The 57,671-nt window shown below is 42.2% G+C and carries 44 protein-coding genes (1 of these 44 running past the window's edge); 33 read left to right on the top strand and 11 right to left on the bottom strand.

Annotation, left to right across the window (positions count from 1 at the left end):
* The 5 genes in view from ACYVBM_RS06100 to ACYVBM_RS06080 are tightly spaced (at most 10 nt apart) and all read left to right on the top strand, a layout consistent with a single transcriptional unit that may run on beyond the window.
* Positions 1-250, top strand: the final stretch of a protein-coding gene (locus ACYVBM_RS06100; protein ID WP_460684745.1) for a glycosyltransferase. The gene continues 737 nt to the left of window position 1, outside the view; only the last 250 of its 987 coding nucleotides appear in the window; the start codon falls outside the window, past its left edge; its stop codon occupies positions 248-250.
* A 10-nt stretch (positions 251-260) separates the two neighbouring features.
* Positions 261-1,523: a glycosyltransferase gene (locus tag ACYVBM_RS06095; protein ID WP_460684744.1), complete on the top strand. Its 1,263-nt coding sequence runs from the start codon at positions 261-263 to the stop codon at positions 1,521-1,523.
* A 9-nt stretch (positions 1,524-1,532) separates the two neighbouring features.
* Positions 1,533-2,120, top strand: a complete 588-nt coding sequence (locus ACYVBM_RS06090; protein ID WP_460684743.1) for a D-glycero-alpha-D-manno-heptose-1,7-bisphosphate 7-phosphatase — start codon at positions 1,533-1,535, stop codon at positions 2,118-2,120.
* Entirely contained in the window at positions 2,083-3,567 is a 1,485-nt protein-coding gene (locus tag ACYVBM_RS06085) for a PfkB family carbohydrate kinase (RefSeq protein ID WP_460684742.1), read from the top strand. Before ACYVBM_RS06090 ends, ACYVBM_RS06085 begins: the two co-directional genes overlap by 38 nt.
* A gap of 1 nt (position 3,568) precedes the next feature.
* On the top strand, positions 3,569-4,672 hold the full coding sequence (locus ACYVBM_RS06080; RefSeq protein WP_460684741.1) for a glycosyltransferase family 9 protein: 1,104 nt from the start codon (positions 3,569-3,571) through the stop codon (positions 4,670-4,672).
* Here ACYVBM_RS06080 and ACYVBM_RS06075 read toward each other — a convergent pair.
* The 3 genes from ACYVBM_RS06075 to ACYVBM_RS06065 are packed head-to-tail and all read right to left on the bottom strand — an operon-like array spanning position 4,615 to position 8,301.
* Positions 4,615-5,589, bottom strand: coding sequence for a glycosyltransferase family 9 protein (locus ACYVBM_RS06075; RefSeq protein WP_460684740.1), 975 nt, complete (start codon positions 5,587-5,589; stop codon positions 4,615-4,617). The two genes, ACYVBM_RS06080 and ACYVBM_RS06075, sit on opposite strands and share 58 nt — an antisense overlap.
* A gap of 2 nt (positions 5,590-5,591) precedes the next feature.
* Positions 5,592-6,572: a glycosyltransferase family 2 protein gene (locus tag ACYVBM_RS06070; RefSeq protein WP_460684739.1), complete on the bottom strand. Its 981-nt coding sequence runs from the start codon at positions 6,570-6,572 to the stop codon at positions 5,592-5,594.
* Between the two features lie 10 nt (positions 6,573-6,582).
* Positions 6,583-8,301, bottom strand: coding sequence for a carbamoyltransferase family protein (locus tag ACYVBM_RS06065; RefSeq protein WP_460684738.1), 1,719 nt, complete (start codon positions 8,299-8,301; stop codon positions 6,583-6,585).
* A gap of 370 nt (positions 8,302-8,671) precedes the next feature.
* On the opposite strand from ACYVBM_RS06065, the gene ACYVBM_RS06060 reads away from it, so the two are divergent.
* Positions 8,672-10,066 (top strand): ATP-binding protein, encoded by a 1,395-nt coding sequence (locus ACYVBM_RS06060; RefSeq protein ID WP_460684737.1) that lies wholly within the window; start codon positions 8,672-8,674, stop codon positions 10,064-10,066.
* Here the strand turns inward: ACYVBM_RS06060 and ACYVBM_RS06055 are convergent, their stop codons facing one another.
* Positions 10,067-10,489, bottom strand: a complete 423-nt coding sequence (locus ACYVBM_RS06055) for a response regulator (protein WP_460684736.1) — start codon at positions 10,487-10,489, stop codon at positions 10,067-10,069.
* 115 nt (positions 10,490-10,604) lie between these two features.
* On the opposite strand from ACYVBM_RS06055, the gene ACYVBM_RS06050 reads away from it, so the two are divergent.
* Positions 10,605-11,984, top strand: coding sequence for a sigma-54-dependent transcriptional regulator (locus tag ACYVBM_RS06050; RefSeq protein WP_460684735.1), 1,380 nt, complete (start codon positions 10,605-10,607; stop codon positions 11,982-11,984).
* 25 nt (positions 11,985-12,009) lie between these two features.
* Here the strand turns inward: ACYVBM_RS06050 and ACYVBM_RS06045 are convergent, their stop codons facing one another.
* From ACYVBM_RS06045 to ACYVBM_RS06035, 3 genes are all read right to left on the bottom strand, one after another.
* Complete coding sequence (locus tag ACYVBM_RS06045; RefSeq protein ID WP_460684734.1) at positions 12,010-12,183, bottom strand: hypothetical protein; 174 nt, start codon at positions 12,181-12,183, stop codon at positions 12,010-12,012.
* Positions 12,184-12,301: 118 nt separating this feature from the next.
* Positions 12,302-12,898, bottom strand: coding sequence for a hypothetical protein (locus tag ACYVBM_RS06040; RefSeq protein ID WP_460684733.1), 597 nt, complete (start codon positions 12,896-12,898; stop codon positions 12,302-12,304).
* A 408-nt stretch (positions 12,899-13,306) separates the two neighbouring features.
* Positions 13,307-13,465, bottom strand: coding sequence for a hypothetical protein (locus ACYVBM_RS06035; protein ID WP_460684732.1), 159 nt, complete (start codon positions 13,463-13,465; stop codon positions 13,307-13,309).
* A gap of 116 nt (positions 13,466-13,581) precedes the next feature.
* Between ACYVBM_RS06035 and ACYVBM_RS06030 the strand changes: the two genes are divergently transcribed.
* Positions 13,582-13,806, top strand: a complete 225-nt coding sequence (locus ACYVBM_RS06030; RefSeq protein ID WP_460684731.1) for a hypothetical protein — start codon at positions 13,582-13,584, stop codon at positions 13,804-13,806.
* Positions 13,807-14,334: 528 nt separating this feature from the next.
* Here ACYVBM_RS06030 and ACYVBM_RS06025 read toward each other — a convergent pair.
* Entirely contained in the window at positions 14,335-14,778 is a 444-nt protein-coding gene (locus ACYVBM_RS06025) for an META domain-containing protein (protein WP_460684730.1), read from the bottom strand.
* 102 nt (positions 14,779-14,880) lie between these two features.
* Positions 14,881-15,375 (bottom strand): hypothetical protein, encoded by a 495-nt coding sequence (locus ACYVBM_RS06020; protein WP_460684729.1) that lies wholly within the window; start codon positions 15,373-15,375, stop codon positions 14,881-14,883.
* A gap of 457 nt (positions 15,376-15,832) precedes the next feature.
* Between ACYVBM_RS06020 and ACYVBM_RS06015 the strand changes: the two genes are divergently transcribed.
* From ACYVBM_RS06015 to ACYVBM_RS05990, 6 genes are all read left to right on the top strand, one after another.
* A complete protein-coding gene (locus tag ACYVBM_RS06015; RefSeq protein ID WP_460684728.1) occupies positions 15,833-22,072 on the top strand; it encodes an RHS repeat domain-containing protein in 6,240 nt (2,079 codons plus the stop codon).
* 2 nt (positions 22,073-22,074) lie between these two features.
* Entirely contained in the window at positions 22,075-22,506 is a 432-nt protein-coding gene (locus ACYVBM_RS06010; protein WP_460684727.1) for a hypothetical protein, read from the top strand.
* Positions 22,507-22,654: 148 nt separating this feature from the next.
* Positions 22,655-23,074, top strand: a complete 420-nt coding sequence (locus ACYVBM_RS06005) for a hypothetical protein (protein ID WP_460684726.1) — start codon at positions 22,655-22,657, stop codon at positions 23,072-23,074.
* 1,503 nt (positions 23,075-24,577) lie between these two features.
* Positions 24,578-25,639 (top strand): hypothetical protein, encoded by a 1,062-nt coding sequence (locus ACYVBM_RS06000; RefSeq protein WP_460684725.1) that lies wholly within the window; start codon positions 24,578-24,580, stop codon positions 25,637-25,639.
* 350 nt (positions 25,640-25,989) lie between these two features.
* Positions 25,990-26,745 carry a helix-turn-helix transcriptional regulator gene (locus ACYVBM_RS05995; RefSeq protein WP_460684724.1) on the top strand — a complete coding sequence of 252 codons (756 nt, stop codon included), beginning with the start codon at positions 25,990-25,992 and terminating at the stop codon, positions 26,743-26,745.
* Positions 26,746-27,317: 572 nt separating this feature from the next.
* On the top strand, positions 27,318-27,995 hold the full coding sequence (locus ACYVBM_RS05990) for an ankyrin repeat domain-containing protein (RefSeq protein ID WP_460684723.1): 678 nt from the start codon (positions 27,318-27,320) through the stop codon (positions 27,993-27,995).
* 87 nt (positions 27,996-28,082) lie between these two features.
* On the opposite strand, the gene ACYVBM_RS05985 is transcribed toward ACYVBM_RS05990, so the two are convergent.
* Positions 28,083-28,484 (bottom strand): helix-turn-helix domain-containing protein, encoded by a 402-nt coding sequence (locus ACYVBM_RS05985; protein WP_460684722.1) that lies wholly within the window; start codon positions 28,482-28,484, stop codon positions 28,083-28,085.
* Here ACYVBM_RS05985 and ACYVBM_RS05980 point away from each other — a divergent pair.
* From ACYVBM_RS05980 to ACYVBM_RS05950, 7 genes are all read left to right on the top strand, one after another.
* Positions 28,470-29,174: a family 43 glycosylhydrolase gene (locus ACYVBM_RS05980; RefSeq protein WP_460684721.1), complete on the top strand. Its 705-nt coding sequence runs from the start codon at positions 28,470-28,472 to the stop codon at positions 29,172-29,174. The genes ACYVBM_RS05985 and ACYVBM_RS05980 overlap by 15 nt on opposite strands.
* An 8-nt stretch (positions 29,175-29,182) precedes the next feature.
* Positions 29,183-30,406, top strand: a complete 1,224-nt coding sequence (locus tag ACYVBM_RS05975; protein ID WP_460684720.1) for a sulfatase family protein — start codon at positions 29,183-29,185, stop codon at positions 30,404-30,406.
* Between the two features lie 627 nt (positions 30,407-31,033).
* On the top strand, positions 31,034-32,710 hold the full coding sequence (locus ACYVBM_RS05970; RefSeq protein WP_460684719.1) for an arylsulfatase: 1,677 nt from the start codon (positions 31,034-31,036) through the stop codon (positions 32,708-32,710).
* 116 nt (positions 32,711-32,826) lie between these two features.
* The gene (locus ACYVBM_RS05965; RefSeq protein WP_460684718.1) at positions 32,827-34,218 is read left to right on the top strand and encodes a sulfatase family protein; all 1,392 of its coding nucleotides are present in this window, start codon (positions 32,827-32,829) and stop codon (positions 34,216-34,218) included.
* A gap of 96 nt (positions 34,219-34,314) precedes the next feature.
* Positions 34,315-34,929: a sulfatase-like hydrolase/transferase gene (locus ACYVBM_RS05960; RefSeq protein WP_460684717.1), complete on the top strand. Its 615-nt coding sequence runs from the start codon at positions 34,315-34,317 to the stop codon at positions 34,927-34,929.
* Between the two features lie 531 nt (positions 34,930-35,460).
* Positions 35,461-35,742: a hypothetical protein gene (locus tag ACYVBM_RS05955; protein ID WP_460684716.1), complete on the top strand. Its 282-nt coding sequence runs from the start codon at positions 35,461-35,463 to the stop codon at positions 35,740-35,742.
* Positions 35,743-35,974: 232 nt separating this feature from the next.
* Positions 35,975-37,063, top strand: a complete 1,089-nt coding sequence (locus ACYVBM_RS05950) for an SGNH/GDSL hydrolase family protein (protein ID WP_460684715.1) — start codon at positions 35,975-35,977, stop codon at positions 37,061-37,063.
* A 27-nt stretch (positions 37,064-37,090) separates the two neighbouring features.
* On the opposite strand, the gene ACYVBM_RS05945 is transcribed toward ACYVBM_RS05950, so the two are convergent.
* Positions 37,091-39,124 carry a beta-L-arabinofuranosidase domain-containing protein gene (locus ACYVBM_RS05945; RefSeq protein WP_460684714.1) on the bottom strand — a complete coding sequence of 678 codons (2,034 nt, stop codon included), beginning with the start codon at positions 39,122-39,124 and terminating at the stop codon, positions 37,091-37,093.
* Positions 39,125-39,599: 475 nt separating this feature from the next.
* On the opposite strand from ACYVBM_RS05945, the gene ACYVBM_RS05940 reads away from it, so the two are divergent.
* From ACYVBM_RS05940 to ACYVBM_RS05885, 12 genes are all read left to right on the top strand, one after another.
* Positions 39,600-40,682 carry a DOMON domain-containing protein gene (locus ACYVBM_RS05940; protein WP_460684713.1) on the top strand — a complete coding sequence of 361 codons (1,083 nt, stop codon included), beginning with the start codon at positions 39,600-39,602 and terminating at the stop codon, positions 40,680-40,682.
* A 60-nt stretch (positions 40,683-40,742) separates the two neighbouring features.
* The gene (locus ACYVBM_RS05935; RefSeq protein ID WP_460684712.1) at positions 40,743-40,952 is read left to right on the top strand and encodes a hypothetical protein; all 210 of its coding nucleotides are present in this window, start codon (positions 40,743-40,745) and stop codon (positions 40,950-40,952) included.
* 364 nt (positions 40,953-41,316) lie between these two features.
* Positions 41,317-41,901, top strand: a complete 585-nt coding sequence (locus ACYVBM_RS05930; protein ID WP_460684711.1) for an RNA polymerase sigma factor — start codon at positions 41,317-41,319, stop codon at positions 41,899-41,901.
* Between the two features lie 92 nt (positions 41,902-41,993).
* Complete coding sequence (locus ACYVBM_RS05925) at positions 41,994-43,175, top strand: FecR family protein (RefSeq protein ID WP_460684710.1); 1,182 nt, start codon at positions 41,994-41,996, stop codon at positions 43,173-43,175.
* Positions 43,176-43,821: 646 nt separating this feature from the next.
* Positions 43,822-47,244 (top strand): TonB-dependent receptor, encoded by a 3,423-nt coding sequence (locus ACYVBM_RS05920; RefSeq protein ID WP_460684709.1) that lies wholly within the window; start codon positions 43,822-43,824, stop codon positions 47,242-47,244.
* A 21-nt stretch (positions 47,245-47,265) separates the two neighbouring features.
* Positions 47,266-49,200, top strand: a complete 1,935-nt coding sequence (locus ACYVBM_RS05915; RefSeq protein WP_460684708.1) for a RagB/SusD family nutrient uptake outer membrane protein — start codon at positions 47,266-47,268, stop codon at positions 49,198-49,200.
* Between the two features lie 18 nt (positions 49,201-49,218).
* Entirely contained in the window at positions 49,219-50,418 is a 1,200-nt protein-coding gene (locus ACYVBM_RS05910; protein WP_460684707.1) for a DUF4959 domain-containing protein, read from the top strand.
* 43 nt (positions 50,419-50,461) lie between these two features.
* Complete coding sequence (locus ACYVBM_RS05905; protein ID WP_460684706.1) at positions 50,462-51,583, top strand: DUF4998 domain-containing protein; 1,122 nt, start codon at positions 50,462-50,464, stop codon at positions 51,581-51,583.
* Between the two features lie 290 nt (positions 51,584-51,873).
* On the top strand, positions 51,874-52,764 hold the full coding sequence (locus ACYVBM_RS05900) for an alpha/beta hydrolase (protein WP_460684705.1): 891 nt from the start codon (positions 51,874-51,876) through the stop codon (positions 52,762-52,764).
* A gap of 3 nt (positions 52,765-52,767) precedes the next feature.
* The gene (locus tag ACYVBM_RS05895) at positions 52,768-54,408 is read left to right on the top strand and encodes a hypothetical protein (RefSeq protein WP_460684704.1); all 1,641 of its coding nucleotides are present in this window, start codon (positions 52,768-52,770) and stop codon (positions 54,406-54,408) included.
* Between the two features lie 135 nt (positions 54,409-54,543).
* Positions 54,544-57,210, top strand: a complete 2,667-nt coding sequence (locus ACYVBM_RS05890) for an alpha-L-rhamnosidase (RefSeq protein WP_460684703.1) — start codon at positions 54,544-54,546, stop codon at positions 57,208-57,210.
* A 144-nt stretch (positions 57,211-57,354) separates the two neighbouring features.
* Positions 57,355-57,504, top strand: a complete 150-nt coding sequence (locus ACYVBM_RS05885; RefSeq protein ID WP_460684702.1) for a hypothetical protein — start codon at positions 57,355-57,357, stop codon at positions 57,502-57,504.
* Positions 57,505-57,671: the final 167 nt, after the last annotated feature.

Genomic DNA, 57,671 nt, shown 5'->3' with positions numbered 1-57,671 from the left:
TACTACTGAACTGGTTACAGTGATCGAAAATGAAAAAAATGGTTTTATTCATACAGACATCGAATACCTGAAGGGAAAAATGGCACTCCTGCTAAAAAATCCACGCATGGCAAAAAAGATCGGTGCTGCCGGAAGAGAAACGGCGTTGCGCATGTTTGATCTGAACATTTTTTTACAGAACTGGGAGCTGGCATTTGAAAAAATAATTTTTAAAAAAGAGATACCCGGGGAGGCTCTTTTATACGCTTAAATTTTATACTATGGAAAAAAGAATCGCATTGATCAGTGAACATGCTTCGCCATTGGCAACACTCGGCGGTACGGATGCTGGTGGCCAGAACGTATATGTGATGGAATTGGCTAAACAACTTTCCCGGCAGGGCTATCAGGTAGATGTTTTTACAAGGTGGGAAGATAGTAATAAGCCACAGACAGTTTGTTGTAACAGCCAAATGCGGGTAATACATATAGAAGCAGGGCCTAAAGCGTATATAGAAAAAGAAAACCTGCTCCCTTATATGGTTCCTTTCCGGCGCCGTTTTATTGACTTTATACGCGAAGAAAAACTGAGCTATGAATTAATTCATGCTAATTTTTTCATGTCTGCGCTGGTAGCCATGGAAGTAAAAATGATATTGGGCATTCCCTATGTAATCACTTTCCATGCACTGGGTTATATACGGCAATTGTTCCAGGGAAATAATGACCGCTTTCCAGCCGAACGTATCCGCATAGAAAAAGATGCAATCCGTTTTGCCGATGGTATCATAGCAGAATGTCCGCAAGACAAAGAAGACCTGATTGAGCATTATAGTGCTCCGGAAGAAAAGATATACATCGTTCCCTGTGGTGTTGATACATCGCAGTTTTACCGGGTACCGCCAATTGAAGCCAGAATACGCATTAATTTACCGGAAGATGGTTTTACATTGTTGCAGCTGGGGCGTATGGTACCCAGGAAGGGGGTGGCTAACGTGATCCGGGCGTTGAGCATCCTGCGGAAAAAAGAACTGCCGGTGCGCCTGGTCGTTGTTGGAGGCGATCAGGATGTGCCTGGGCAAACAAATCCTGAGCTGGCACGTTTACAGCAGCTTTGTGAGGATCTGGGCGTAAGCGACTGTGTGCTTTTTGCAGGAAAAAAAACGCAGAACGAACTAAAGTATTATTATTCAGCTGCTGATATTTTTATTACAACACCCTGGTATGAGCCTTTCGGTATCACCCCTCTCGAGGCAATGGCTTGCCAAACGCCGGTAATAGGCGCTCGGGTAGGCGGTATTACATACAGTATAAAAGATGGAGAGACCGGCATGCTGGTTCCGCCCAAAGATCCCGTTGCGCTTGCAACTGCTGTTTCAGATCTGTATACAAGGCAGGGGGATTTAAGCCGGATGGGCCGAAACGGGTTGATAAGAGTACAAACATTATTTACCTGGCAGGAGATCGGGCGTAAAATAGCAGCGGTTTATAATACAGTAACCAGGGTCAACAGCACCGGGAACGTCATTAAGCAAGTAGTTTAAAATAAGCGTATGCACCATGCCGTATTCATAGACAAAGATGGGACCTGTATAAAAAATGTCCCTTATAATGTAGATCCGAGGCGGATAGAGCTTGGTAAAGGAGCTGATTTTTTCATGAAATTGATCGGCGCCTGCGGATATAAAAAGATCCTGGTTACCAATCAGCCCGGCATAGCGCTGGGTTATTATAGCGAGGCAGCGTTTTTGGCTTCGGTGGTGGCTATCGAAAAAGCAGCGGAAGCGAAGTTTGATTATGTTTGTTATTGTCCGCATCACCCTGAGGGGCATGTGGCTCCTTATAACAAAAATTGCGACTGTTGCAAGCCACAGCCGGGCATGCTTTTAAAGATGGCAGCCGCGGCGGAGATCGACCTGCGAAACTCGTGGATGATCGGGGATATACTGGATGATGTGGAAGCCGGCAACCGTGCGGGCTGCCAGACGATTCTTTTAGATAATGGCGGCGAGACAGAATGGAGAACGGGCAATTGGAGGGTTCCTGATTTTGTGGTGCCAGACCTGTTTGAAGCTACTACAGTCATTCTTAAAAACATGGTATATGAACATTTTAGCCAAAAAGAACATAGAGCAGTTTAAGCAATGGAAGATACTGGTTATCGGAGATCTGATACTGGATCATTATGTGGAAGGCAAAACACAACGTTTGTGTGCCGAAGGACCAATTCCTGTAGTGGATGTAACAAAGTGCAGCTATACGCTGGGAGGCAGCGCTAATGTGGCGCTTAACTTTGCTGCCTTGGGCGCTCAGGTTACTTACTGCAGCGTGGCGGGAGAAGATGCCGCTGCACTAACAGCAATAAAAATGATGGGCGACCACCGGATCCAGGTAAAGATATTAAAGGACGCTCAACGCAATACCATCGTCAAAACAAGGATCATGGCAGAGAAGCAATTATTGGCGCGGTACGATGCTGGAACCACTTACCCCGTATCGGATAAAACAAATGAATGGCTTGAAAGTGTTTTAAAGCAGGAATTTTTGTTGCATGATGCAGTGATCATTTCTGATTATGATAAAGGGGTGGTAACCGAAAAAATGATCAGCATTTTAAAACAATTACAGGATAAATATGTAAAATACCTGGCTGTAGATGCCAAAAAATTGCAGCGCTTCAATATACTGGCGCCTTCTTTTGTTAAACCCAATTACAAAGAAGCTGTGCAATTGCTCAATACTTCGCCCCAAACCACTGGTCGTATCAAACAAATGACTGCTTCGGGGAAAAAACTGTATGAGATTACAAACGCCACAATCATAGCGCTAACAGCAGACATGAATGGATCGGTTATTGTAAAGAATGGAACGCAGATAGGGTATTGCGTGCCGCATTATCTGGAACATCCGAATGTAGTGGGAGCAGGAGATGTATTTTTCAGTGCCTTCGTGCTGTCCGCCTTATCCGGTTTTCCGGAGCAGGAAGCGGCAGACATGGCTACTAATGCAGCGGTTGTAGGTATGATGAAGACCGGCTGTACCTGTTCCTGTACAATGCAGGAGCTGAGTGCTTTTTTATCATTGCATACAAAGTATATTGCTGATCGGGAACAGGTGGCTTCATTGGGATCGGTGTACCGTTCTATGGGAAAGAAAGTTGTTTTTACCAACGGGTGCTTTGATATACTGCACAGGGGACATATCAGTTTCCTTTCACAGGCACGGGCATTAGGCGACGTATTGATTGTAGGTCTTAATTATGATGAAAGCGTTCGCAGGCAGAAGGGAGCGCACCGGCCTATTAATCCGCTTGCGGACAGGAAAACAGTGCTGACCGCTTTGGAATGCGTAACCCATATTATACCTTTTGGCAGTGCACAAAATGATACGGCTACAGAGATCATCGCTTTACTTCGACCGGATGTGTATGTAAAAGGAGGAAATTATTCGGAAAAAGAACTGCCGGAAGCAGAGCTGATGCAGCAAATAGGCGGCAGTGTGGCAATGCTGCCGTTAACACCCGGCTGGTCCACATCAGGTGTGATCCATAAAATCAATCCTTCTCTTGCTCTTAAAACAGTATCGTGATATGAAGAAGCTTTCATCAATACGGAAAATACTTTGTATCCGCCCGGATAATATGGGTGACGTGCTGATGAGCAGTCCTGCTATCAGGGCGCTGAAAGAAACGTATCATGCGCATATAACCTTGCTTACATCACAACAGGGAAGTACAATAGTTCCTTTTATCCCTGAAATTGAGGAAACATGCATTTTTAATGTTCCCTGGGTACAACACGATGGTGCAGAACATGATGTGTCAGAATTAGTGAAATGGATAAAAAAGGGTGACTTCGACCTTGCAGTAATATTTACTGTAAACAGCCAGAATCCACTCCCTGCGGCCATGATGGCTTATATGGCAGGTATTCCCCTGCGCATTGCGTATTGCAGGGAGAATCCTTACCGGCTGCTAACGCACTGGCTGCCCGATCCGGAGCCACTTCGCGTGATGGATAAACACCAGGTGCAGCGTGACCTTGAGCTGGTTGCTGCAATAGGAGGCTATACTGAAAATATAAAATTATCGTTGAAGGCCGATCAGCTCTGTAAAAATGCTCTTATAAAAAAAATAACCGGTATTGGAATTGATATGTTTAGCGGCTATTACCTGCTGCATCCCGGAACAAGCGATCCTAAACGGAAATTGCCTGTAGAAGAATGGATAGCCATAGGGAAAGCCTTAAAAGCACAAACCGGCAAACTTTTGATATTATCGGGCAATGAAGCAGAAGCAACTGATGCCGCTTTGATCAAGCAGGAGATAGGATCCGGTTGCTTTAATCTTGCAGGGAAGCTGCAATTAGACGAGTTCATCTACCTGGTGCAGAGCGCCGATATCCTGATCACTGTCAATTCTCTGCCGCTTCATATTGCAGCAGCTGTTCAAACACGCGTTATTGCGCTTTATGCTAAAACCAACCCACAGCATTTACCGTGGATGGTGGCTTCATCCGTTTTATTTTTTGATGTACCCGGCAGCATTAAAAGCCATAATGAGCTGCTTCAGTTTATACATCGCCATTATCAGTGGGAGGGCTTGCCGTATTCTTTAGAAAATGTAATTGCAGCTGTTCACATATTATCATTATCCACAAAAAGCTGTTCTGCAGCTGCTTCAATTGCTTCGTAGTTATTATTCGTCAGCCAGTTAATAGTCTTATGCAGATGATGGTTCAACGGTGCCCAGCGGTGCGGTTCACCATCCATGCTTAACACGATGCTCCTGGTGCGGAGCGCCGCAGCAAGATGGGAAACGCCGGTACAGTTGGTGATCAGTCCTTTCGATTTACTTAAGAGGACGCCCAGGCTGCCTAACGTGGTTTTACCGGCCAGGTTCACACCGTTATATTTCATAAGCTGTGATACCTGCAGGGTCAGTTCTTTTTCTGCCGCGCTGCCTGTTAAAACTATAGTATAACCCAATGCCGCAAAATGATCGGCAATACGGGCAAAACAAAAAGGTGGCCATTGGCGATTGATGTCTGCAGAGCCGGGATGAATACACAGGTAGTTTTTTAATGAAGCGATGTTTTCCATTTTATTAAACAGGTTCAGGTCTGCTGTTGTAAGCGGGAATTCCAGCTCATCGCCTGCAGATGGAATAGACAGTTGCTGCAGCAATGCAAGGTGACGGTGTATTTCGTGCAAATGCAGGGGATAGATGAGAAATGATCTTTTTTTTGCTCTTTCATCACCGGGAAGGCAAAAACCGGCAAAAAGCCGGGGATGAATCGGTTCCAGCAGTTCATTTACAATAGAACCATCACCCTGCATTTGCAGCAGCAGATCTATTTTACTTTTCTTCAGCAGATCAAAAAAAACAGGGATATCAACAGGATTTATATGCTGCTCGGGCAAACCGGGATAGCCCGGAAAATGAATGAACTCATCAATATAATGGCCAAACCTCTCGACAAAACTTTTAGCCCACGGTAATCCCAGTAATGTAATATGCGCTTGAGGAAAAGCGCTTCTCAATGCGCGGAAAGCAGGAACGGTGCAAAGCAGATCCCCCAGCTTTAATGCTCTGAAAATAACAATATTCATTTTTAATTTTGCAGTGTAGAAACATTTTTAAACTTCCGCCATCCTGCCCAGTTCCAGTAAACAGAGCAGAATGGAATACATGCCGATGTGCAGATCATTTCTGTAATATGAAAAAAGGTATGCGTTTTATGACGGAGCCTTTTTATGATAAAGGCAGTGAAACAAAACGCCCATACCAGAAGGGAAATAAAGGCCAGGTTATTTTTCTTTATCACGAAGAAAATAATGGCAGATACTGATGCCAGCACCATTACATAGTAAATCAAGGGAACCACCTGGTGGATATATTTTTTATAATACGATGGATATTTTTTATAGAGCAGCGCATTATAAATTGCTTTTTTTTGCTCTTTTATACTCACGCCCCATGCTGCGGAACGTACAGGGTGTATCACAATGGCACCCGGGAGAAACCGGGGTATAATGCCTCTTTGACGAAGCGCAAACTCCAGGTCGCTGTCTTCCCGCCAGGCAGTTCTGTACCGTTCATCAAATCCTCCGGTACTTAATAAAAGCGCTTTGGTGCAGGCTGCGTTGGCGGTTATGAATTGTGGTTTTTCCAGCTGCTTTGTATTCCATTCGAAGTCGGTAGGTGGCTCAGATACAGGCACTTTTACTTTACCATAAAAAGCCTGACCAGTACAGCTTTCAAAGGCTTCAACTATCGTTTTCAACCATTGGGGGCGTGGCAGGCAGTCATCATCTGTAAAAGCAATATATCGGCCCCGGGCATTTATCCAGCCTGCGTTACGGGCGGCAGCAGGGCCCGACTTCCGTGGCAGTGCCATATATGTTATCTGGATAGCGGCCATTTCCCTGAAATTGTTTACCAGGACAGCTGTGGCTGTTTCGGGTCCATCACTCACTATGATCACTTCAAACAATGTTTGCTGCAATGTCTGGTGGGAAAGTGCTTTCAGGCATCTTAAAAGCAATCCGGGACGTTGACAGGTAGGAATAACTACAGAGAGAAGGGGATACATAGTTGGTTAATTATAATTTGCTGACATGACAATTGCCTATAATAAGATCATCAAAAGGAGTGGTCCAGAAACATTCCAGGGCATCCCTTGGTGTACAGACAATGGGTTTGCCTAACGAATTAAAAGATGTGTTTACAAGTACCGGCACTCCTGTTATAGCCTGGAACTCACGGATGGTGTCGTAATAACGCGGGTTCTGTTCCCTCCTGATGGTTTGTATACGGGCCGACCCGTTTACATGGCAAACGGCTGGTATCTTGTCTGCTGCTTCCTGCCGTACCTGGTGAGTGAACAACATAAAAGGGGAGGGATGCGCTTTTTCAAACCAGTGATCCGCTTCCTCTTCAAGCACTACGGGCGCTACAGGTCTGAAATCTTCCCGGTCTTTCAAATCATTGAGGCGTGTCTGCATGGATGGGGATAGGGGAGCAGCCAGGATAGAACGGCCACCCAGCGCTCTGGGGCCAAATTCCATCCGCCCCTGGAACCACCCAATGATGCGGTCCTGTGCCAGGAGCTGCGCGGTTTCCTGGGCTACATGCTGCATTTTTTTATAGGGAGTCTTTGTCCATTTTAGAAAATGTTCGATTTCTTCATCAGTGTATCCGGGTCCCCAGAAAGCATGTTCCATTTTAAAGTCGCGGGATGCCTGTCCGTTACGAAGCTGCACATCTGTCCATAAGGCAGCGCCGAGAGCTGTGCCTGCATCTCCAGCTGCGGGTTGAATCCAGATATCCTTAAACAAACCCGAGTCCCTGATGCAGGAATTGAGTACGCAGTTAAGTGCTACGCCTCCTGCCAGGCATAGACAGGACATGCGTGTTTCTTCTTTAGCCCAGCGGACAAGTTCAAGTGCAGCTTCCTGGAGTACTACCTGTGCAGAATGTGCGATGTCGAAATGATGCATCGTAATGGGCGCACCCCTTTGCCGGGCTGCTCCAAACCTGTGGGTGAAATCTTCCTGGCTGATAGTATAGCTGCCATTGTTTTGCAGGGTAATCATATCCCTGAATTCGTTTACAAACCTGGGTTCTCCATAAGACGCTAATGCCATAACACGGTATTCATCAGAAGAGTGGAGAAACCCTAGATGGCTGGTAACACGCTCGTAAAATAGGCCAAGAGAATGAGGCAGGTTTACTTGTTTCAGGCGCCGGATACCGGTGCCTGTTCCCACACTAAATGTAGTAGTGGCTGTTTCACCCCGGCCGTCAATGGTAAGTATTGCCGCTTCCTGGAAAGGAGAGGGTAAAAACGCGCTTGCCGCATGCGACAGATGATGATCAATAAAATGCCAGTGTCCGGGTTGGATGTTACTGCCGTAATAATTTTTTTGTAAATGATGCGGATAACCATCTACAAGATGGGAAGGGGCATTTATAATGTAAGACAAAAATAAAGACTCCCAGGGAGTATCTCCGGTGTCTTCATTTAATGATGACCCAGAGGGCAGTTGTATTTCAGAGAAAGAATTCGTAAAATTGCTGGTTAGCAGATATGGATCAAAGGAATAGGCTATATGGTCTACATCATTCAAATGAAGACCTTCTGTTTTCAAACAATAATTAATGGCATTATAAGGTAGTTCATAGGCTGAAAAAGGGATAGGCCGTTTGCCATGCTTGATCTGCGTGAAACGTTCTTCTTCGGCAGCGGCAATCAGTATCCCATCTTTTACCAGGCTTGCGGCACTGTCATGAAAGGCTGCGTTAATTCCGAGTGTATACATAATGATCCGTTTCCCATAGATAAACAAATAATCCGCCACCTGTTTATTAACCGGTTCTTTCAATCAGAAGCGGCAAGAAACAGAACAACTACTACCTGTTGTGTGGAATTATTTCCTCATCGGATTGACATACATTGGAAACCCTGATTTTTTAAGTAAATCTTTATTTCCAACCTGCATTTATATCAAAAAAAGCGCTACTTTTATTTGGGAGGTTTTGCTAAACCCTCAAACTCTCCGGGAAATAAAATGTTGTTTAATCTCAGCACCGAAGTAACCGGGTTATTATCTTACATTAGTTTTTCTCCGGTGAAGGCTATCGCCTGACCTGTAGTATGGCCTTCGCACTGATTATAAAATACCACTTATCATGATGCTTTCCTTAAATAAAATCAGATTCGGCTACGCTCTTTCTTCTTTATTGCTTTTAGTTTCCTATGTCCTGATCTTTTCTACCAACAGGCAATTGCAGCATGAAAAAAACTGGATAGTGAATAATTATACACTGATCAATAAAATGGGTGATATTAAAATGATGATGGGAACGGCTGAATCCAGCGTACGTGGTTATATTATTAATAAGCAGCCCCGGTTCCTGAACAGTTTCTACGAGGCCCGATCCGATATAGCTATGGCACATGCTGAAATCAGAAACCTTACAAAAGCAGATACGGTACAATCAGCAAACGAGTCCGAACTGAAAGCAATGACCGATCGCCGGCTTTCGGAGCTTTCAACAGCACTGCTACCTCATCAGAAAACACCGCTAACGCTAAAAGAATCTACAGTTAACCCTGCGAAGTTGGCACAGACTGACAGTATCTATAAACAGATCCTGAAAATGACCGACCTGGAAAAACAGTTGATGAAAAAAAGGATATCGAAACTGAATAGCTTCTACTCCAGTACTGAGGCTGTGACGATATGGTCCTTGTGTATGGCAGTCATCGCTGTATTATACGCAGTCATTACTTTTAACAGTCAGTACCAGCAAAAAAGGAAGGCAAATGATACAGCAGACCAATATAGAAAGAGGCTTGAAAGTAATGTACAGGAGCTAAGTGAAAAAAATACAGAACTAAATGAATTGAAAGGAATAGAAAAGCTGGCAGCAATCGGTCGTGTGGCAAGGGTTGTAGCGCATGAAGTAAGAAACCCACTTACAAATATAGCGCTGGCAGCGGAGCAACTGCAGGATATTCCCTGCTTTGAAAAGGAAGAGGAGGCTGGTTCTTTAATGAAGATTATTAATCGGAACTCAGTGCGGATCAGCCAGATGGTTGCTGATCTGCTGAATGCTACCAAATTTATGCAGTTAAATAAACAGGAAGAAGATATTAACAAAATCCTGGATGAAAGTTTGGAGATGGCCAAGGACAGGCTAATGCTAAAAAGAATGCATGTAGTAAAAAATTATTCCGACGATATCTGTGGCATTATGGTAGACAAGGAACGTATAAAAGTGGCATTTTTAAATATTATTGTAAATGCTATTGAAGCAATGGAAGAAGTGGAAGGGATCCTTGGGCTTTCTACCAGGAAAGAAGGTAAAAAGTGCATTATTGAAATCAAAGATAATGGTAAAGGGATGGATGAGTATACAGTACAAAATCTCTTTGAGCCTTACTTTACCTTAAAGAAAAAGGGCAACGGTTTGGGTCTTACTAATGCACAGAACATTATTGTTAGTCACAAAGGTATCATAAAAGTGAACAGCAAAGTAGGGGAGGGCTCCACTTTCATCATCTCTCTGAATATTGCTTAGTTACCCAGAGGGTAGATGATGAAGGACATGATCTACAATTTCTAATATGTTGTCTTTTGTGAAGGGCTTTCCTATAAAATAATCGGCTCCATGATCCTCTGCCATTTTTCTATCATGGCCGGTGTCATAAGCCGTAATCATAATAATAACAGCTTCTGAAATCTCCCGGAATTGCCGGATATACTCATACCCCTGCCCGTCGGGCAGCCGGTTATCGAGAAAAATTAAAAAGATATCCGGATGCTGCTTTAATGCTTGCTTTGCCTCTTTAATAGAACCTGCCGCAATGGAAATAATGTTTCGCTGCTTTAGGATATTGGATAAAAGGTAGTGCATATCATATTCATCATCAACAATTAGTGTTTTAAGAGCAGACTTGGGAGATAATGGCTCAAACTGATATGCAGGAAAACAATTATTCACATTTTTCGACTGACAATTATTTTGCCAATATAGACCTTTCCGGAACCTATTTTATTGAAAAAGAAAAAGCGGCATGATTTGAGCTGTATTGAAACGTACTAAAAATAACTAAAAAATGCCCCATAAACTCCTCATTATAGACGACGATGTAGATTTATGTCATCTTCTTTCAAAGTATCTTTTAAAAAAAGGTTATTTCGTAGAAACTGCTTTTTCCGGCAATAAAGGCCTCGCCAAATATAAGGCCGGCAGTTTCGATGCTGTAATCGCTGATTACAGGTTGGGTGATATGGAAGGTGCACAATTACTGAGGGAACTGAAAGAAGTGAACAGTAAGGTAGCCGTTTTAATTATCACAGGCTATTCCGATATACGACCTGCTATTGAGGTAATAAAATTGGGAGCTTTTGATTATATACCTAAACCTCTTGTCCCGGAAGAGGTAACAGACATTCTGCAAAAGATGCTTTGCTACGATTATATAGAAGAAAAACCAGTGGTACATTCCGGAGCAATTCCTTCATCCAATGACTTTTATATTGGCAGGTCAAAAGCCACATTAGATTTATACCAGCAGATAGAAGTGGTAGCTCCTACCAATTACAGCGTTGTATTATATGGTGAAAGCGGTACGGGAAAGGAGGTTATGGCCAGAACCATTCATAAAAACAGCAGGCGTTCAGAAGGGCCCTTCGTGGCGATGGATTGTGGTACGCTTTCCAGGGAGCTGGCAGGCAGTGAGCTCTTTGGCCATATAAAGGGAGCTTTTACAGGAGCTATACAGGATAAAGAAGGGCATTTTGAAATGGCAGATGGAGGAACGCTGTTTTTAGATGAAATAGCCAATCTTTCGCCGGATGTGCAGGCTACCCTGTTACGTGTTATCCAGGAGCGCAGGTTTAAGCGTATTGGAGGGAACAGGGAAATTGCAGCGGATGTAAGAATTATTGCTGCATCCAATGAAAATCTTAAAGTGGCCTGCCAGAAAGGTAAATTCCGCGAAGACCTGTATCACCGGCTTAATGAGTTTGCTATATATTTACCGGCGTTAAGAGACAGGGCTGAAGATATACAGCCTTTGGCTGAGTTTTTTTTAGGTAAATGTTGTGAAGAGAATGGAAAACAGGTGAATGGATTTTCTGCAAATGTGCTGGCTGCTTTCCAGCGATATGAGTGGCCGGGTAATTTACGCGAAATGCGCAATGCCGTGCGACGCGCAATATTGTTAACGCCTGATAATGGTATCATTGATGAAGACGTATTACTACCTGAAATTTTGAGTAATACATATACTGCAATAACAGCTCCAAAGCCAGAGATAGTAACGCCATCTTCCCCTGAGTTGCTTAAGGAAGTAGCGGGGCGGGCCGAATACAGGGCAATCATGACTGTTTTGCAGAAGGTCAACTTTAATAAAAAGAAAGCTGCAGAATTATTAAAAATCGACAGGAAGACCCTTTATAATAAATTGAAACTATTCCAGGGAACAGAATAGCTCAAATGACCAGCAGGATATTGGTTTAATGAAGTTTACCAGGCGGTTGCTTTTTGTTTCGATCGCTGTCTTGTAAAGCCTGATCTATAATAGCCGGATCATCCGAAAAGGTCTGGCTGTCTGGATTATTGCTCTTATTCTTTTTCCCGGCTGTAGTATCTTTTTTTGTATTTGTGTTGTCAGGATTCTTTGTTTTCATGTTAAAGGATTTTTATTACAAACAATTCTTTGTGTCTTAGAAGAATGTGATATGAGGTATTGAGCGGGCTGGAATGGGCAGCCCGATAAAAATTATAGAAATTTCTGAGCACGGATAATTAAAAAATGGTCGACAGCTGATTAAAGATTGCCACCATGCCCATAGCAAACAATAAATGCCCGGCAAAAACTGCTATCAAAAAAAGGCCTACAGGAAGCCTTGGGGGACGACGATGTACCCGCAATATAAAATACCATATTGTAGTACCCAATACACCTGCACAAGCACCAAAGAGCAACCCGTCCTGGTACCTTTGCTGCAAAATATGGCTACCTACCAGCCATGCATAAAACAGGGCGAACAGGAGCCCCATAAAATAATGGGCAGCAGTGCCTAGCAGAAATACAGGCAAGCGTCGGGAAACCTGGCCCGAAGGAGTGGTTTCAAAAGTTAATACAGTTCCCAGAATCCGTGGTATAGAAAACTCATAACCTGTAATGATACCAATAGAACGGATGAATAGTGTCATTAAAAGCGTACCGGCAATGCCGGCAATAAAGCTATCAAGAATAGTAAAAATGATCATTACCTGGCGAGTACAGGAACTATGCCAATAAGCAGTAGTTACATAGCGTCTGTTTGATGTGGTTAACGGTTCTGCCAGGCTGAAATGAAACGATGATGTTGAATTAAAGCTATCCACAACTGAAGGCACATTGATCGGGATGCAAGAGGTGAAGATTTACGATGCGGTTCTTTTAATTAACAGGTATGATCGCATAAGGCATTTATTATTTTCTTACCGGCTCATGGCATTACATTCCCCGGTTTTATATATTATTGGAAGCAAAACAGATATATGGCTCATAAAAATGGGAGGGCTGCTTACTGTGCCATTGGCAGTACAATAGTGGAAGGAAACTAATAGCAAAGGCTTCCCAACGGTTGCTGGAAATATACAGAGCTCTGACTTTTCCGCTGATAGATACCTATTATATTGCAGTGAACATAATTTGCTGCTGTTATTTAACAGATACAGCTATAGAATATTATTAATATTGTATCTTTTTTGTAAAAGTCGCCTTTAGGCACATATGAACGGTTAAGGAAAATGCGCTACACTTTATGTAGAATCTGCTACCCATTTAAGTACTAAAAATATATAGCCAGGCAGAAGAGGTGTAAACCCTGCTTTCTTTTTCAATGCCTTACCGCTGGCAGTACCTTTTGATTGATGTTTTAAACCAGTTTTACCGGTAATGGCAGGTAATTTGAACTCCATAGAAAGTACTTATAATTATTCTGGCAACTTTTGTTGTTTTTATTGATTTTTTTGGGTATTCTTTAGAGAAGCCCGTCACATATAATTTATAATTGTTAACTTTTAAAATGTTATTTATGGCTAATCATTCAGAAGGGAAAATAGCTGAAACCATCGAGCAGCAAACTTCAAAAATTCCATCCGATATTTATTTATGGGCATCCGTAGCAGCTATGGCAACTTCTCTTACTTTGAAGATTTGCAAGCAGGATCATCGGGCATTATTTATCGGGCAGTGGGCTGCACCTTTTTTGTTGTTTGGTATTTATAACAAAATTGTAAAAACGGAGGGTTCTGATTAGCCTGAGTTCTTTACATTTTTTTCCTTTATAGAAACAAATGCGGAAGACGGATACGGAAGCGATCATACATTATTGATATAGGTAAGCGCTTTCCGGCCGACAGGAACCAGGAAAAGGCGATGATCCATTGCAGTAGCTTAAAATGCCTGGCAAAGCCGGGATATACCTAGGATCTTCCTGAAAATTCGAGGGCGTTGAGAATTGTATATTTCAAAACACATTGAATCGGTATAGGAAATTTTTGATTCTCCGGCCACTTAAAATATTCTTTCTGTTGCATTTTAAGGGCAAATCGTCAATTGGTTGAAAATCAATGCTGCCTCAAAACAGGCGTTTTGATGGGAAAAAGCTCATTTTGCGACCATCGGAATCTTTTGAAACTTAATACTGGCGTACGTTTCCTGTTTTCAGGAAGACCCTACCTATTCTAATTATTGTAACGATCCTACTGGGAAAAGCTTTTCAGGTAATCCCAAAGATAAAGTTGGTATCAATCCCTGCGTATAGGGCTTTTGGCCTGCTGCAACGCTATTTTCTTTTGAACTTCATCAACTCCACGCCGCCCTTGCCCAGAAAGGTAAGTACATCATCGCTGCCAATGCTATACGATGTTGTTGCCTTCAGGAATTTATTAAAGGTAGGTTCGCCGGCTCCTTTGCAAGCCATTAGCGTACTGACCGGATCGCTAAAGCTGATCTGGTTGCCAGTAATTGTAAAATTTACGCCAAAACCATTACAGCTTGTATGGCCTTCAGCTTCTGTGGCAGGCAGTTTGAAAGTTATCTGTGGCTTTTTATCAGGGTAAAGTCCGTCAAAAGTAATCCGTGGTCCGGTAATATAAGTAAGCTCCCAGGTCCCGTTAAGTTTCGGCGATTGATCTTTTATGGGCATAGTGGTATGTTTTGTATGAGCGCAGGCAGCTATTGCGAGGAGCAATATTGATATAATAAGAATGTGAACTGTTTTTTTCATTTTTTAAGATTTTAGATAGAACGATGCTACATAATTAATGATTACATATTTCAGGGTATGAAGCAGGCTGGTATTAACATTTCATTTTACCGGGTAAACAATTTACTGCTCCACACAGGAGGTTAATTGAAGAACGATGGCATTACTAAAATTTAGTTTGTGCCTGTCTGTAAAGATCATTTTACCTTCTTTCTCTTCTACCGGGCCATAGCCTTCTGTAGCTGTACTGTCTTTTAATAAAAATGCCACCTCTCTTACTGATGATCTTCCTTCCGATATAAAAGTGTAATCAGCAAATAAAGTATCACCGGAAATTTTTCCGTCGATTGTTCCGTTATTATCATCTTTTTCGCTGAAATTGTAAGTTAATCTTCCGGTAACCACATTGGGAAACCGTTCTACCACTAAGTAGATGCTGTCTCTCCCGCTTATGCCGGTGTAGCAGGCTTGTTCAGGTAACGTGATCTTGTTTTCAACCGGCTTTGCGGTATCTGCCCCGGCGGTTCCGGGGGCGGGTGTTTTCGGGCTGGTATTGCAAGCCAGTATAAGCGAATGGAGGAGTAACAATAATCCTGTTAATTGTTTAGTCTTTTGCATGTAGTGAGATTTTATTTAAATGAAGGTACATAACTATTGTATTATTCGTTATTTCATGATGTTTGTGCCGACTGTTTCACTTCACGGGCGTAACTGTTCTGCTAAAAGCGAACCGGGCTTCCTTTGATAAGTTGAATACCGAGTTGAGCTGAGCCATAGGAGTGTTCAAAAATATTTTGCCCCTGGATTTGAAAAACAATAAGCTTGTACAATAGCTGGGAAGACTATAACTCAGCCTACCGATTTAAACCACTACGGAAAATGGAGCCTCGAAGTTTTTTTATTGCATGCTTATTATTAAAACCAATAAAAACATATTTCCGGAATACTAGGTTAAAACACATGTTAAGGTAGCCTGTGATTGTATTTCAAAAAATACGTACTGGTACGTATTTTTTTTATGATTAGGTGTTGATAGCTTTGGCATTACATTGCTGAATATTAAAATTAATTTCTTATGAGCCCATCAACCCGCTATCCGTCAAAGCAATTACGAATTCTTTGCTTATTATTATTTGTTTTAGTCAAGGGCGTTTCCTCCCGGGCTCAGATTCCCATAGATCTTAGTCGTCCGGTAGGTATGACAACAGGGAAAGCTGAAGTTAATGGTGTTGGTGCAGCAACCTACACCATACCTATTGATTTGCCGGCAGATGTCAGAGGCTATAAGCCAGATGTAAATTTAATTTATAATTCTCAGGGGGGTGGTAATGATTTTAGTGGCTATGGATGGTCGCTTTCTTCCATATCAACTATAAGCCGGTGCGGTCAGAATATTTTTCATGATGGTGTTAACATGCCGGTTACTTATGACCAGGGAAATGACAAATTTATTCTGGATGGCCAGCGAATGATGTTAGTAAGCGGGAGCTATGGTGTATCTGGAAGCACTTACGGCATGGAACAGGAAAACTTTTCATTAATAACCGCTAACGGCGGCAGCTTGAGCTCTCCAGATTCTTTCATGGTAAAGATGAAAGATGGTTCTCTTTTAACTTATGGAGGCAATAATACACATATGCGAACAGGCACATCAGGTTCCGATATTATGTTTTGGCCGTTAACATCGGTTGAAGATACCTATGGGAACGCAAGAGCCCGGTACTATTACTCGATAGATGAGGCCGATCATACCTATTACCTGTCATCTATTACCTACAGCATGTACACAGTGAATTTTAGCTATGATACCCGGTCTGACTGGAGCAATGCAACCATGTATGTTCCGGGTACAGGCCTCAACTCCCGCTATATATTAAACAGGATAACTGTGCGGATGAACTTGGGGCCGCAGATCAAAAGTTACAGTTTTGCATATCAATACCGGCACAAAAAATATTTTTTAACGAGTATTACGGAAGCTGGTGCAGATGGCACCGAATTAAATCCGGTTACTTTTTCTTATGGAGAGAGCCCCGCAGAACCGGATGTCAGCATATCCGGTATTGAATATGCCGGCTTTTCACAAGATAACTATGCCGCAGATTTTACAGGCGATGGAAAAGATGATATCCAGACATGTCAATATGCAACAGATAATGATGGTATGATACATCATACCGGCTATAAAATTGTAAATGACTATTCGAGCTATGGAGGGTTGCCTGCTATAAACTGGGTTTATGATTGTACCCTGCCCGTTTATCCTACAAACGGCAGAACACGTTTGGCAGGTTCTGCTACAGCACAATATTCTTTTGAAAGAACTGACTACGATGGGGATGGAAAACATGATGTATTATACTTCAAATTTGAGAAAATAAACAGCAGCACCTTAAAAATACAGGGTTTAGAAATCAATTATTCAAGAAAGTATTATGGCGTAGGCGGAGGGTATGATACTTACGAGAATAAAGCTTATTATCCTTACCCGTCCGATGGTTCTACAACTTTTTACTTTATCAAAAAAGACGGCAGCTTTTTTGTACCAGGGGATTTTGATGGTGACGGACATTTGGATTATATTTTTATATCATCTAATAATACGACCGCTAATAATTACAAGGCTTTTTTTTCATCACCCTCCAAAGGAGTGATAAACCGTGAGATTACCAGGTTCGGGGTAGGCGTAAATGGTGCCTCAGGTGCTTATGCATCTTATAAGGTGGCAGAGGCAAAAGCAATAATTCCTATAAATTTTGATGGCGATGGTAAAACAGAGCTGTTGGTGGTAAGAAATGAAGGTAGCTATGTATTAGATGTCACCGGTAACAGCACTGTAGGATATCGGAGTGATGTTTTATACTCGACCACTTCTATAAAAGCAGGCTACAAGATCTATCCCGGCGATTTTAACGGAGACGGCAATACCGATTTACTGGTTCGGTCTTCTGCTAACGATCCCAACGCAGCCTGGAATATTTTTTACAGCACGGGATTAGTGTTTAACAGTGTGCCATTTACAGCAGCCCGCAAGATCTACCTGCAAGGCGACGGGTACAGCCTGTTTCATAATTTGGTCGTAGCCGATTACGATGGTGATGGTAAAACAGATATCTGGCATTCCATAGATGAAACTTCAAACACATCTACCCAGTATGTATATTACAGTAACGGGTTGTCTTTTACTACGGAGAGCTATGCAGTTAATGAAGGGGTAAATACCTTTTTAAGCACGGTCAGCGGCGATATTAACGGCGACGGGAAAGCTGATCTGCTAAGTATCCGTCAGTATTCATCCGGAAGCGGGTATCAATACAAAGGCCGCTTTATTTTTCCCAAGCTGTTTAAGGAGCAAAACCTTCTTAAGGAGGTAAGCAATTTAGGTTACCTAACAAGGTTTAACTATCAGCTGCTAAATAATACGTATGGTTATGGAGACGTATACTCCCGATCGTACAATGAGGAATTTGATGTTGTTAACCAGCCGTTAAGGAGCTACATGGTGCCAAAATACAGGGGCTATGTTGTATCTTCAATCGAGCGTCCCAACGGAGTAGGCGGATATTTTAAAGACCAGTACCGATACGAAGACCTGGTAGTTCATCGGCAGGGGCGCGGTTTACTGGGATTTAAAAAAATAACTGTTATAAATGATTTAGGCATACATAATATAAGTACCAGCGATATCAATCTTACCTATTCCATCCTGTACCCGGTACAGCAGGTAAGTGGGCGTTATGGGATATCCGATCTTATCACAAAGTCTGATATCAGCAGCAGTTTTCAGTTATTAAGCGCGCGCAGGTTCTTTGTAAAAACAGACAGGATACATAGCAAAAATTATAAGACCAATGCTGCCAGCAATGTAATTCATACTTATGATAGTTATGGCAATATTACACAATCAGTAGCGCAGACCGGTGTGTCGGACGGTACTAACCTGACCAGTGTTTTAGAAAGCACCAATACTACTACCAGCTACGGTGCTTATGGCGGAGCAGCCTACCCCGGCTTTCCTTTGAGCGTGTCAGTGAGCAAAACCCGTACCGGCCAGCCTGCAGTTAGTAAAACTATCAGTTATACCTATACCAGCGAAGGGTTGCCCGCTACAGTAACCGATTATGCCGGAACTCCTATAGCCCAAACCGTTACCAACACCTACAACTGGTTGGGATTATTGGTCCAGCAGAGCATAAGTGCCCCCGGGGTAACCACTCCGGTTACCGAATATGTATATAATCGTTTGGGCAATTATTTATTAGAAAAAAAAGTGATTGGCGATGGTATTACCAAAAAAACAAGCTATACCTATGATACCCGCTGGTGTGTGCCGCTGACGGAAACTTCAACAGATGGGCTGGTTACATCATATATATACAATACTTTTGGAGAGCTTATTCAAACCATTTATCCCGATATGAACTCCACTGTTATTACCAGGGCCTGGGATGTTGTAAACGGATCTGTGTATCATATTCGTACTGCTGCAGGAGATGGTAAGTTAGACAACTACAGTTTTATAGATATCTTAGGGCGTGAGGTGCACAGGCAGGAAAGATGGGGAGTGAACGGTGGATTTCTTTATAGTTATAAGAACTATAACATCCTTGGCCAGTTAAGCCAGGAAACGCTGCCTTATGATTATTTTGGGTCAGAACCAGCCAATATTGCTACTTACACATACGACAACTATGGCCGTTTGCAAACCACCAGCAATACCACCGGTATCCTTACCACCAGCTATTCCAATGCCGGCGGCAGTACCTTTACAGTAACCACTACCAATTCAGCCAGCCAGAGCAGCAGCAAGACCAGCGATGCCAGCGGTAAAATGATTTCCAGCACCGAAAACGGCAATACAATGAGCTTCACCTACGATAGCTGGGGCAACCAGCTTACGGCTTCCAGCGGTGCGCAAACCTTTGTAACCCATGTATATGACAGCTATGGCAGGAAAACCTTCACTACAGATGTGAACGCCGGTACCTTCGGCTACCAGTACAACGCTATCGGCCAGGTTATCCAGCAAACCGATGCCGGCAGCAATGTGCAAAATATGACCTACGATGTATTTGGAAGAGCGGCCACTACAACGGGGCCGCAGGGAACTACTACCTATACTTACTATTACGATGCTGTAAGCGGCAATAGCAATAATAACCTTGCCCGGGTTACCGGGTTTAGCGGAGATGTAACCACCTATAACTATGATGCGCTGCAAAGGCTGAGCAGTGAAACGATAGCCGCTTCGGGCAGCAGCCTTACCAAAACCTATACCTATGACAGCCGGGGTAGCCTGGCTACTACCACTTACCCGGCAGGATTTACGATCCGGAATGAATATGATATACATTCCAATGCACTAAAAGTGGTGAAGTACGAAAACGGTGCAACAACGAAAACCCTGTTCACGGCTACCAACCTGAACAGCCGTGGTGTATATACGGCTTACAATACCGGCAATGGCAAAACCAGCCAGATAACCTGGGATTTTAACCAGGAAAAGCCCACGAAATATTACACTGCCGGTATACAGGACCTGAAACTTATTTACCAGACCTATACGGGCAATTTGCTGAGCCGCAATGATGCCCTCAGGTTTATTACAGAAACCTTTACCTACGATGGTGATGACCGGCTTACCGGCTCATCGGTGAACGGTGCGCCGCAGTTCAGTATTAATTATGACGGCGGCGGCCAGGGTAAGATGCTGCAGAAAACAGGAGTAGGTAATTATAATTACCACAGCTCAAAGATCCATTTATTGCAATCCCTGGCGGCGATAGGCGGGGGCCCAGACCCCAACCTCACCATGGGGCCGCAAACGTACAGTATAGCTTTTACCGCGTTCCGGCGGCCGCAGACCATTACCCACAATAACGGCTATAATGTAAGCTATACCTACGGCGCCGGCCAGCAGCGGCTGAGCAGTGTGCTGAAAAATGGCGTTACCACCGTAGCTGCCAAAAGCTACTGGGGCAATATGGAAGGGCTTACCAGAAGCGGCATGAATTATGAGATCTACTACATTAGCGCGGGCAACGGGCTGAACAACATTATTGTAAAGCATGGGGGGAATATTAATATATACTATACCTATACCGATCAATTAGGCAGCATAATAGCAGTAACTGATGAAGCAGGCACCATAGTAGCGGAGCAGAATTTTGATGCCTGGGGCAGGAAGCGCAACCCGGCCAACTGGACGTATGGAAGTGTACCGGCATTGCCGGACTGGCTGTACAGGGGCTTTACCGGTCATGAGCATATAGACGAAACAGGCATGATCAATATGAACGCCCGGATGTACGATTATACCACCGGTCAAATGCTGGCGCCGGATAATTATGTGCAATATGCGTTAAGCCCTTCGGGCTACAACCGCTATCTTTATGCGAACGGGAACCCGTTAAAATATACGGATCCCAGCGGCGATCTGTCTCATGCAGAATGGAACCAGGCAATGAGCCTGATTGAAAATACAGTAGGCACAGGCGGCGGGAATGGAGGTTATATCAGTTCGGGAATGGGCTCGCCCTATATTTTTAAATCGATGGATGAGGCGTTTGGCTATGGTGTAGGTTATATATCAGATCATGGCTGGTGGGGCGGCACAGCGCCCGGTTCTGCCGGGCAGGCATTGGCTAACTATAGCGCCCGCACCCGTGGCAGCGGTCGTGTTACAGCTGGTATGTGGAACGGGTATATGTCTGCACAATGGAGCGGTTATGCCTATGATATCAATACCATGAATGCATCTTCCGTTAAGTTGGGTAACGGATTTCAAACTACGGGTCTTACTTATGCTCATGCAAACTTAGGAGGCTTTGTAACCACTTTTTATTCTTATTCAAAGGCAGAAGCGTTATTTTTGGGGTGGCAAAACGGGGGGAACAGTTGGGATGCTGCAAATACTACACTTGGGGCTTTCGGACTTGCCAATGGGGCAAAACTTACGATGCTTGAAGGTGGTGCAGCATTGAATAGAGGGATGGGCATATCCAAAGTGAACAGCATAAGTATGATTAGGACTTATGGGGCGGCAGGTGCTAAGTATATGAAATACGCAAAAGGGCTGGGTGTGGCAGGATCGGTTGTTACGACTGCATACTCAGGTTATAAAGCTTTCGGACAATATGACGAGGGAGGTATGAGTGAAGTATTCAAACATCGAGATATCTGGGATGCTGGAGTTGGTGCTATAGGTGTGGGAGCCGCATTTATGCTTTCCAATCCTGTTGGTTGGGGTATAGGTATTGGAGTTCTAATATATGGTGGTGCAACTTTAATTTATGACGCAGTAAATGAAAGATAAATATGAAATACTATTATATGCTTTGGAGCGATGCGATTAACTGGACTCGTTCCTCCATTAGAACAATAGGCATTTGGAAGCTTCATACATTGAGTTTGATCACTTTGGCAAATGGATTTAACTTACTCATTGTTAGTTTAATAGTAGGAAAAATAATGGGGATTAAAGTATCATTATTAACTCCCATTATTAAATTTACACAATCTAACTCCATTAATCATTTTATAGGAGGTTTATTTGTTTACTTTATACCACCACTATTAATTAATTATTTTTTTATTTTTCATAAAAAAAAATGGGATGTTTTGCGTAAAAAATATCCGTCTCGTAATGGTAAAATTTATAAGTGGTATGTAGCTGCTTCTGTAATTATTCCGATTTGGGCGGTTTTGATTATAGGTTTTTTATTCTATGAGTATAACCCATTTAACTAAATTTATAATCCAGATTTAGAACTTATTAGTCTTAGCACAATCGGATTGGAAGCGTTCGGTATTAATATCTAAACTCGGTTGTTGAGGTACTGGTATATTGATTTATGGCGGAGTCACTTTGATTTATGACGCCGTAAACAACGATTAAATGCAATTATACTATAAAATTTGGGTAGATTGTATAGTTAAGTTACGTTCCCGACCGCAAAATGTAGGTTTATGGAAGTTCTTTGCTATGACTTTTATGTCAACAACAATGGTGTTAAATTTTTGGTTTATTTCTTTTTTATCAATGTTACATTTACATGCTGAATTTTCTTTTTTCCCAATAGAAATAAATCTTTTTCCCGGCACTCGTATTGATGCTTTTTTTAGCTTTTTTATATCATATTTACTCCCTTTTTTATTATTGAATCATTTTTTGATATTTTATAAAGATAGATATAAAAAATTGATAAATCTTTATCCTTCTTATGATGGAAGGCTATTTTTAAAATATTTCTTAGGCTCTTTAGGGTTAATATTCATTTATTTTTGTATAGCGTTTTTAGTTGTGAAAGTGTTTTAGATAATAATATTCAATATAATGGATTGTCTATTCTAATCCGTTCGGTTGGATATATTGGTGTGTTGATTCATGGAGGCGCTATCTTAATTTATGATGCAGTAAACAACGATTAAAGAAGATGAAATTATAAGATTTGGGTAGACGGCATAGTTAAGTTACGTTCCCGACCGCAGAATGCAGGTTTATGGAAGTTCTTTGCTATGACTTTTATGTCTATGGCATTAAATTTAATAGTTGTAATGGTAATTATACAGAGAAATATCCTGCATAAAACGTTCTACGAGTTAAATATTGATATTTTCCCTAGAACAAAATTAGACGCCTTTGTTAGCTTTTTCATATTGTTTCTTTTGCCACCATTATTAATAAATTATCTGTTAATTTTCAGGAGAAATCGTCATGAAATTCTGATTAAGAAATACAAGTATCGCAATGGGAAATTATTTGTTATTTTTTTTAAGTTCACTTTCCCTTCCTTTTATTTTGTTGTTTTTGGGGTATCTATGGCAGCGATTGAATTTGTAACTATAGGAAATTATTGTTCTTGACGCAACCGGATTAGCAGCGTTCGGTATTATATCTAATCCTGTTGGTTGGGGTATAGGTATAGGAGTTTTGATATATGGAGGGGCTACTTTAATTTATGATGCAGTAAACAATGATTAAAAGAAATGAAATTATATTATAAGATTTGGGTAGATGGAATCGTAAAGTTGCGTTCCCGACCGCAGAATGCAGGTTTATGGAAGTTCTTTGCTATGACTTTTATGTCTATGGCTATGGCATTGAATCTAGTATTTATTTTATTCGTATTGAGCGATTTGGGAGTAACAGACGGAGTATTTAAAGTTCCTGTTAATCTTTTTCCAGGCACCCGTATTGATGCGTTTTTTAGTTTCTTTATATCGTATCTACTCCCTTTCTTGTTAGTGAACTATTTTCTGATATTCTATAAAGAAAAGTATAAGGAATTAATAAAACGTTATCCTTATTATGGAGGGAAATTGTATTTGAAATACTTTTTAGGTTCGTTAGGAGCATTCTTAGTCTATATTATAATTGCCATTTTGGTTACAAAATGAATTTAATTTGTATTATAGGCATTCTTATCAAAAGTAGCCAAGCCACTCAATTTTGAGGGGCTTTGTTTTTTTGCTGTACTTAAAGGTTCTAAAAATCTTTTATAGTGCAGCTACATTTTTATTAAAGAAGTCTTTGAATTTTTTCTTTGTAAGCATAGTTTCAATCATACCGAAGACAATATTTTTTATCTTCATTATCCAGCTATACAATGGGCCTGCACTCCGTATAGCATTGTGATTTCCTTCCGGGCTATTATAATCCGATAAATTATTAAAAAATACGTACCGGTACGTATTTTTTTTATCATAAACTGTTGATAGCTTTGATGCTAATAACCCATGATCCTTGCTTTGCTGAAATATGCTAAGCAGTATCAACTTCCTTCTTTTAAAAGGCTTAATTCATGTTAAAACAATCTATATGAAAATCCAGATCCTGCCAGTTTTTTTGTTGCTTATAATGCAGTTTTTCACCTGCACCATATTATCGGGGCAGCAGCAACAAAGATATATCTTGCCTTTAAGCGAAGAGGTGCTTTACCATAAAGAATTGAATGCTGCTTCCATAAGTAATGTGCTGGAAGTTGTTGACCTGGCAGGGGACAGCACTTTAGGTTATTTACCAACCCCCGAAGGAAATAATGACCGTATCGCTGTTTACCCGCCGGCAGCGAGGCAGGACTGGTTGAACTTGCTGGTAAACTCTGCCGGGGCGGAAAAGGCTGTAAAGGCAGGTTCTGCAACATTGATTGTAATTACGGATATCTCGGTTGGCGGTAATGAGAAAGTATCTTTCACCAAAGTAAGGGGAAGTATATACGAAAGCCCTTTGGGAAAAGAATCATACACTAAAACAAGATCCATTGATGATTTTTATTTAAACCGATCTCTGGGATTGAGTAAATCGGGAGAAAATATAGCGGGCCTTATAATGAATGCCCTCTCTTCTTCATCTGCTGCTATTGTGATTAAGACAGGTAGACCAATGAGTAAAGGTGAGGTAATTAAAGCCGAACAGGAAAAGCTGCAGTTTATAAGCAGTGGTATTTTTCCACCAGGTATTTACAAGAGTTTTGAAGAGTTTAAGCTCCTGAAACCAGCTTACGGGCAATTTTATCTGAAAGTAGATACATTAAACAAAACGGTTCATGTAAGTGGCTTTGAAATAGGCGATAGTACTCTTCACGTTGTAGAGAATGCTTTTGCCGTTGCTGTTGGAAGCGAATTATATTTATGTCGCAATAACCAGCTTTACCCGGCTGAAGTAAGAGGAAACAGTCTGTGCCTGTCGAAGTATATCGATCCTGCCACAAGAAGGAACCAGGCAAGGTTCTGGTTAATGAATTTGGGCAGCCAGATCAGCGGTATTTATGGCAATCCGTTTGATAATGTATATGCTATTACGCTCAAAGAATTCAAAGGACAGCAGGTGAATGCAGAAGTTACAAAAATAAATGTACAAACAGGCCAGTTAGAACTGTAACACTAGCCTACCAGTCAATGCTATTATTGATATTGCTGATCGTGAAATATTTTTTTCTGCAATAATGGTTATATTTATAATCCTGCTAAAAAAAGAACAGCACTAATAACCTATAATGATTGCACAATGGTAGTAGCAATAGATATTCGGTTAGATGAACCGATAAGCGTTATTAACATTGACGGTCAGGAATTATCAATTGTATCAAAGGGGAAAAAGGCCGTTATTGGTATTGACAGGTAGTAAGCTGCAATTAAATAAAAGGGTATGAAAATGTCGAACACATATGATATTCTGTAACTTTAGATCAGAGATTTGATTGTATTGGTATAATGAATTGGTTTGGCTGAATGATCGTAGTATCGGAGTCATCGAATATGCCTTGGCCTTCTATTGATTTAAAAATTTTTATGCGATTTAAATTTACTGTTATGTCCTCGCCCCTTAGACTTTTGGTCATTCATCCTATTGAGCTATTTAGAGAGGGAATTAAACATATTCTCCATAATTGCTCTGAAGAAAATGAGTATGAACTGCATAACACAGACACTATTCAAAACGGTATTGTAATGCTGGAATGTTTTAATACTAATGTTTTAATTGTAAATCTGGAAGCTTTCGAAAAAGAGTTCAGGATACTGAATTCGAGAGAGCGTACTTTTATTTCAACGTTTTGTGTAATTGCATTTGCTAATAGCTATAATGACTATCTCTTTTCAGAATTTAGATTTAAGGCAATACTTTTAAGAAGCTGCAGCGTTCAGGACCTTAAGTCATGTATTAGGAGCGTTAGTGCAGAATGCGCACTTCTTAACCGCAATGAATTGGGTTATCAGGGAAATACATATTTACAGGACGTAATGAAAATTACTAAAAGAGAAAAGGAAATTTGGAAGCTTGTAATGAAAAATCTTAGTTCAAAAGAAATTTCCAGGAAACTCTTTTTAAGTGAGCGGACTGTCGAAACACACAGGTATAATGTTTTAAGAAAGCTAAGGCTGGCAAAGGTTGAGCTGATTCACAGTATTATGACAATAGCGTTTCTTTTTAAAATTTTGCTAGAAGACATTTTGTTGGAACAGGATTTGATTATATTGCGCCTGTAAAATTTACATTGGAGATAGCGAATAGATATTGCTATAGAAAAAAGGATTGATCGGATTAACTGACGCAGTGATATTTTGGAGCATTACCGCCTGTTGTAGCCGAATCATGGAAATTAGCGAACCAGATAGCTGGGAACTTCTTGAAGTTCTGTGAAATACCTGACCGGCGATTTGTTAGAGAAAAAGAAAATAAATGTAAGCATTGTAAATAGAGAAGAACGCCCATAATGCTAAAAAGGTGGATGTTTTATTTGTCTCCTCTCTTGTATGCTTTGTACCTCTCTGTATATAACAATAGCCTGGAAGGAACAACAATAAATAAAAAACAACTATTCCTCTATCTTCAATATCCCTCCGCAGGAACAATATACCATTTCCGCACACGTTCGGGTTGTATAAGAATTTGTCTGTTTAGTTCAGGATTATTTTATAAATTTCGCAAGTTGCCCGTATAGGTAGATGGTTCCTAATGCTCGGATCTGGCTTTCTTAAATGCAAACCATTTCGCGTATATCTTCCGGTAACATCGCTGGTATATCAGGGGAATATTGGCTTTTAAAAAGTTGAAACAAATGAAACCAATTATTTTATTATTGTTGGTATTGCGTTTATCCATTATTTCTTGCAGCTCAACGTCAATAACACAACACGTAAACGCCGGAACAATGAAAGATAAAGACATCATACGCTTAGTGGAAAAAAATGATCTGCAAGGCGTAGAAACAGCATTGAAGAACGGCACAAGCGTCAATACAACAGATAACAGGAAACGGAATTTGCTGCTCATTGCTGTTAATGGCCGTCAAACTGAAATGGCTCAATTGCTGGTGAAGTATAAGGCTGACGTAAACCAGCAGGCCGGTAACCTCGATAGTCCTTTTCTCTATGCAGGAGCAAACGGCCAAACTGAATTGGTAAAACTGTTTTTGGAAAACGGTGCAAGGTTCGATATTTTCAACAGGTACAACGGTTCCGCACTGATACCAGCCTGTGAGCGCGGGCATGTTGAAACGGTAAGGCTTCTGGCCAACACCAAAGGATTTCCTGTGAACCATGTAAACCGTTTGGGTTGGACAGGACTAATGGAAGCTATTGTTTTGGGTGATGGCAGCAAGAAATACCAGGAAATTGTTCAAATATTAAAAGATGCGGGAGCAAAAATGGACATTCCTGATCACAATGGTGTAAGGCCATTGCAACATGCGCAGCAGAGAGGCTTTAAAGAAATAGCAGCTATATTAAAACCATAGAATTTTATTATTGGTACCAACAAACCCTTCTGGATGGAGAGCTCCTGCAAATAAAATTTTTTTTACTCAGGCGATTGGGATAAGCTATTAATCCCATTTATCTTTCAGGTTGTCTAAGTATTTTTTGGGCGAGAGATTAAAATGTTTTTGAAAATTCCTGCCAAAGGAGCTTTGAGATCCGAAGCCCACTTTATTGGCCACCTGGAAAAGCTTATTGTCATTTTCAGCGATCAGTTCGGCGGCCTTCTTCAGGCGGATGCGGTCTATAAAATCCTTGGGCGATAGCTTGGATATGGATTTAAGCTTCCGGTAAAAGGTGGCGCGGCTCATATTTACATATTCTGCCAGGTCGTCCACACTCAGGTTCTTTTTACCCATCTGCTCGTGTATGTAGTTGCTGAGCTGCTGGATAAAAGCCTCGTCCGATTTTGTTTTCAGGGTTATATAGTTGTCTTCTAACGGCATATGCGCAGCATGATCCTGCTGCATACCACCCCCGGGCCGGTAAAACGCGGATCGAATGTGGCTGTTACCAGGGGCAGCACCATCAGCGGGCCCTATGATTTTCCGTTGGGCGACCGGTCGGAAAAGCTGCATGATCCCTCCCTATTCCAGGATGCCGATGGAAAAGTATACCTGGTTTGGGGCAATACACAAATCGTGGAGCTTACGCCGGACCTTACAGGCTTTGTAGGTGCGCCGCGGGAGATCAATCCCTCTACCCTGAGGGAAATGCCGGATGGTACCCGGCAGCCGGGCATCGGGCATGAAGGATGCACCCTGCTAAAGATCGGGAACAAATATGTATTGTTTGGTACCGGCTGGTCCACCAACAAGGGAAGAAGAGGATCGTACAACCTTTACTATGCCGTAGCAGATCATGTGAAAGGCCCTTATGGTCCGCGCCAGTTTGTGGGACGGTTCCTGGGGCACGGCACCCCGTTCAAGGATAAAGACGGCAATTGGTGGTGTACTGCTTTCTATAACAGCAATGTACCTTCCCTTGATGCAAAAGGAATACAGGAACGGGACCTGCGGGACGATGCCTATACGATCAACAAACAGGGCGTAACGCTGGTACCGCTTGAAGTAAAGACCCTGAAGGATGGAACACTCAGCATCCGGGCAAAGGACGCCGACTATGCAACACCGGGCCCAGACGAAGTACAAAAATTTTAATCCTGGAAATGATGAACAGGAATATGCAAAAGACCAGGCGGCTCATCGTACGGATCTTGCTGCTGCTGGTTCCTGTGGGCGCTATGGCGGCACAGGAAAAAACAGGAAAACCCAATATTGTCTTTATCATGGCTGATGACCTGGCCATGAAAGACATTGCACCCTACGGAAGCAAACAGGTGCATACACCCAATATGTCCCGGCTGGCAGAAGAAGGCCTTTGCCTGGATAATATGTATAACGTGATACCGATTTGTGCCCCAACAAGACAGAACCTGCTGACCGGTCTGGGGCCTGTGCGCAACGGTGCTTATCCCAATCACAGCCAGATCTACCCGGGCATTAAGACCCTGCCGGTTTATATGAAAGAGCTGGGTTACCGGACGGCATTGATCGGGAAAAAACATTTTGGCCCGCTGGCCGCTTTTCCCTTCGATTTCCTGGGCGGCAGGGAAAACGATAACGGAAAGGGGCAGGATGTGGATCTTTCAAAAGCGGAGCAATACATCCGGGAATCCGGCAGCAGCCCTTTTTTCCTGATGTTTACCAGTAACCAGCCACATACACCCTGGAACCGGGGAAACCCGGAGGCCTACGACTCCGAAAAGATCCACCTGTATTCCAATATGATCGATACCAAAATGACGAGGGAAGATATGGTACATTATTTTGCAGAGATCAGTTACCTGGATAGTCTGGTGGGCGTTTGCCTGGATATGATTGACCGGTCCGGCAAAAAGGAAAATACCATTGTGATGCTGGCAACGGAGCAGGGAAACGCTTTCCCGTTTTCAAAGTGGACACTGTACGATCAGGGTCTGCGTTCGGGGTTCATTGTCCGTTGGCCGGGGATGGTAAAGCCGGGCACCCGCAACCCGGCAATGGTACAATATACCGACATATTGCCCACATTGATTGATATTGCCGGGGGAACGCCTTCAAAGATCAATACGGGCTCCAGGGATGCAAACGGGTATACCGGCTTTGACGGCACTTCTTTTAAAACAGTGCTTACCGGGGCGCGTAAGCAGTTCAGGGATTGCGTGTTTGGGGTAAATACTACCCGTGGGATCCTCAGGGGCAGCGAAGCCTATGCCAACCGGTCCGTAAGGAATGAAAAATATCTCTATATACAAAACCTGAATGCTGAAAACCGTTTTTCCAATGTGGTGACCCATTCCCCCTTGTTCAAACAATGGCTGCAAAAGGATTCGGCAAGGGCCATGCAATAAGTAGTACGGCCGGCAGAGGAGTTGTATGATGTGATCCGGGATCCCTGGCAGCGGATACCCGTTATCAGAAAGTGAAAGCAGACCTGCGGGCAAAGCTGCAGGGCTTTATGAAGCAGCAGGGCGATAAAGGGGCAGAAACGGAAATGGAGGCATTGAGCCGGCAGCCCAAACATGCAGCTAATGAAGATTGAGGTAAGGGGGTAGACATTAGATAATAGACGATAGATGCAACAGGATAGGGGCAGCAGGAACAATGCTTATCGGGATCGTTATCAGCCTTTTTTTTGTGTATTTGTTTTGGTGAGTATTCTTGAACGCAGATGGAAAATGTGCTGTTGCTCAATCGCGGGGCGTTGTACATTTGGGAGACCCGGTCCGTGATTTTTGCGATGATCTGCAGCCCCTGTCTGCTCCCCGGCGGAGTAATCTAAGAGCGGGTATCCTTGTACCGTCGCTTCCCTGACCCTGTTCGATCTGTTTTGCCGGGGTTAATGTATCAATAAGGAGCGGAACAATGATCATTTGAATCTTCTATATGAGACAAATTAAACAGAATATGATCAGCAGTGTGGTTGGAGGATGATTATTTTTGACGGATCGATAAAAGACAAAAGCTAAAAGCCAGTTATGAAAAAGTATTTCTTAGTGATTTTACTTGTGGCGGCGCATGCAGGATTTGCACAAACGAGCGGCCGTTCCAAAAAAGACAAAAGACCCAATATTGTATTGATCCTTGCAGATGACCTGGGTTACTCGGACCTGGGCTGTTTCGGTGGGGAAATTCATACGCCCAACCTGGACAACCTGGCCAAAGGAGGGTTGCAGTTTACACAGTTCTATAATATTTCCCGGTGCTGTCCCACCCGGGCCTCCCTGCTGACGGGGCTTTACAATCATGATGCCGGAATTGGCGCCATGACCACTCACCAGGATGACCAGGCCTATAAAGGGCACCTGGGCAAAAATACGGTAACCATTGCAGAGGTGTTGAAACAGGCAGGATACCGTACCGCTATGTCCGGCAAATGGCATGTATCCAATACGCTTACCCAGCCAACGCCGGCAGCACAGTTAAAATGGCTGAGCCACCAGGAACAGCACCCGCTGTTTTCACCGATCGACCAGTACCCGACCAGCCGCGGCTTTGAAAAATTTTATGGAACGATATGGGGCGTGGTGGACTTTTTTGATCCCTTCAGCCTGGTAGAGGGAACCACGCCGATCAAAGAGGTGCCCAGGGGCTACTACCATACGGATGCCATTAATCAAAAAGCTTCCGATTACATCAGGGAGTTCAGCAAAGGAGACCAGCCTTTCTTCCTGTACGTGGCACATAACGCTCCGCACTGGCCATTACAGGCATTGCCTGAAGATATAGAGAAATATAAAGATACCTATACAAAGGGCTGGGAAGCCATAAGGGAGCAGCGGTATAAAAGAATGGTTGAACTTAAACTGATTGATCCGAAAGTAACGAAATTGTCTCCAAGACATCCGGCCGAAACAAGCTGGGAAAGCAATCCGCATAAAGAATGGGATGCCCGTGCCATGGCGGTACACGCGGCAATGATTGACCGTATGGACCAGGGGATCGGAAAAATTATTGCGACGCTGAAAGAGACCGGCACGTTAGACAATACAATCGTTGTTTTCCTGAGCGATAACGGGGCCAGCGCAGAATTGTGTGAGCGGTATGGCCCGGGTTTTGACCGGCCGGGGGAAACAAGAGACGGTCGAAAGATTGCCTACAACACGGATAAGAGTGTATTGCCTGGCCCGCAAACCACCTACTTCTCCATTGGACCGGATTGGGCAAATGTGGCCAACACGCCATACCGGCTGTGGAAATCGCAATCTACAGAAGGCGGCGTTCGCACGCCCACTATCATTTACTGGCCAAAGGGAATAAAAAATAAAGGCGGAAAAGTAGATAGGGTTAGCCACGTAATGGATTTTATGGCCACGTTTGTAGATCTGGCAAAAGCTTCTTATCCCCAAACGTACAATGGTAATGCCATCCTTCCGCTTGCCGGCAATAGTTTTGCAGCCGCTTTAAAGGGAGGAAAAAGTAAGGGGCATAACATCCTGTTTAACGAACATGAAGGCAGTAAATATGTACGCCAGGACGGCTGGAAGCTGGTAATGCCCAAAGGAACCCGGCAATGGAGCCTCTACAATATGATCAATGATGCTGCAGAAACAAATGACCTGGCTTCACAATACCCGGATAAAGTGAAGACCCTTTCCGGAATGTGGAACGAGTGGGCACAGCAACATCATGTATTGCCAAAACGGAAGCAGTAATTGCTACCGGTTCAGGCCACTATCAGGCTTTTGATTTTTGGGGATCAGCGTTGACCGGCAGCGGGAAGGCCGGTACAAAAGTGTCTTATATTTTAAAATAACAAAATAGAATAATTATGCTGTTACATTTTAAAACCTGTTTGCAGGCAGTGCTCTCCATTGCAGCAGTATTCATTTGCCAGGTGATCCATGCCGCTGATAAAAAGGACCCACGACCCAATATCATCATCATCATGGCCGATGATCTGGATTCCCGGCAGCTAAGCTGTTATGGAGGTGAAAATTTAAAAACGATACATATTGATAAGCTGGCTGAAGAGGGCCTAAAGTTTAATTCAATAATTACTTCTGAAGCAATGTGCGTGCCAACGCGGGCGTCTTTATTCACTGGTTTATTTCCTGCACGTAATGGATCGTATCAAAATCATAAACCTGTATATGACAATCTTAAAAGTGTAGCACATTATCTTAAAAATGTTGGTTACAGGGTAGGGCTTACCGGAAAAGACCACGTAACAAAACCTGTATCGGTCTTTCCCTTTGATATTGTTCCGGGTTTTGAGACGGGTTGTACCTCCCCAACAGACGAATATTTTTTAGATAGTATCAGCACGTATATTCAACAGCCGGAGCCGTATTGTTTGTTTATAATGAGTATCAACCCCCATGCTCCCTGGACGGTTGGCGACCCTTCAGAATTTGATCCGCACAAGTTGAAATTGCCTGCACATTGGGTAGATACTGATCTTACCAGAAAACAGTTTTGTAAATACCTTGCAGAAGTTCGTCGGCTGGATAACCAGGTAGGTGACTTTGTGAAACTTTTACATGAAACAGGTGGGGATGATAACACCATCGTTATTTTCCTGGGAGAACAGGGAGAGCAATTCCCTGGCGGAAAATGGAATTTGTATGATAATGGCCAAAAAAGTTCTATGATCGTGAAGTGGCCAGGTACTGTTAAGTCTAATACTCAAACAGGGGCTATTGTCCAGTATGAAGATATAACGCCAACACTTATAGACATTGCAGGTGGGGCTCCTGTTAAAGGCTTGGATGGAAAAAGTTTTAAGCAAGTATTAGAAGGAAAGAAAACCGAACATCGCGATGTTGCGTTTGGCATACATAATAACATTCCTGAAGGGCCTGCTTATCCCATACGGAGCGTAAGGGACCATAAATATAAATTGCTGGTTAACCTTATACCGGACGCTGCTTATTATATAAAATATATGATGAATACGGAGCGCCAGGATCTTGCCTGGACCACATGGGTTGCCAAAGCTGCAAATAGCGAAAAAGACATGAAACTGGTAACGCGTATTGCGCACCGGCCTGCAATAGAGTTTTATGATATTGTTAAAGATCCATATGAATTAGATAACCTTGCTTCAAAGCCATCGTATAGATCGCTTATAAAAAAATATGAATCACAGCTAACGCAATGGATGCAAGAGCAGGGTGACACAGGAGCAGCAATGGATAAACCTATAAAAAGGAAAAAGTAATAAAAATTAATAGATCATAATTACGCAGCCTGCGCTTTTTAGAACGGCAGTAGTGTGTGCAGGTCCCTTATACCATTTAAAAGATAAAATAGAATAATGAAACATAGATATGCTTTGCCAGTGGTTTTATTGCTGCTTCAATCTGTATTTCTTTTTGCGCAGGATAAGCGACCCAACATAATATTAATAATGGCAGATGATATGGGTTATGCAGATATTGGCTGTTATGGTTCAGAAATAAAAACGCCCAGCCTGGACCGGCTTGCAGCAAATGGCCTTCGCTTCCGGCAGTTTTACAACGGGGCCCGGTGTTGCCCCACCCGCGCTTCCCTGGTAACAGGGCTGTATGCGCACCAGGCAGGGATCGGGCATATGACCAACGATCCGGAAGACAGTGCTGCCTACGATTACGGGGTGCCGGCATACAGGTGGAATATCAATGACCAGAGTGTAACCTTCCTGCTCATGTTCATCATTTTTGAAAGTCTTTCTACATCTAGTTCTGTATCCAGTATGGCATTGGAAATAGTTTCGTTGAGCAGCTCAAGAAAACTTTCATTCGATTTAAAAAATGATCCGGAAGAGATGCATGACCTTTCGGCTAATAAAAAATACAAATCAACAATTAAGGCGCTGTTCGAAGAATTACTGGCACAACAAAAGCAATTCAATGACACGCTGGATATGACAAATCTAAATTACCGGCTTTAAAAATATACAGAGGTATATAACGACCCATTGCAGACAAACAAATGCACCTGCCTTTATATAAGTATATGAGATGGAAAAAGATCTGGGCAAACGACAAACCTGTACACCTGACAGGCTGAAATAGTACAAGTGCTCAAAAGTTACTGCAGCATTTCCTGAAGGTATCTTTATAATGCATAAAAACACAAATGCCGGAGCAAAAAAATAAATAGCTTTTGTTCTTATAACTTACAATTCATCAAATAAATATGAAGAAAACAGAATCGGGAATTCTCATTTTTTAGGTTAAAAATCCCGAATAGTAGCGAATTCGGGGAAATTAACGAACCAAATGGTTGAGGATTGTTTGAAGTTCTGCGAAATAACGGACTGTCAGGATAGGATTTCGAGTAAAAAGAAATACAAAAATAATTTTTTCATTCTCCTTTGTCCGTCAATTCTTTTTCTACTCGGTGCAATAAAGAGAAAAGTAAATCACAGATTTACTTTATCAGCTGTTCCTTTAATGTTAGTGCGTATAGAACTCTATATTTGATGGGAGGGGTTCAGGCCTTAATTGACCGATATACCGGCACTACCAAAGATCCTAATTTCCCAAATTACTTTAGGGCTGATGGCGGTTTGAGTTATCGGAAAGGACGTTATGGAATTTCTTTGTTGGTAAATAATCTGTTCAATCACCAGCGGTTGATGACAGCGGGTTCGATAAGCAGCCCGTCTAAGGCGTTGGTTGCAAAAGGTGCGGTACCTTATTATACCTATATCGTTGAGGCAAGAAGAAATATGAGGATTAGTATCAGCCACCGGTTCTAAATGTTATCTTTTAACACCTGGAATTTTACCTGACAGGTTTTTGTAAAACATCTTGTTCTTGCTGCCCGGGCTTGTTTTAGGATCTATAGTTATATAGGCGTGCTGACTAACCTGAATGCCTTAAGCATAAATTAAACGCTTTTATTTGTACCTCAGCCTGGCATTTGTTGAGAAAAGTAGACTTGACACTGACACATAAAAATTGTTACCTTGGTGACTTAAAAAAAAGCAAATGGCTAAATTTATTTATTGGAAAGTGATTTGTTTTATTATTGGCTCACCCATTGCTGTATTGGCGCAGCAGCAGTCGGGAATTGTTTTCACTGATGCGAGAACGCTTACTTTAATTGGTAAGGCCCGCAATGAAGGACCATTTTACCATCGGCTGGATACAGCGGCTTATCCGGAAATTACTCGAAATGTCAAGTCGCTCGCTACCAATTCTGCAGGATTGGCAATCAGCTTTAAAACCAACAGTTCGAAAATTTCGGCGAAATGGTGCACTGCTTCACGGGTTCCGGGTGATAATATGACGGGCATTGCTTTTGAGGGAATGGATCTTTATATCAGGCGTGATGGCCGCTGGCAATATGCCGGCGTTGCCCGCCCGAAATCGCACGATTGTTCGGAGGCTGTTATGGTTGAACAGATGGCTCCGGGTGAAAAAACATGCCTGCTCTTCCTTCCTACTTATGACGAAACGTTGTCTCTTGAAATCGGTATAGATGCGGAAGCCGTGATCACTCCCGGGGATAATCCATTCAGAAAAAACATATTAATTTATGGATCCAGTATTGTCCAGGGCGCATCTGCAAGCAGGCCGGGGTTAGCGTATCCTGCAAGGCTTTCCCGCGAAACAGGCTATAACTTCATCAATCTCGGTTTCAGCGGCAATGCGAAAATGGAACCAGCGGTAGCAAATATGATCGCTCCCTGGCCTATGGATGCTTTTATCCTGGATTGCGTACCCAATCCTTCTCCGGAGGAAGTATTGGCGCGAACGGCGAATCTTGTAAATGCGATCCGCAAATTCCACCCCAAAGCGCCTATCATTGCTATTCAGAGTGTTGCGCGCGAGAAAGGTAATTTCGATACAAAAGTTGCAGAAAGAGTAGCCTTAAAAGACCGGTACTTCAAACAGGAAATTAATAAATTACAGCAGCACGACAGCAACTTATACCTGATCAGCGCGGATGGCCTTTTGGGCAATGACCAGGAAGGAACAACAGATGGCATTCATCCCAACGACCTCGGATTTGACAGGATGTTGAAAAAGATTCAGCCAACTATTTTAAAAATACTGCGTCGTCATGGACTCTGACTTACAGAAAAACAATTATCACTTTTTTTAGTTGCCACCTAACACCGGGAACTGCGAGATACGCAAATTTGTACAACCATACGGTACAAGCATGATATCTTCTTCCTCTTTTGCAGACTCAAAGCGATAGGTAATACTATAAGGCAGCGGGCCTGCCATATCGTTATACAGCTGCCATGAAGGAATTCTGCGCCCCTTCGTTTTAATGCTTACCGGGGTATTTTCAAGATTCCACGGATAAATATCAACCATGCCTCTCGATTCAAAATGATAAAGGTCTTCCATTTTTTTTTCACGACCAGTAGCTAAAAGCCCGTAATTCCAGGGACTTTTGGGGTGAACCTCGTAAAAATCTGCGCCGCCATATCCGTCGGGGTAATTCTCGTTCTTTACAAGTTTCATTTCTTCTTCAATTTTCAGCGCATATACAAGCGGCCCCCGTTCAACCGAGATGGAGTTTTCTGCCCACGTATTACGGAAGATGTGCATAGGCAACTTTAGTTCAACCACATCCCCGGACATCCATTTTCTTTCCATTATTACTACCTGGTTGCCTTCAGGCTGTTCCCATTCCTGTCCATTTATTTTGATAACAGCTTTTTTACACCAGGAAGGAATTCTTAAATGAAAAGGGAACCGGATATCTTCTTTTTTTTGTGGTAAGGTAATCGTGAACCTTATATCCTCGCCAAACGGATAATGAGTTTCTTCTTTAACCGATACTATTGTACCGCCTGCTACCTTGGTGCTTACTTCGCCGGGAGCATATACAAGTGCAGCAATACCTCCGTCTGCTGTAGCGTACCAAAGGTTCTGGGTAAATTTCGGCCAGCCCTGGTGCATATTTGCCGTGCAGCATGGAAATCCGGATAACAGGCCATAACAAAGGTCTGTACCATCGTGGTTGGTTTGAAAGTTGCGCATTTTATTGGTGCCCATCACCTGGTTGGCTTGCTGAAAATACTGGCGTGTCATAAAATCATCAGAGGCCTGTGCGGGAAGCGCGTTGAAGGCAATTTTTTCCAGTTGATCTGCAAACCTGACCTGGCCGGTAATTTCAAGCATACTTTCCAGTGAAAACATCATTTCCACAGCCGAACAAAATTCCGATCCCTGGGTTGGATTATTTCCATGCAAAGCTTCATCGCCTGCAAATAAACCATGGGCAAGCCCGTTAAATTGATACAGGTCTTCAAATCCCGTTTTAATGGCATCGAGGTATTTTTGTTCGGGGCGGCGCTGGTAATATATAACAGGTTCTTTAAACCCCTGCGCCAGGTTTACGCAGTGAATACTTCCCTGGGTCGATAAAAGTTTCCTGTCGAGAAAAGCAGTTGTGTAATCGAAAGTTTGTTTGTGAATCAGGTCGCCGAGTTCCAATAAAAAAGCATCCCCTGTAATGTTATAAAGCCAATAAACCAGCATCAGGTTATCACCACCGCGGTACCTGGCCCAGAAAGTCCAGTGATCCAATGGTTTAGCTGGCAGCTCTTTTAACTGGTATCGGAAATAATTGGTCATTAATTTGATAACGCGCTGATCATTGGTGGCAGAATAATACTGTTTTAATACTTTCAGCATGACCATTTTGGGCCACCAGTCCTGGCTATTGTCCCTTTGTATTCCCTGCTCGGGAGCGTAATCTTTAGAAGGCCCGAAATAGCCGTTTGCCTGCTGGCTGTTAATGGTCCATTCTATCCATGGCTTTGTTTTGGCTATAAGTTCTTTGTCGTTGAGCAGATAGGCAAGTGGCAATAGCCCGTCAAGCCAGTATGGACCGCGTTCCCATTGGTCGCCATCACCACCCAGCCAGCCGTTGCGGTTGCTCATCACAGCCGGGTATAGTTGATCCAGCTTACCGGTGGCGCCGTTTTTTTGACGTACCAGCATTTCTTTCAGCCACCCGTTGGCTTTAATGGCGCCTAAAGGCAGTTCCCGGTAAGGATTCTGTCTTAAGGATGAGTTATTTTCACTTGCCTGGTTCTTTGATTCATTAACCTGTGCCGTTGTTTGAATTATCACTCCCAGGAAAACAGCGGTTAACATGATCAGTAATCTCATAATTTGAATAAAGTACCCGTTTTAATTATGAATTCGTTTATCGAACAATCTTTAGCTTTTATGGCAAACAGCACATCAGGATTTAAATGCTGTTGTATTAAGACCAGATAAATATACGGTGCAAATGCTTTATTTGAACCGTTGCTGGCTTCTGAAAAGTATAATTTTATTTTTTGGAACGATTCGACAAAAAAATGAACAAATTATGCTACTAAATTTTTACTACTTGCAGTAGTAAAGTTTTGCTTAATTAAACACATCAATTGCTTTGAAATCGAATGTACGCTTGTCTTTGGGATTTTTGCATTCTTGAGCGTAAGAACGTGTTACCAGATTTTTGTATATTAGCATAAGCGACTGCTTTCTCAATTACTAAAAAAACGCCGATCACTTTGCTGTAAATGATGTTCGACCTTGCATAATGACAAAAACATATACGGAGAGGAAGATCTTATTTCTTTGCTTACCCAAGGAAATGAGAGGTACCGCAATGGTTGTGTCCAATGACAATGGAAAAGCCTGGACCCCGGCTTTTGGAGGCCTTCCTTACTATGTATTGCGTACAAAATATATGTACAGCGGGCAAACGTTCTTCAACAATCAAATGCCTTCGGTGATAAAGCTTAACAACAGCGTCGAACTGGCGGCAGCTATGGAAGCTAATACAGGTGGCGGCAATTACTATATATCGTTCGCTTACTCCGGCGAAGACAGCGAATGGGCACCTATGACTCCAGATCAGGAAGGTCCGCAAGATCGCAATGATCGTGCTTTTAAGGGCAGCGGGCCCTGTATCAGGCAATTTGCCTCCGGCGAAACAGTTGTTTCTTACAATTTGTCGTCCGCGTTTAATATAAGAATGGGAGATGCAAAAGGTCGGATTTTCAGCGATCCCTACCTGCCATTTCCCGGCAAAGGATATTGGGGTACATTAGAGATGGTGGATAGTCACCAGATTATCGGAGCCATGCCGAACACCTCTGCCGGACAGGTAATGTTATCTAAGTTTATTCTGAACCACTGCATCAATGCAACAAAAAGAAGTGTAAAAGTTGATGGTGACAATTCTGAATGGAAAGATACTGATGAGGCCGTTTTTGTTGGCCAAAAATCGCAGGCCCAGGCAACACTCCGGGTATCGGTTGGTGCTGACAGCGTTTATTTTCTTGTAGAGGTGTTAGATGATTTTATTTCGAGTAATGATTACGCTACTATCTTTATAAGTCCCAATTCAAGTAATGAACAATTGAACGAAGGCGCATACAAGTTGAATGTCGCTTTTAGTGGACTGAAACAGTCTTTTGTATATAATGGCGGTTGGGTAAATGGTAGCTTTGGTGCAACAGCGAAAGCTGCCTATAAGGGTACTGTTTCAAACAATAGCGATAAAGATCTTGGGTATATTGTTGAAATTGCTATCCCCCGTTCAAAATTGAATATCCTTTCAGGTCAGTTACTTGTCAACTTTTCCATTACAGATAGCCGGAACGGGGAAGATGCTATCGTGAACACCTCATCAACAAGTACAGCAAAGTGGACTCCGGTTAACGAACTTTAGAGCATAGGTTTGACACGGTCAATTGACGGTTGCACGCTGTAATATTAAAATTTGTAATTAATGAACAATAATAGTTTAAAGTTACTGTTTCTGACAGGTTCTCCTGTTGTGCTGTTTGCAACGGCGCGGCATCAGCTTCCCGATTGGTTTTTAGGTCCATTCAAAAGCCCGGCGAATGTCAATCACATTCTTTTTCCCGGCCCGCAAAGTGTTTTTCTCGATCCTGTGAGTCAGAAAAAGCTGGCCTGGGGAGGCAGGCGATATGTTTAACCCGGCGGCAGTGAAAAATGATAGGATATATGTACTATACCGTGCAGAGGATAAATCCGGTGTTGGGATCGGTAAGCGCACTTCCAGGTTGGGAAGGGCCGGAAGCGGGGATGGTAGTAAAATGTAAAGAAGCCCGGAACCTGTTTTTATTCGTATGAAGACGGGCAAAAGGAGCATGAATGATGACTGATTATGTAAATAGTCTCATTTGAAATGACACCGGTTAACACAGGAAGGGATTTAATATATTTTTGGAAAAGCCATAACAGTGCAGGATGGCAGGGGAATATCTTTTGATTAGTTTTGATAGGGTATTATTCTATGCTTTGCTGAATTATATACCGGAACTTGTCATATAGGTTAAATGAAAACGGAAGAAACTGCACTTATTGAAAGATTAAAAAATAGTGATGTACGGGCTTATACCCAAATCTATGATCTGTACCATGAACGGTTGTATGCCTTTATACTTCGCTTTGTAAAAATTCCGGAACTTGCTGAAGATATTTTACAGGAAGTATTTCTGACATTATGGAGAGTAAGAGCAAAAATTGACAGCAGTCAGTCATTTCAGGCCTACTTGTATAAGATATCCAGGAACTGTGTTTTTAAAACGCTGAAAAAAACCGCCAGGCAGCAGTTTTTTTTAGAGCGTATCCAATTGGTGTCTTGCTTACAAACCGGGCCGGGTGAGGACCAGCTGCGATGGAAAGAATATGAAAACATTTTATTAAAGGCCATTGAACACCTGCCCCCCCAACGAAAGAAAGTATTTCAGATGTGCCGTGAAGATGGAAAAAGCTATGACCGTGTGGCGGAAGAATTAGGTATTTCAAAGAACACGGTAAAAGAACATATGATACTGGCAACGAAAACCATTAAATTGTATTTAAATCAATATATCGATTTTCAGCTACTGGTATTGTTGATTTTGCTGTCAATCATTTAAATACTTCATTTCCAAAAAGAAAAACTCTAGCAGACCCACCCTATTTCAGACGGGGGGGATATTATATAATAACGGCAAAACAATTATTTTCAATGGAGAGGGACATTCAGTACTACACAGAGTTACTTAGAAAATATACCAACGATGAATGCTCACCGGAGGAAATGGCCGTTTTAATGAACTTTTTAAGTAGCAATGAATCGAACCGGTTGTTACTGTATGAAATTCACAGCCGCTATTATGAAAATGAGGACAAAGAAAAAAACAGAATAACGGTGCAGCAGAGTAATCGCATTAAAAAACTTTTACTGGATGCCGTAACCGCAGAAACAAAAATACGCGTGGTATTCTGGAAACGATGGTGGTTTCACGTTGCGGCTGCCGTTGTATTGATCTGCGGTGGCCTTTACTGGTTTTATCCTGAAACAGACTCTGTGGGGCAGCAAACCGTGAAAACCGAAAAGGCTGTACTGCCCGGGACCGAAAAAGCCTCTATTAAATTATCGGATGGCACTACTATTAACCTGAACACCGGCTCAAACGAAGTACTATATAACAAAAACGGGGTCCTGATCTCAAGGACCGCCGATGGAGCTATCAAATATGAGTTGTCTGCCAGAACAAAAAATGTAGAAGCGCTACATAACACCCTTACAACACCTGTTGGGGGTGAGTGCAGCGTAGTATTGCCGGATGGTTCAAAACTGTGGCTGAATGCCCGCTCCTCAGTGGAGTTTCAAGTAGCTTTTGCAAAAAAGGAACGCAGGGTAACGGCCCGGGGAGAAGTGTACTTTGAAGTTGCCAAAGATGCACACAGGCCGTTTAAAGTATTTTCAGGTGGACAATCTATTGAAGTGCTGGGAACTCATTTTGTAGTGAATACCGATGCAGACAATACTCGGATAAAAACCACATTGATTGAAGGACGTATACGACTATCCAATGGGCGAGTAACAAAAGTGCTGAAGCCGGGCCAGGAGTCGTACTTAACCGTTAATAAAGATGAAATAATAGTGGCAAACAAACAAAATCCGGAGACAGCGGCAGCCTGGAAAGATGGGTATTTTGTGTTTGACAATACCGATTTCAAAACTGTTGAAGAGCAGATAAGCAAATGGTATGATGTAGAATTTGTTTATGATCGCTTACCAGACAATCTGTTTTATGGCAAAGTAGAGAGAAAAAAAACACTGGATAAAGTATTGCAAATGCTGGAAATCGTTGGTAATATTCACTTTAAAACAGAAGGAAGAAAAATATATCTAATAGAATAAGAAGCTTTCTTGTAAACAATCCTACTGACTGCATTTAGCCGTACCTGCCGGCAAGGGATATCGACTATGAAAAATGAGCGGATACTTCTGCAAAGAAGTAGAACGATTTTTGAAAGTCGTGCAGCAGGCTTTATCTCTACTGTTATTATTATAGGCTTGGAACCCATACTCATATCCGGTTCAAAAGCAGCTATATAATAAAATCCGTTTTCCTGAGAAATTCTTCCGCAAATCCATCAGCTATGCAGGTCCTCATCCTTAGTAACCATACTCATTACCATTAATGCACGGAACAGATGGCGGAGATAACTTACCTGCAGGTAATTCAATATATGGGAAAATAAAAAAATGAAAACCGACCCACCCTCTTTTAAACCAGAGGGATATTACTATATACCAGCGGTTGAAAACTGCTTGCCTGTAGCATAAAACAACTGACCTTTTCTAAAACAAAGCCGGAAGTGCAGCAACACTTCCGGAAGCGTTAGGTCGGGATAAACAAATGTTGGACTCATTGATTATCTAATAACCATAACAACACAAATGTATGAATTTTAATATTCGTAGTGAAGGCAATAATGTATTGCTAAAAATTGACTGTTTGCCTTTTGCTTGTAAAAAAAACAAGTTTAAATTTTTTTTAATAATGAAATTGACTGTTTTGCTGATGACAGCATTTTGTTTGAAACTGAGCGCTGCCGCGTGGTCTCAGCAAATAACCATCAGGACAAAAAATGAACCTTTTAAAAATGTAATAGAGCGGATAGGCCAACAAGGTGGCTGCTCCATACTGGCAGACGTTAAAGAAATAAGTAATGCCCACAGCCTTTCCCTCAATTTGAAAAATGTTTCATTGAAACAGGCATTGGATGCTTGTTTCGAGAGCCAGCCTTTTACCTATCAATTAATAGATAAGGCCATCCTGATTACAGCGAGGAAACAGCAGCAACTGGCGCCTGTTTCGTGGGTGTTGAACGGTAAGGTGGTGAGTGAAACAGGTGAGCCTATTGCCGGCGCCTCGGCCTACATTAAAGGAACCAGGCGCGGTGCCTCAACTGATGTAGACGGAAGATTTATTATTGAAATAGATGCAGCTACAGATTCTTTAGTAGTTACCTCAGTAGGATATAAAGAAAAAATAATAGCCGTGGGAAACGCACGGGAAATGACCATTATATTGGAATTGGATCTGGAGCGGCAAAAGATAGAAGAGATAGTAATAGTAGGTTTTGGAAAGCAAAAGAAAAAAAATCTTGTAGGTGCCGTTACTACGGTCAACGTTAAAGAACTTAAAGGGCCTACGAGTAACCTCACGACCATGCTTGCAGGACGAATAGCAGGTGTTATATCCTATCAGCGAAGTGGTGAGCCGGGGGCAGACAATGCCCAGTTTTTTGTCAGAGGCCTTGGATCTTTCGGAGGTGGTAAGGTTGACCCATTGATATTGATTGATGGTATTGAATCTTCAAATACCGACCTGGCACGGTTACAGCCCGACGATATATCCAGTTTTTCTGTACTTAAAGATGCTACAGCGGCAGCTGTGTACGGGGCAAGGGGAGCTAATGGCGTTATGCTTGTCAGCACAAAGTTGGGGGTAGAAGGGAAAACAAAATTTGATTTTCGGGCAGAGAATTCTATATCCAGCAATACCAGCAATTTTCAGATGGCTGATAATATAACCTATATGAAATTAGCCAATGAAGGTGCATTAACACGAGATCCGTTGGCTGCACTTCCCTATTCACAGGCAAAGATCGATTACACGGAAAGGGGCCTAGACCCGTTACTTTACCCAAGTAACGACTGGATGAATTTGATGATAAAAGATTATACAATGAACCAGCGTTTTAATACTAGTATAACAGGCGGAGGACGAGTAGCTAAATATTATATCGCAGGTACTTATAACATAGATAATGGTGTTTTGAAAAATAACTCATCCAACAAATTTGGTAATAACATTAAACTACGGAATTATTCTATTCGTGCCAATAACACGCTGAACGTTACGAAAACTACTGAAATGATTATCCGTGTTTCCGGACAATTTGACGATTACCAGGGACCTATTGGAGGTGGAACAGATATTTTTAATTCGGTGCTTAAGGCCAATCCGGTTGCCTTTCCCGTAATGTATCCGGCTGAATTATCACCATTTACAAGCCATCCCATGTTTGGAAATTCATTAGTGACGGGAAGCTCATCTGTGCTCTATACGAATCCCTATGCAAATATGGTGTCCGGCTATCAACGTTATAGTACATCCACGATCAATGCACAATTCCAGGTGCAACAGGATCTGCGTTTCATACTACAAGGGTTATCTGCGAGAGCGATGGCCTATGTGTATAGATATGCCCGCTTTGCATCGCAACGCCGCTATTCACCTTTCTATTATCGCGCAAGTAATATAGATGGGGCAACCAATCTTATAGCTTTAAACGATGGAGGCCCGAATTCTGTAGGAGCAACAGGAAGAGAATATCTTGATTACACTCCTGGCGATAAAGATCAAACGAATAGGTATTACACAGAGTTATCCGCCAACTATGCTCATAAGTTTGGAAACAAACATGATGTTAATGGAATGCTGGTCGGCATCCTTCAAAACTCGCTGGTTAGTTATTATCATTTAAATGACAATAATAATGAAACGCTGGAAGCATCTTTACCAAAACGAAATACCTCGCTATCGGGACGTTTCCAATATATTTATGATTCCCGTTATTTAACGGAATTCAACTTCGGATATAACGCTTCCGAGCGTTTTGCCCAAAACCACCGCTGGGGATTCTTCCCTTCCATAGGTGTGGCATGGTCTGTTTCAAATGAAGAATTTTTTTCGGGTTTAAAAGACCACATTTCTAATCTTAAGTTGCGGGCATCCTATGGCCTGGTAGGTAATGATGCTATAGGAAACGACAACGACCGCTTTTTTTACATGTCGAATGTCAACCTGAACAACGGCGATTATGGGGCAAGATTCGGAACAGAATGGAACTATTATAGACCGGGAGTTTCCATTTCAAGGTATGCAAACGATCAGATCGGGTGGGAAGAGTCTCGCCAGTTGAATTTTGGATTAGATCTTACTTTATATGGTATTGATGTCGTTGTTGAAGCATACAGACAAAAAAGAAGCCATATTCTTATGGCGCGTAGCTATATACCCGGCACTTTGGGCTTACAAGCCGGTATGTCTGCCAATGTGGGAGAAGCAGAATCGGAAGGTATTGATATAGGCGTGAATTATAACAAGAATTTTTCGAATAGCATGTGGACGCAACTTAGAGCGAATGTAACCTATGCCAGGAATAAAGCTACGGTATACGACGAGGTTGTATATCCGGATAATGAATGGTACCGCTCTCATGTTGGGTATCCGGTAACGCAACAGTGGGGATATATAGCTGAAAGATTATTCGTTGACGATGATGAGGTCTCCAACTCACCTACTCAGTTTTTTGGTTCTGGCAGTGAAGCGAAGTATGGTGCGGGTGATATTAAATATCGGGATGTTAATAAGGATGGTGTTATTAATGAAGCTGATAGAGTACCTATCGGTTTACCTACGTCACCGGAAATTATTTATGGGTTTGGAGGTACTTTTGGTTATAAGAGCTTTGATATAAGTGCTTTTTTCCAGGGATCTGCAAGATCATCGTTTTTTATTTCTCCGAGTGCTATTTCACCATTTGTTACTGACGGAGGAAAACAAAATGGCTTATTGAACGTAATTGCAGAGGATCATTGGTCGGAAGATAACCGGAATTTGTATGCTTTCTGGCCAAGGCTCAGTAACATACAGAATAACAACAATAATCAGACATCCACGTGGTGGCTAAGAGATGGGGCATTCCTCCGCCTGAAAACGGTAGAACTGGGTTACGTCATGCCATCCAGAATATTGCCCCGTATAGGACTATCCAACCTTCGTATTTATTTAAACGCAACCAACCTATTTGTAATCAGCAAATTTAAAACCTGGGATCCAGAAATGGGAGGCAATGGCCTGGGCTATCCTGTACAACGGGTATATAATATTGGTATCAACTTAGGATTATAAGCATTTAAAGAAGAGAATATCATGAAAATAGATAAAAAAAACTCAATGAATAATAGATTGATTTCAATGCTTGCAATCATGCTGGTATTCTTTGCCAGCTCGTGCAAGCGCTACTTGGATGTTATTCCGGATAATGTAGCAACAATTGATCACGCTTTTGCAAATACGGTAGAAGCCGAGAAATATCTTTTTACCTGTTACAGTTATTTACCCAGTAGTGGTTCTACAGAAGGCAATGTTGGTCTTTTGGCCGGCGACGAATTGTGGATACCCGATTATCGGCAATATTTCCGTGCCGCAAACTGGAGTGTTATTGCCAGAGGTCAACAGAACACTTCTGATCCTGCTGATAATTATTGGGATGGTTTTCAGGAAGGTAAACCTTTATTTAAAGCACTTCGACACTGTAATATCTTTTTAGAAAATGTTAGTAATACGGGAAAGGTACTTGATCTGCCCGTGGATAAACGGGCCCGTTGGTTAGCGGAAGTAAAATTTCTGAAAGCATACTACCATTTTTACCTTTTAAGAATGTATGGCCCTATCCCTATCATAGAAAAAGACATTCCAATTTCAGCTCCTGCAGAGGAAGTGCGGGTAAGCCGTCGCCCGGTGGATGAATGTGTTAATTATATCGTCAAGCTATTAGATGAATCTTATCAAGATCTGCCTTCCATCATTAACAATAAAACAGATGAACTTGGCCGGATCACAAAGCCCATCAACCGGGCCGTGAAAGCGAAATTATTGTTGATGGCTGCCAGTCCCTTGTTCAACGGAAATACAGACTATAAAGACTTTGCAAATAAAGATGGTGAGCTGTTGTTTAACGGCACTTATAGCCAGGAAAAATGGAAATTGGCTGCGGATGCCGCAAAGGAAGCCATTTATGACGCAGAAGCTGCAGGAAACAAGTTGTATTATTATACGATTCCTGAATTTCAAATGTCAGATACGACCATGACACAGATGAGTATTCGTGGTGCAGTGACCGCGCGTTGGAATGATGAAATAATATGGGGATTATCAAATAGCCTGGCTAATCGTTTACAGCAAGCGGCTCAGCCATTACTTAATTCAGACATGGGAACGGGTTCCGCATTGGCCTCTCTGGCACCTTCGTTGAAAATTGTACAACAATTCTATACAAATCATGGCGTGCCTATCGAAGAGGATAACACCTACAATTTTAATGAAATCAATCAACTGCGGGTAGCAACTGCGGCGGAGCGTGTCAATTTTGAAGTCAGCTACCAAACGGCAAGACTGAATTTTGATCGTGAAAATCGCTTCTATGCAAGCATTGGTTTCGACGGCGGAAAATGGTTGACTGCCGATTTGCCGGCCAGAAAAGATTATGAGGCCTATACCGTCAAAGCCAAATCCGGTCAAATAAGCGCTGGATCAGGGTTTAATCTTTTCTCAGAAACGGGCTATTTCACCAAAAAACTGGTGAATTGGGAATCACGTTTTGCGGCTAATACCTCTGTACGGGAATACCCCTGGCCTGAGATCCGCCTGGCTGATGTGTACCTGATGTACGCTGAAGCGCTAAACGAAATGGAAGGGCCGGTGCAAGATGTGCACAAATATTTGGATCTCATTCGCAAACGGGCCGGCTTGGAACCAGTTACAACTGCATGGCAAAAATATTCCACAAATCCCTTGAAACCATCTACTAAAGAAGGTATGCGTGCTATCATCCATCGCGAACGCCTGATAGAAATGGCCTTCGAAGGAAGCCGTTTTTGGGATCTGCGACGTTGGAAAGAAGCAGCTGGAGAACTGAATACTCCTGTGCGCGGTTGGACTGTTTCACAAAGAGATGCAATCGGCTATTACCAGGTGCGCACGATTTTTCAGCAAAAGTTTATTGCACCTCGCGATTATTTCTGGCCTATACGGTTAGCCGAGATGTCAGTTAATCCGAATCTTGTTCAAAATCCCGGTTGGTAATTATTTAAATGAGATAAAATGAAGAATAAAGTAATCTATGCATGTGCTTTATGTTTATGCCTTTTGATAACAGAAGCATGCAAAAAAGACATATTAGGTCCTTTGGAGGGAAATGATACGCCCCCGGGTCAGGTCAGCAATGTAACTGTTGAAAACAAAGCGGGTAAGGTTAAGTTAACCTATACCTTGCCCAAAGATCAGGACTTACTCTATATTAAGGCCGTCTATGATATTCGCCCTGGTGTATCCAGAGAAGTAAAGTCATCGTATTACACCAATACGATGGAACTGGATGGTTTTGGCGACATGGAAGAACGTGAGGTGAAGATTTATTCATATAACCGGAGTGAAACAGCTTCAGACCCGGTGTTAGTAAAGGTCAAACCTTTGGAAAATCCGATATGGAGTGTATATCGAAGTTTGAAAATATTGCCCGACTTTGCCGGGGTGCGCTTTACCGCACAGAATCCTGAAAAGGCGAATGTCGCATTGGAAATCGTCCGAAAGGACTCTCTTGGCAAATGGGCACCGTTCTTACCGTTTATATACACTTCACAATTAATGATTAGTCAAACTACACGCGGGTTGGATACACTCAAACAAGAGTTTGGAGTGACCGTACGTGATAAGTTTTTGAACTATACCGATACTGTTTTCACTGCCATCAGCCCCTTTTATGAGGAACTCTTAAGTAAATCTTTATATAAGGAGCTTCATCTTGATGGAGATGCCAAAATTCAAAAAGTAACGGGAGGTATTCCAACGATGTGGGATGGGAACAATCAGAACCTTAATAGCAATCGTATGATGACTGATGTTGCAGACCCCAATCCACAGTATATTACGTTTGACCTTGGGCAGATGGCCAAATTGAGCCGGATAAAAATATGGAACTACTCAGAGTTTATGAGCAATGGTAAGCACCAGTTTTTTTATAACGGACAGCTTCGCCGCTTTGAGATATGGGGATCCGCAACCGCTAATCCGGATTGGAGTACTTGGACAAAATTAGGAGCATTTGAAAATATCAAACCGTCCGGATTGCCTTATGGTACGACTTCTCAGGAAGATTGGGATGCCGGCATTGCTGGATTTGATTACAATATGGATCCAAATGTGGGTAAAGTGCGCTATTTGAGGATTAAATGTCTGCAAAATTGGATGGGAAGTACCTGGTTTGAGATCTTAGAACTAAATGTATATGGCGATACCCGATAACATGCAGGAATTAATTATTGTAAAATGAAAATGCATTTTGAACATGAAAAAATTATATAGAAACAGAAAATGGATGTACCTGTCGATACTTTCATTTATCCTTATTGCATCTTGTGCTAAAATAGATGACTATAAAAAGTTTGTTGAAGGTGGAGAGATTTCCTATACAGGAAAGATAGATTCCGTAAAAGTATATCCGGGTGACGGACGCGTATTGATCCAGGGGCTGTTCCGCTCAGATCCGAAAGTGACAAGTTGCAGAATATATTGGAACGGCTTGAAAGATTCTTTAGAAGTTCCTGTCACAAGAACGGGAGGAACAGATACAGTGAAGCAATTTATTCAATTGCCTGAGAACTTATATAACTTTCAGATATATACTTATGATGCGCTAGGTAATAAATCTGTTCCTGTATATGCCACGGGCAGGTCTTATGGGGATGCTTATAAAACGTCGTTGAGCAACCGGTTAGTATTGTCTGCCGTAATCAATGCAAACAATGATGTAACGATCAACTGGAGAAATATTGATAAAACCTTAGGGGCTTTTGCAACAGAAATTACATATACCGATAACTCAAATAACGAACAGCGTGTTACAACGAGTGTTAACACTACTACTTCGTTATTAAAGGACTGTAAAACCGGGGCCCCTTTAAAGTACAGGACCCTCTATTTACCGGATACGCTTGCAATTGATACATTTTACACAGCATATCGAAGTTATCAAAACTTTATGTTCGATAAGACAAATTGGAAAGTGGTAGATTTTTCATCGAATCATGGTGGCAATGATAATAGAGTCGAAAATTTTATTGACGGTACAGCCGCAACAAGGTGGCATACTTTGGTTGGGCGAACTTATCCGCATTTTGCAGTTGTAGATATGCAAGGTAAAAAAACTATAACAGGCTTTGGTTTGCAAATAACTACTTATGAAAAACCAGATGGTGATAACAGGGCCCCCGATACTTTTCAAATGTTGGTCAGCGATGATAATGTTACATGGAGTAATTTAGGAACGTTCAATTTTAACCGGTTTCTGAATGCAGAGCAGCTCTATAACTTAGGTGCGCCAATTACAGCAAGATACTTTAAATTTATTGGAGTGACAGGGCCCGAGAACAATATGGTGTTGGGAGAAATTAATATTTATGGATATTAATTATTAACTACAGCTTTATAAACTGGAGTAAAATTGAAAATCAATTTAGTCACAGTAAATTTAGGGAATATGAAAACAAGAAGAAAGTTCTGGGGATAAAGGGATAAAAACTTCGCTGCGCCCGGTAAAAGATCAATAAATGATGGAATAAAAAGTATATATCTGTGAATATGCAATCAAATATCACAATATGATCTTTCACCATTTACTGAGTATAGGAAAAGAAGATTAGATCAATAAATAAATATATTTCACTTTTCCATTTTAGGTATACTAAATTATACAATAATATGTTCCTGTTAAAGAAGAAAATGGCTCTTTTGGTTGGTGTTACTTTTACCTGTTTTTCATTAAATGCGCAAACAACCATCCCGCTCTATCCCGAAAGCAAAATTCTTTACGCCAAAGAAGGTACAGAGATACCCAGGCTTACGGTTTACAAGCCCGCCCAAAAGAAATCGGATATAGCGGTAGTTGTATGCTCCGGCGGCTCCTACGGAGGTCGTGCTAATGACTGGGAAGGTATTCCTGCCTGTAAAAAGCTAAACGAAGCAGGTATTACTGCATTTCTCTTAGATTACCGGTTGCCTAAATCGGAAAGAATGGACCACAAGGAAATCGTTCCGCTTACCGATGCGCAGCGGGCGCTTCAATATGTAAGAGAAAATGCTGGTATGTATAAAATCAATCCTGCCAAAGTAGGCATTATGGGATTTTCTGCTGGCGGGCATTTAGTAACCACTGTTGCCACGCATTTCAATAAAACAGTGTTGCATAATCCTAAGCATACCAGTCTGCGACCTGATTTTTTAGTAGCCGTTTACCCGGTGGTGAGCTTTGCGGATAGTTTAACCCATTGGGATTCTAGAAATAATCTGATAGGGCCAGATATAACACCTGAAAAGATCCGGGAATACTCAAACGAATTGCAGGTAACCGGTGAAACACCGCCGACATTCCTGGTTTCTGCTATAGACGATGAAGTAGTAAAAGTGCAGAACAGCCTGTATTTTGAAGCGGCATTAAGGCAGCATCGTGTTCCGGTGAGAATGTTTTTATATGCAAAGGGTGGTCATGGTTTTGGAGTGGATCATATTAAAGATGTGGCGGTGCAGTGGACGGAACCCTGCTTTAAATGGATATTATCAGAAAAATGGAATACGAAAATAAAATACCGATAGTTTATGAGGAAACTTTTTGTATGTCTTGTTATAAGTGGTATGATATCTGGCTGGAGCAGCGCCCAGTCTCCCCGCATTGTAAATATCATCAATTTTATCCGGGATATTGAGCCGCGTGATCCGGATAATATTACAAAAGATGTTTTGTACCAGACGGTGGTCAATCAAATCAGGCTGATGAAAAAACACAGGCTGGGTGGTACATTTTTATTGCAATATGATGCATTGATAGACGAGCGCTATCAGCAACTATTGAAATCGCTTCCTGCCGGATCTTTTGAAATTGGCGGATGGTGGGAGATTCCGCAGCCACTCGTAGAAAAAGCCGGGATGAAATGGCGGGGACGTTATCCCTGGGACTGGCATGCTGATGTGGGATTTTCTACCGGATATACGCCTGCAGAAAGAGAAAAGCTTATAGATGTATACATGGCGGATTTCAAAAATATTTTTGGTTACTATCCTAAATCTGTGGCCTCCTGGTTTATAGATGAGCATAGTTTAAATTACATGTACGAAAAATATCAGATAGTTGCATCGGCTAATTGCAAGGATCAGTACGGTACGGATGGTTACACGTTATGGGGTGGATACTGGAACCAGGCTTATTATCCCAGCAAAAGGAATGCTTACATGCCTGCACAAAATAAAGAGCAGCAAATACCCGTTCCGGTTTTCAGGATGCTGGGCAGTGATCCCATTCACCAGTACGATGATGGATTGGAGCAGGCAAGGCAGGGCGTTATTACTTTAGAGCCGGTTTATCCAAAAGCGGGTGGCGATTCAGCCTGGGTACGCTGGTTTTTTAAGCAGTTAATTGAAGGGCCTTCTATGGTTTTTAATTACACACAGGCAGGGCAGGAGAATTCATTTACCTGGAGTGCCATGTCAAAGGGGTTAGAGATGCAGTTTCCCTTAATTGAGAAACTAAGAAACGAAAAAAAGATCCGCGTTGAAACCTTAGCCGAATCGGGCGAGTGGTTTAAAAAACAATTCCCGGTTACACCGCCTACATCGTTTACAGCTTTGGAAGATGTGCATAATGGTGATAAAAAAACAGTGTGGTTCAACAGCCGTTATTATCGTGTAAATCTATTGTGGGAACGAGGTACGCTGCGTTTCAGGGATATTCATCTTTTTGATGAATCGCTTCCATCCAGCTATGAGAAAGTTCCTGTTACGTCTAATGAATGCGTTTTTTATACGTTGCCGGTTATGGATGGCTACCTGTGGAGCAAACAGGGAAGCTACGCCGGCGGCTGGTTTAAAGTGATACTGAATGGCAGGGAAGAACTATTGAAGGGCGGCATACCTGCTGTGGATGATAAAGAAAAAGGCAAATTGAAAATCGCGTGGCCGCTGGAAAATATCACCGGAACGCTGTATTTTGAGTTTACTGAAAGAGATCTGTCAGTATATTTGAAGACGAGCAGTAACAAAAAATGGTTTATAGATATGCAGAAAGGTAAAAATATTGCGTTACCTTTTATTGATGTTCAGCAGAAAATGGTTCATGGCAATTTTGAAAATCATCCTTATAGCATTAAGGCCTTAACCGGAGATTTTGTGAAGGAGAAGGAGGTGATATTCCGGATAACTCCTGAACATCAGCGAATAAAATTATTGCTTACCAATGGCAAATAAATGCAACTTTTAGATAATGCTGTATAAAGCGTCCGCTCCTCACGGGTTGATGCTGTCGCTTCTGGCGATTATTAAAAATGAATTTTCCATACACCGCTAAAAGTTGTTTTTTATAAAAGAACAAAACAAAAAGTATTGAAAAAAACAAATGTGTTTGCGAGAGTTGCCGGCTACTTCCTGTTTAGTATTTGTATAAATACCCTTTCGGCACAAACAGTTACTGTAACAAACCTGAGAACCGGGTATTTACAGAATCCTCTTGGCATCGATGATCCCCACCCGCGCTTCACCTGGCAGGTCGATGCGAATAACGCACAACCCGGTTATCAACTTATTGTGGGAACGGATTCGGCCGCAGTGTTGAACGGAAAAGGAAATATGTGGGAAAGCCCGAAGTCAGATGCCGGTATCCAACTTCTGGAGTACGCCGGTAAGCCATTACAGCCGTTTACTAAATATTACTGGAAAGTAAACGTGAAGGATAATAAAGGGCATGCTTTATCTTCCCGCATCGCAACTTTTGAAACCGGGATGATGGGGGAGCATAACTGGCAGGGAACCTGGATCAGTGATCATAATGATATACATTATAAACCGGCCCCTTATTTCCGGAAAGAATTTAAGCTGAGCAAAACGATCCGGTCAGCAAAGGCCTATATTGCAGCAGCAGGTTTGTATGAGCTGTCGTTGAACGGAAAGAAAGTGGGGGATCATATGCTGGATCCTGTATATACCCGCTTTGACAGAAGACTGACATATGTAACGTATGATGTCACCAATCAACTGCAGCGGGGTGCGAATGCCATCGGGGTTATTTTAGGCAATGGCTGGTATAATCACCAATCCCTTGCTGTATGGGATTTCCATAATGCTCCGTGGCGGGGCCGGCCTGCTTTTTGCCTGGATCTGCGAATTGTGTACACAGACGGAACGGTAGCCGTTATTCGTTCAGAGCGTGACTGGAAAACCTCCTCGGGAGCGATTATTTCGAACAGCATCTACACCGGAGAGCATTACGATGCCCGGTTAGAACAGGAAGGGTGGAATCAACCGGGTTTTGATGATTCCAAATGGCAGGGAGTACGCTACAGGAGTGTACCTGCCGATAAAATTATTTCACAACAACTGGTTCCCATTCGGTTAACAAAGGCTTTTGAACCCATCAAAATCAATAAGATCAATGATACTACCTGTGTGTTCGACATGGGCCAGAATATGGCAGGGGTAACGAAGATACAGGTAAAGGGGAAGGAAGGAACCATTTTAAAGATAAGGCACGGAGAGCGGCTTTATGACAATGGGCGGGTAAATATGTCCAATATAGATGTATATTATCGCGGAAATAAAGAGGCCGACCCTTTCCAGACCGATATTTTAATTCTAAGCGGCAAAGAAGATGAATTTATGCCGAAGTTTAATTATAAAGGATTCCGGTATGTGGAAATAACCAGCAGCATTCCGGTTGATCTGAATAAGCATAATGTTACGTCATATTTTATACATAGTGATGTCGAACCCACAGGCTCCGTTGAAACTTCTTCTACATTGATCAATAAGCTTTGGACAGCTACCAATAATGCTTACCTGTCTAACCTGATGGGCTATCCTACGGATTGCCCCCAGCGTGAAAAGAATGGCTGGACAGGGGATGGGCATTTAGCGATCGAGACTGCTTTGTACAATTTTGACGGGATTACTGTATACGAAAAGTGGCTGGCGGATCATCGTGACGAGCAGCAGCCGAATGGTGTATTGCCGGATATTATTCCAACAGGAGGTTGGGGATACGGAACCGCAAACGGATTGGACTGGACCAGTACCATTGCAATCATTCCGTGGCAGTTGTACCTGTTTTATGGTGATAGCCGCCCGCTGCGGGATAACTATGAAAATATTAAATATTATGTGAATTACGTAGATCGCATCAGCCCGGATGGGTTAACAAGTTTTGGCAGAGGCGATTGGGTGCCAGTAAAATCAACTTCCAATCTGGAGCTTACTTCGTCGATCTATTTTTATGTAGATGCTGATATATTAGCTAAAGCTGCAAAACTGTTAGGAAAAACAGAAGATCATAACAAGTACACTGCCTTACGAAAAAAGATAAAAGAGGCTATTAATAATAAATTTTTGAACCGTCAAAGCGGTATTTATGCCAGTGGCACACAAACAGAGCTGAGTATGGCGCTGCACTGGAAAATTGTTCCGGAGGATATGATAGTAAAAGTTGCTGCCAACCTGAATAAAAAGGTAGAAGAAACAAACTTTCACCTGGATGTAGGCGTTCTGGGTGCCAAAGCACTGTTAAACGCGCTTAACGATAATGGCTATAAAGAGTCGGCTTATAGAGTTGCGGTACAGGATACATATCCATCGTGGGGCTGGTGGATCGTGAACGGCGCTACTACCTTATTGGAAAACTGGGACCTGAAAGCGGAAAGGGATATTTCAGATAACCACATGATGTTTGGTGAGATAGGCGGTTGGTTTTTTAAAGGTATTGGCGGCATCAGGCCGGATGAAAATGCTCCCGGCTTTAAAAATGTGATCTTTGCCCCCGCTTTTCCTGAAGACTTGAATTACTTTACAGCAACACATAACGGTCCCTACGGAAAAATTGTTTCGTCCTGGAAACGGATTAAAAATAAAATTGAGTACGAAGTGATAGTGCCTTCTAATTCAACTGCAACCATCACTTTCCCTGAATTAAAAAGCAAAGCTGTTTACCGGAATAACGAGCAAATAAAAAACACGGCATCGGTTCAGGTATCCTCAGGTAAACAGGTATTTACGATCAGGTAAATAAGGATTTATACAAAGGATTTATTGTTACGTATTGTATGGAGTGTACTTAGTATTCATTCAACCTCTTTAGAGCTCAGGAAAAGCATTTACAATGGTTGTTAAAAATTTAAAAAAACAAATACATCCAGTTCGTTTTGCTGAATGGAAAATATTGAACAGGAACTGGCTTACCCGGCCGGCGCTGTTTTTATTGAAGGCCTTGTTTATTTCAAAAACAAATGGTTCCTGTATTACGGCGGTGCAGATAGCAGGGTAGGCCTTGCCATTTTTTATCCGCAGGCTGACAACTGATATAACTTACAGGGACCGTTCGGAAAGATATATCCTTTCAGAAAGATATTGGAAGGTGTTATTTAGGGTGTTCCCGAAAATTAAAAGATAGTCATTGTACGATTATTTTCGTACATTAAGAGAGGGTGTCAAATTCATCATTTGTTTGTTGGGTGAGTATTTTTACT

It is taken from the genome of Niabella aquatica (assembly GCF_054779315.1).
The sequence above is the reverse complement of the archived record's forward strand: the minus strand, read 5'-3'. Positions and strand labels throughout refer to the sequence as shown.

Excerpts from the sequence above, each read along its gene's own strand:
- ACYVBM_RS06005 (WP_460684726.1), top strand. The coding sequence starts at position 22,655 with ATGCAATTATACTATAAAATTTGGGTAGATTGTATAGTTAAGTTACGT.
- ACYVBM_RS06030 (WP_460684731.1), top strand. The coding sequence starts at position 13,582 with ATGGCTAATCATTCAGAAGGGAAAATAGCTGAAACCATCGAGCAGCAA.
- ACYVBM_RS05900 (WP_460684705.1), top strand. The coding sequence starts at position 51,874 with ATGTTCCTGTTAAAGAAGAAAATGGCTCTTTTGGTTGGTGTTACTTTT.
- ACYVBM_RS06065 (WP_460684738.1), bottom strand. The coding sequence starts at position 8,301 with ATGTATACACTCGGAATTAACGCAGCCTTTCATGACAGTGCCGCAAGC.
- ACYVBM_RS05970 (WP_460684719.1), top strand. The coding sequence starts at position 31,034 with ATGAAAAAGTATTTCTTAGTGATTTTACTTGTGGCGGCGCATGCAGGA.
- ACYVBM_RS06035 (WP_460684732.1), bottom strand. The coding sequence starts at position 13,465 with ATGGAGTTCAAATTACCTGCCATTACCGGTAAAACTGGTTTAAAACAT.
- ACYVBM_RS06070 (WP_460684739.1), bottom strand. The coding sequence starts at position 6,572 with ATGTATCCCCTTCTCTCTGTAGTTATTCCTACCTGTCAACGTCCCGGA.
- ACYVBM_RS05930 (WP_460684711.1), top strand. The coding sequence starts at position 41,317 with ATGAAAACGGAAGAAACTGCACTTATTGAAAGATTAAAAAATAGTGAT.
- ACYVBM_RS06010 (WP_460684727.1), top strand. The coding sequence starts at position 22,075 with ATGAAATACTATTATATGCTTTGGAGCGATGCGATTAACTGGACTCGT.
- ACYVBM_RS06075 (WP_460684740.1), bottom strand. The coding sequence starts at position 5,589 with ATGAATATTGTTATTTTCAGAGCATTAAAGCTGGGGGATCTGCTTTGC.
- ACYVBM_RS06090 (WP_460684743.1), top strand. The coding sequence starts at position 1,533 with ATGCACCATGCCGTATTCATAGACAAAGATGGGACCTGTATAAAAAAT.
- ACYVBM_RS06080 (WP_460684741.1), top strand. The coding sequence starts at position 3,569 with ATGAAGAAGCTTTCATCAATACGGAAAATACTTTGTATCCGCCCGGAT.
- ACYVBM_RS05915 (WP_460684708.1), top strand. The coding sequence starts at position 47,266 with ATGAAAATAGATAAAAAAAACTCAATGAATAATAGATTGATTTCAATG.
- ACYVBM_RS05905 (WP_460684706.1), top strand. The coding sequence starts at position 50,462 with ATGAAAAAATTATATAGAAACAGAAAATGGATGTACCTGTCGATACTT.
- ACYVBM_RS06000 (WP_460684725.1), top strand. The coding sequence starts at position 24,578 with ATGAAAATCCAGATCCTGCCAGTTTTTTTGTTGCTTATAATGCAGTTT.
- ACYVBM_RS06045 (WP_460684734.1), bottom strand. The coding sequence starts at position 12,183 with ATGAAAACAAAGAATCCTGACAACACAAATACAAAAAAAGATACTACA.
- ACYVBM_RS05885 (WP_460684702.1), top strand. The coding sequence starts at position 57,355 with ATGGAAAATATTGAACAGGAACTGGCTTACCCGGCCGGCGCTGTTTTT.
- ACYVBM_RS05920 (WP_460684709.1), top strand. The coding sequence starts at position 43,822 with ATGAAATTGACTGTTTTGCTGATGACAGCATTTTGTTTGAAACTGAGC.
- ACYVBM_RS05960 (WP_460684717.1), top strand. The coding sequence starts at position 34,315 with ATGAAACATAGATATGCTTTGCCAGTGGTTTTATTGCTGCTTCAATCT.
- ACYVBM_RS06020 (WP_460684729.1), bottom strand. The coding sequence starts at position 15,375 with ATGCAAAAGACTAAACAATTAACAGGATTATTGTTACTCCTCCATTCG.
- ACYVBM_RS05935 (WP_460684712.1), top strand. The coding sequence starts at position 40,743 with ATGAACAATAATAGTTTAAAGTTACTGTTTCTGACAGGTTCTCCTGTT.
- ACYVBM_RS06095 (WP_460684744.1), top strand. The coding sequence starts at position 261 with ATGGAAAAAAGAATCGCATTGATCAGTGAACATGCTTCGCCATTGGCA.
- ACYVBM_RS05950 (WP_460684715.1), top strand. The coding sequence starts at position 35,975 with ATGGCTAAATTTATTTATTGGAAAGTGATTTGTTTTATTATTGGCTCA.
- ACYVBM_RS06025 (WP_460684730.1), bottom strand. The coding sequence starts at position 14,778 with ATGAAAAAAACAGTTCACATTCTTATTATATCAATATTGCTCCTCGCA.
- ACYVBM_RS05995 (WP_460684724.1), top strand. The coding sequence starts at position 25,990 with ATGATCGTAGTATCGGAGTCATCGAATATGCCTTGGCCTTCTATTGAT.
- ACYVBM_RS06050 (WP_460684735.1), top strand. The coding sequence starts at position 10,605 with ATGCCCCATAAACTCCTCATTATAGACGACGATGTAGATTTATGTCAT.
- ACYVBM_RS06060 (WP_460684737.1), top strand. The coding sequence starts at position 8,672 with ATGATGCTTTCCTTAAATAAAATCAGATTCGGCTACGCTCTTTCTTCT.
- ACYVBM_RS05990 (WP_460684723.1), top strand. The coding sequence starts at position 27,318 with ATGAAACCAATTATTTTATTATTGTTGGTATTGCGTTTATCCATTATT.
- ACYVBM_RS05975 (WP_460684720.1), top strand. The coding sequence starts at position 29,183 with ATGATGAACAGGAATATGCAAAAGACCAGGCGGCTCATCGTACGGATC.
- ACYVBM_RS05940 (WP_460684713.1), top strand. The coding sequence starts at position 39,600 with ATGAGAGGTACCGCAATGGTTGTGTCCAATGACAATGGAAAAGCCTGG.
- ACYVBM_RS06015 (WP_460684728.1), top strand. The coding sequence starts at position 15,833 with ATGAGCCCATCAACCCGCTATCCGTCAAAGCAATTACGAATTCTTTGC.
- ACYVBM_RS05945 (WP_460684714.1), bottom strand. The coding sequence starts at position 39,124 with ATGAGATTACTGATCATGTTAACCGCTGTTTTCCTGGGAGTGATAATT.
- ACYVBM_RS05925 (WP_460684710.1), top strand. The coding sequence starts at position 41,994 with ATGGAGAGGGACATTCAGTACTACACAGAGTTACTTAGAAAATATACC.
- ACYVBM_RS05910 (WP_460684707.1), top strand. The coding sequence starts at position 49,219 with ATGAAGAATAAAGTAATCTATGCATGTGCTTTATGTTTATGCCTTTTG.
- ACYVBM_RS06085 (WP_460684742.1), top strand. The coding sequence starts at position 2,083 with ATGAACATTTTAGCCAAAAAGAACATAGAGCAGTTTAAGCAATGGAAG.
- ACYVBM_RS05895 (WP_460684704.1), top strand. The coding sequence starts at position 52,768 with ATGAGGAAACTTTTTGTATGTCTTGTTATAAGTGGTATGATATCTGGC.
- ACYVBM_RS05985 (WP_460684722.1), bottom strand. The coding sequence starts at position 28,484 with ATGCAGCAGGATCATGCTGCGCATATGCCGTTAGAAGACAACTATATA.
- ACYVBM_RS05965 (WP_460684718.1), top strand. The coding sequence starts at position 32,827 with ATGCTGTTACATTTTAAAACCTGTTTGCAGGCAGTGCTCTCCATTGCA.
- ACYVBM_RS05980 (WP_460684721.1), top strand. The coding sequence starts at position 28,470 with ATGATCCTGCTGCATACCACCCCCGGGCCGGTAAAACGCGGATCGAAT.